Origin of the sequence: Ruegeria sp. PrR005 (assembly GCF_010500245.1) — a bacterium.
GTDB classification, from domain to species: Bacteria; Pseudomonadota; Alphaproteobacteria; order Rhodobacterales; family Rhodobacteraceae; genus Ruegeria_B; species Ruegeria_B marisflavi.
The window spans coordinates 111,536-166,171 of record NZ_JAAGOX010000032.1 but is presented as its reverse complement, the minus strand read 5'-3'; the positions used below and the strand labels follow the sequence as shown (position 1 = coordinate 166,171).

Sequence of the window (54,636 nt, the reverse complement as noted above, 5' to 3'; positions counted from 1 at the left end):
GCGAAACGCGATCCACCTGATGCGCCTGAAGGACAAGCTGGGCAACAAGGCAAATGCCTCCTCCGAGGTCGAGTTCCACGATGCGCTGGCCTTTCAGTTGGGCGGCGAGGGCGACGGGGTGCGCACCATCATCGAGATGGTCCATCATACGCGACTGGATACCGCGATGGCCCCCGCCGGGCTGATGCGCGCGGCGCTGGCCGAGGCGCATCACTGGGTCCAGCATCGCAGCACCTTTCAGCGCCGCCTGATCGACCAGCCGCTCATGCGGGCGGTGCTGGCCGATCTGGTGCTCGACTGGGAAGGGTCCCTGACACTGGGCCTGCGGGTGGCGCAGGCCTTTGACAGCAGCGACCCGGCCGACCGCGCCTTTGCCCGCATCGGCGTGGCACTGGCAAAGTTCCTCGCCAACAAACGCTGCCCGGTGGTTGTGGTCGAAGCGATGGAGGTTGTGGGCGGCATGGGCTATGTCGAAGAGACCGGCCTGCCGCTCCTCTATCGTGAGGCGCCGCTGAATGGAATCTGGGAAGGGTCGGGGAATGTGATCTGCCTCGATATCCTGCGTAGCCTCGCGCGTGACCCGCTGGCAGCCGAAACACTGAAGGCAGAATTGGTGGCCGCCAGTGGCGTGGATGCGCGCTATGACGCCGCCCTGACCGAGCATGCCGCACGATGGCCCGCCCTCCCGCCCGAGGCAGAAGCACGGTGGTTTGCCGAGCGGACAGCACACATGCTGACCGCGTCGCTGCTGATCCGTAAAGGCCCGGCCGCCGTTGCCGACATGTACACCGCGACCCGGTTGGCTGGTGACAGCGGACGCATCCCCGGCGCTATCGCCGCCGGTGACGTGGGCGGCGTTCTGGCCAGACTGGGCGGGACCTAGCCAAAGCGCAGGACACGAAACGGCGAAAGGTCCGTGTTCGCCTTGCGTCCTGTTGCGATATCGGCCACCAGCTCGCCGGTCTTGGGCGCCATCATCAGCCCATAATGGCTGTGCCCGAATGCGGCGATCAGGCCGGGAAAGCCCTCAATCTCTCCAATACAAGGCAGACTGTCGGGCAGGCTGGGCCGTTGACCTGACCAGGTAGTGTAATCCGTGCTGTTCAGATCGGGCGACAAGCGCTTGGCAAGTTCGACCAGCCCTTTGAGCCTCTTTTCATTCACCGGCGCATCCAGACCGGCAAACTCTGCGGTCCCCGCCACCCGCAGCCCATCCTCCATCGTGGAGGCCACGAATTTCATGTCGGCATCCATCACCGAGTGATTCAGCGTGATGCCCGGGCGGGTAAAGCAGACATGATACCCACGCTCGGCTTCCAGCGGGATGCGAATGCCCAAAGGACGGAGCAATTCGGTCGACCAGACCCCCATCGCCAGCACCAATCTGGGAACGATCAATTCACCCTGATCCGTGCCGACCGACCAACCCCCACCTTCCAAAGGCAGAATGGCGTGCACCGTAGCCCGCCGAATCTCGCCCCCCATATGCTGAAGTTTTTCGGCAAGGACCTTGCCCACGCGCCCCGGCGACAGCGCCCGCGCCTGCCCCTTGATGAGGATCGCCGCGCGAAACTCCGGTGACAGGGCCGGTTCGAGCGCACGCAAGTCCTCGGCTCCGATCCGTTCCAGATCCGCACCGATTGCCTGGCGCAACTCGGCATCCAGCGTATCAAGCCGGGCGGCATCCGGGTCACGATAGGCATGCACGTAGTAGCTGTCGCGGATCAGATCCTCGTGCCCTGTCCCAGCCAGATGGCGGCGAAACAAGGTGATGCAATCCCGGTTCAATAGCTCCATCGCGGGCGAGATCTGCCTTACTTTCTGCTCGCGCCCTTGCCAAAGAAAGCGCAAACCCCAGGGTGCAAGGCGCGGCAGGTAAGAGGGCCGCACGGTTACGGGACCAAGCGGGTCCAGCAGCCAGCCCGGAACCTTTTTCCAGATACCCGGCATGGATTGCGGCACCACCGACCAGGGCGAGATGATGCCCGCATTGCCAAAGGATGTCGCTTGCCCCGGCTCGTCCCGGTCGATCAGGGTGACCTTGATCCCCCGTTCGGTCAGCGCCAGCGCAGTGCAGATCCCGACGATCCCGGCGCCGAGGACGGTGACTTCCTCGACATCAGGCGACATGGGTCACCCCCTTGCGCTGCACGATCTGGCTCAGCACCGCAGGGGCGGCGATCAGAGCGGCGATCAGATCCGCTTGGAGAGAGGGGGCGATGAAAACAATTCCGGCGATGGCCATCAACACCCGGAACAAAGCTCCCATCGGTACCAACAAGTAGCCAACAACAGCGGAGGACAGGCAGATCACCCCCAGAATGCAGCTGGTAGCGGCATAGCTGAAGGTCCAGAGGTCAAACCCGGTCTGTGATACAAACAGCAGGACCGGCGCATAGACAAAGGCCATCGGGGCCACGACCTTGCCCAGGCCAAGGGTGAAGGCGGAAATCCCAGTCCGGAAAGGATTGGAATTCGCAATCGCCGCCGCCGCATAGGCCGAGGTACAGACCGGGGGCGTGATTTCAGCCACAACCCCATAGTACAGCACGAACATGTGGCTGGCGATGGGCGGCACCCCCAATTGCGCCAGCGCGGGCTGTGCCACCGAAACCAGCATGATGTAGAGCGCCGTCGTCGGAATACCCGCGCCCATCAGGATACAAGCGAGCGCGATGAAGATCAGGCTGAGGAACAGCGTGATCTGATCGACCGAGAACAGCTCATACCCTCCAAAGCTGAACAATCCCGCCAGATCGGCGCCCAGCGCCCCGGCGCCCTGCGTAACCATGAAACCGATCCGGAAGCCCACCCCGGTGGTGTTGATCACGCCGACAACCAGACCCACGGCCGCCGACGCCGCGCCAACCGCCAGCGCATATTTCACCCCGGTTTCAAAGGTTTCGGCCATCTGCGGCAGGCGAATTCGCTCTTGCGGATTGAACGCGCCCAGAACCGCACAAGCGATCAGAACCGCCGACATCGTAAGGTCGAAGCCCTGGTCGGAGTATTTCCAGATCACAAAGGCGATGAACGCCGCCGGATAGATCAGGGTGATCGGTGCCTTGACCCGCGACATGCCGGTAACCAGTGCCAGCGAAATGCCGCAGAAAGCCGACATGTAAGGCGTGTAGCCAGAGAACAGCACAACAAGAAGCCCCACCAACGGCACCAGATTGGCCCAGCCGTCGCGCCAGACGGCCGCAAATTTCGGAAGCGCGTCTTTTGTCATGCCCTGCAAGTTCAGGCGCCGCGCCATCAGGTGAACGACACTGAACACGCCGACATAGTGCAGCAGCGCCGGAAAGATGGCGGCAATGACAATGGTCGTGTACGGAACCTCCAGAAACTCGGCCATGATAAAGGCCGCCGCCCCCATGATCGGCGGGGTGATCTGCCCCCCGGCCGAGGCCGCGGCCTCGACCCCGCCCGCGAAATGACCCGGGTAGCCAAGACGTTTCATGTTTGGAATGGTCAGCGACCCGGTCGAAACGGTATTGGCCACCGACGACCCCGAGATGGTGCCGAAAAAGGCCGAGGACACAACCGACACCTTGGCCGGCCCGCCAGTGTATCGACCGGCGAGGATTGTCGCATTGTCGATAAAGAGCTGCCCCAGTCCCGTACGCTGCGCGATGACCCCGAACAGGACAAAATGAAAGACAATGGTCGAGACCACCCAAAGCGTGACGCCAAAAATGCCCTCTTGCGGGAAGTACATCGACGAAACAAAGGTCCGGAACTTGACGCCGGGATGTTGCAGAATGCCGGGGAAGATCGGTCCGAACAGCGCATAGGCCATAAAGACACAGATGATGGCAGGCAGAACCCAGCCAAGCGTGCGTCGCGCAATGTCCAGAACCAGCACGATCAGGATGCAGCCGAACACCATGTCATACCCGTTCGGGTTGCCCATCCGGAACGTCTGCTCCTCGATCCCAAGCCAGGGCACACCATGCCAAGCAAACCCGAGGTAGAGCGCCGATGCGACCCCCAGCAACATCAGAAGCAGGTCCAGATACGGTACCCCGCCATAATGCATCAGGCCGGTCTTCATATCATATGAGTTGCGGGTGCGAATTATCGGAAACAGCGCATAGGTCAGAATGAACAACCCCGACAGGTGCCAGCCCATGTGCCAGTAGTCGGTCGGCAATCCGAATCCCGCCGTCAAATAGTGATAGACGGCAAAGGTCAGGGCGACCCCCTTGAGAAACAGGGCGAAACCCGGCGACACGGGCCGTGTCGGCGCGCTTTCGTCGTATTTCTCCTCGATGGCCGCCAGCTCCTCGGCGGTCAACGTCCGGTTTTGGGCATCGTCTGTCTTTTGCACGCTCATTGTCTGTCACCTCGAACCGGTTGCGCGGTCAACGAATGAAGCCGGCATAGGAACCGCGCAGAACCGCGGAGTGGACCATGCTGGCCAGTGTGATGATATCGAAAACGGGGCGTTGCAGTTCACGTTGCAGCGCATGGGCATAGGGGGGCAAATCGGTGCATTCCAGCAGGACCGCCCCGATTTCGGGGTCTCTGGCCACCAATTGGCGACCTGCCGCCAGAAGTTCGCTCTCGACCTTGTCGAGATCCATGTCATCGCGCACGCCCCTCAGGATAACGTCGGCGAATTCTGCGCTGTCTTCCATGCCCTGCACCAAGACCGGAACCCCTGCCGCCCCGGCTCCGGCAAGATGCTTCTCGGTCAAGGCCGGGGCAGAGGCGGTCAGCACACCCACCGGGCGCTGCGTCATGGTATGGATCAGCGGCAACTGCACCAAGGACGAGACGAATACCGGAACTGATACGGCTTGTGCAATCTCGGCCTGGAACAGGGCCAGAAACCCGCAGGACCCGGTGATCGCCTTGACCCCGCTGCGCTCAAGACGCCGCGCCGCGTCAAGCAAGGGGTCCAGCATGTCGGGTGTCGGGGAATTCAACAGTTTCGAAACCGTCAGCCCCTGGATGATTTCATAGGTCAGCGTGAACGGCAGACTCGAGGGGTTCTTGATATGACCTGGCGGTTTCGGAAAGTAGGATTCAAGCGACAACACGCCGATCGAAACGCCACAAATGTTTATCCCGCCTTTGACAAGGTTCATATCGGGTCTCCCGGCTGTTCAGTGCGAATTGTTTGAAGGTAGTGTCGGGGACAACCGGCTCGGGTTGCCCCCAGGGTCGGAAAACCAGCAACCGAAGGTTACTTCAGGGCGCCGATTTCCCGATAGAATTTCTCGGCACCTGCGTGCAGCGGAACCCCAAGCGAATCCATGCCATCCAGGGCACTGTCCAGTGTGATCAGCTTGCCCTTGGCGTGCCCGTTGTCCAGCAGCGTCCGGGTGTTGTCGTTCCACAACGCCTTGGTGATGCCATAGACCAGTTCCTCGTCGAGGTCCGACGATACGACAAGCAACGCGCTTACAGCCGGAGTGTGCACATCATAGTCGATCCCCTCGTACACGCCCGCCGGGATTTTGGACGGGATGTAGGCCGGGATGATCTCGTTGATCTTGGCCATGTCCTCGTCGGTGAAGGAGTGCAATTCCATCCCCTTGGTCGAAGCAAGCTGCACCATTGCCGCCACAGGCCAGCCAGCCGCATAGAAGTAAGCGTCAAGCTGCCCGTCGGCCAGACGTTCCGCCGATTGGCTGTTGTTCAACTCCGCTTCGTCCATGTTGTCGCGGTTCACGCCCCAGACGTCCAGCATTTGCAAAACCGCGACCTGGGTGCCTGAACCCGCCTGTGCGATACCGACACGCTTGTTCGCGAGGTCGCCCAGGTTTCCGATCTTTTGCCCCTTGGGAAGAACAAGGTGCAGATCTTCGGGGAAGAGGTTGGCGATGACGCGCAGTTTCTCGTGCTTCTTGCCCTCGAACTTACCCTCGCCCAGGTACATGTCCCGGGTCACATCGGCGGCAGCCAGCCCGGCTTCGAGTTCGCCATTCTGCACTGCGGTGTTGTTATAGACCGATGCCGTGGTGGATTGGGCGATTGCGATCAGCCCCGGCACGCCGCATTGACCGCCCTCCTCACAAGGGCGAGAGCCCGGAGGCGCCGAAATACCGTTGGCGATCGTGCCGCCAATCGGAAAATAGGTGCCCCCGGCGTGCCCGTACCAATGCGGAAAAAGGTCGGGTTCTGTGCCGCCACCGCACCCGCGGTGACCAGCGTCGCCAGTGCTGCGCCTGTGAGATGTTTAAAAAGTCCCATGTTCATACTCCCTGTTTGAGCTGTTCCAGACGGGAAATGCCGGGTCGGGGCACTTCTGCGCTCACCTAAATTCTGTGTGGCAGTTGCATGATAAAAGCAAATTTGTAATTCTATGGTTTAGATAAGAAACTTTGATATGCAGTTATGAACCTTCAGCAACTGATCGTCTTTCGGGAAGTCATGGAAACAGGCTCGGTCAGCGCCGCGGCCCGAAACCTGAACCGAACGCAGCCGGCGATCAGTGCATCCCTGAAAACGCTGGAAGAGAACGTTGGAATGGAGTTGTTCCGCCGCGAAGGGCGGCGCTTGCTTCCCGTCCCCGAAGCACATTACCTTTTGTCAGAAGCCATTGAAATAATTGACAGGCTGCATACGGCCGAAGCCAATATGGCAGGTATGCGGAATCGTGCCAGAGGCTCGCTGCGTATCGTCGCCATGCCCGGCCCGTCGGTTTTCCTGCTTCCGGATTTCGTCAGCCGTTTCAAAGCAGATGCCGGGGATCTCAACATAACGCTGTCCACCCGCAGTTCGCCGCAGATCATCAATCTGGTCGCCGCCCAAAGCTTCGATGTCGGTTTCTGCGACATCGGGTTCCTCGATACAACCGAAGACAACCCCCAAGTCGGCCTTTTCCAATCCGAAATCATAATGTGCAACTGTCTGTGCGCGCTGCCGCTGGATCATCCGCTGGCCGGACGTCCCGTGGTTCATGCCCGCGATCTTGACGGCGAGAAGATGGGCGCATTGGCCGCCAGCCATTCCACGCATCGCTCTACAAAAAAAGCATTCGAACAGGAAGGCGTGCAGTTCGATCTGAGTGTCGAAGCGCAATATTTTGTCCCGCTTCTGCATTTCGTCGAAGCAGGACAGATTTGCACGATCCTCGATCCCCTGAGCGCGGAAACCTATCGTCGCATGAACCAGGGTAAAATGCGGGTCAGCTTTGCCCGCTTCGAACCCTCCGTGCCATTCGGCTATTCCATCGTGACGCCCAAGTATCACCCTCAATCCCTGATCACGCAGGAGTTCGTCTCGAAATGGAGCGACTACGTGAATGGTGTGATCGCGGCCGAGAAGGTTCTGAAGCAGTCCGCAACCTGACATGGTATCGAAACAGTGACTCCTCTTGAGTGGTTTTGCCAAAGCCTGTAAGGCCCGCACATGCTGGACGAGAATGACGACATTCACCCCCTGTTCGCAGGCGCGCCTTCGACAACGGAGTTCAAGAAGCTCCGCAAACGCATCGTGCGTCAGGCGCGCGAAGCGATCGAGCAATACGGTATGGTCGATCGGGGCGCCCGGTGGCTGGTCTGCCTGTCTGGGGGAAAGGACAGCTATACCCTGCTGGCTGTGCTTTACGAGCTGAAATGGCGTGGTCTGCTGCCTGTCGACTTGTTGGCGTGCAATCTCGATCAGGGTCAACCGGGGTTTCCCGCCACGGTCCTGCCAGAGTTTCTGGAGCGCATGGGTGTCCCGCATCGGATCGAGTACCAAGACACATATTCCGTCGTGATCGACAAGGTGCCCCAAGGCCGGACCTACTGCGCGCTCTGCTCGCGCCTGAGGCGTGGCAACCTGTATCGCATTGCCCGCGAAGAGGGATGCTCAGCCGTCGTTCTCGGACATCACCGCGACGACATTCTGGAAACCTTTTTCATGAACCTGTTCCATGGCGGTCGTCTGGCGACCATGCCGCCGAAGCTGGTAAACGAAGAAGGCGATCTGTTCGTCTATCGCCCCCTGGCGCATGTGGCCGAAGCCGATTGCGAGAAATTCGCAACCTCGATGAACTATCCGATCATTCCCTGTGACCTGTGCGGAAGCCAGGACGGATTGCAGCGCCAGCAGGTCAAACAGATCCTCGACGGATGGGAAAGAAACCGGCCTGGCCGCAGACAGGTGATGTTCCGGGCCCTGATGAACGCGCGGCCTTCGCATCTGCTGGACCCGAAACTTTTCGACTTTCAGGGCCTGCAATTGAACCCCGGGCAGAATCAAGAAAATTTTGGCGAAGTTCCGCGGTTGCGTTAACGTCTGACTCAGACTGGTTGCCTAGGGTTTCACAAGGCGCGCGTTGCGTCTTGCGAAAGGCCAAGTCATCCCATGCAGACAAAGTCGCTCCTGACACGTATCCGAGGCGAGATCATTCCGATCCTGACAGGGCCGCCGATCTTGGCCTTTCTACCGGCCATAACCCTCGGCGCCTTTTGGTTGGGTGGTGAAATCGCGCTTTTGCTGACCTCTTTGGGCTTACCGCTTCTCTTCGCTTTTGCTGGCGCATTGGGGAAATGGCCCGGTACAGGTCGACCTGACCGCAATATCGCTTCAGGCATCGTACCGCCCAGTGAATTTGAGGCGGCGATGCATCAGATCTTTGTATCGGCGAGCGGTTCGGGGCGAAAATCAGCCTGTTTCGTTTTGGAACTGGACGATTTTCAAGATTTTCTCCTGCAACACGGCCACGCCGACAGCGACCTGGTCATACGGCAGGTTGGCGAGCGAATCCTCTCTTCGGTCCGCGACAACGACGTCGTGTCGCAACTTGACAGGAACCGCTTCGCTGTCTGTCTTGCGGCAGTTCCTCAACTGGATCTGGAGCTGTGCATACAGCTTGCCGGGCGCATGCAGACCGCGGTCGAAGACCCGATATCGCTGGGTGCGTCGACGGTCTATGTTTCCTGTTCGATCGGGTTTTGCCAGAACAACCGCGTGCCCACTCAAAACGCAAACGCCTGGCTGGGCGCCGCACAAGCCGCACTCTTCACCGCTCAACAGGCCAGTCCGTCGGGAATTCGTGCCTACTCCCCCGATATGGTCCAACCTGCCAGCGATCAGGCGGATCTGAGAGACGAAGTCGAAATGGCGCTGGAAAGAGGTCAGATCCAGCCCTGGTACCAACCGCAGATTTCAACGGATACGGGAAAGATCACCGGTTTCGAGGCGCTGGCGCGCTGGATTCATCCGGTGAGGGGGGTGCTGACCCCGAATGTTTTTCTGCCTGTCATCGAACAGGCCGGATACATGGAGCGTCTTGGTCAGGTGATGCTTTTCAATGCGCTGACGGCACTCAAGGCTTGGGACAGCGCCGGGGTCGACGTGCCGCGTGTGGGCGTAAACTTTGCCTCTGATGAGTTGCGAAATCCCGGTCTGGTCGAACGTATTCGTTGGGAGCTCGACCGGTTCGACCTGACACCGGACAGGTTGGCGGTTGAAATCCTTGAAACGGTCTTTTCCAATACCCCGGACGACGTGATTACCCGAAACATCGCCGGTCTGGGCAAGCTGGGATGCCGGATTGACCTGGACGATTTTGGAACCGGTCACGCCTCGATCGCATCCATCCGACGTTTTGATATCACACGTATCAAGATCGACCGGTCCTTTGTCAGAAGGGCGGATCGGGACCCCGAACAGCAGAGGATGGTCGCGGCAATTCTGACAATGGCCGAGCGTCTTGAGCTGGAAACCCTGGCAGAAGGTGTGGAAACCGTGGGCGAGCACGCGGTCCTGGCGCAACTGGGCTGTGACCATGTGCAGGGGTTTGGAATTGGCAAGCCGATGCCGTTCGACCAGACGCTCGATTGGATTGCCCAGCACGAGGCAAAATTGCAGGACGCACCGCAGATTGGGCGGCAAACCGGCTGAACGGGCTGGAATGTTGCCGCACCCATCGATTTGACTCTGTCGAAACGGGCGATTCCGCTTGACCTTTGTGCCATCACTCTGTTGAACCCTGCGTGGTCTTTCACTGCACAAGGTGGCTGTCCCCGATGGACGATCAGAACAAGAATCTCATCCTCGCAACAGCGCTCAGCTTTCTGGTGATCCTGGTATGGTTCATCCTGTTTCCGCCCCCGGAACAGACAGAAGCGCCCGCGACCGAGATCACGGCCACCGATGGCACCGCCGTGCAAACCCCCACCGCCGCCACGCCAGAGGCCGGCTCGGGCGAGGTGCCTGTGCTCGACACCAACGCCCCGACAGCCGCAGAGGCACCGCGGGTCGCAATCGAAACCCCGCGCCTGAAGGGTAGCGTGTCCCTGCTGGGCGGTCGCATCGACGAGCTGTCGCTCAAGGACTACCGCGTCTCTCTCGACGCGGATGCCGAGATCGTCGAGATGCTGACCCCTGCCGGATCGACCTCGGCCTATTATGCGCTTTATGGCTGGGCTCCCGGCACCGGTTTGAACGCGGCCGACGTACCAGGGCCGCTGACCGAATGGTCGTTGGAATCCGGGGAGACGTTGAGCGTGGGCAGCCCGGTCACACTGCGCTGGTCCAATGGCAGCGGCGTCACCTTCCGCCGCACCCTGGCGGTGGACGAAGACTACATGTTCACCGTCACCCAGTCGATCGAGAACAGCTCCAGCGCCCCGATCGGTGCCGCGCCCTATGGCATTCTGGCCCGTCATGGCATCGGCGAAGACGCCGATCTGCCGGGGTTGAAGAACTTCTTCATCCTGCACGAAGGCGTTGTCGCCATGAATGACGGCACGCTGTCAGAAATCGACTACAAGGATGTGCGCAAGTTCGACATCGACCCGAACGAGGGCGCGCAGGCCGAAGTATTCCAGAACAAATCCGACGGCTGGATCGGGTTCACCGATCACTATTGGATGGCCACCCTGATCCCCGGCTCGGGCAGCGCCTTTAAGGCAGCGGCGAAATATGACGACCGGCGCAAGATCTATCAGGCCGAAACCGTCCTGCCCACGATGACAGTCGCTCCGGGTGAAACCGCGCAGGTCACCACACGCCTGTTTGCCGGGGCAAAGGAATGGGAAACCATCCGCGCCTATCAAAAGGATGGCGTCCAGAAGTTCCTCGACAGCATCGACTGGGGTTGGTTCTTCTTCCTGACCAAGCCGATCTTCTGGCTGTTGCACCAGCTCAACGGGCTGATCGGCAACATGGGCTGGTCGATCATCGGCCTGACCCTGATCATCAAGGCGATCGTCTTCCCGCTGGCGCTGAAATCCTATGTCTCGATGGCAAAGATGAAGGAGCTGCAACCGCAGATGGAGGCCCTGAAAGAGGCGGCCGGTGATGACCGGCAAAAGCTCCAGCAGGGCATGATGGAGCTTTACAAGAAGGAAAAGGTGAACCCCGCGGCGGGCTGTCTGCCGATCCTCTTGCAGATCCCGATCTTCTTCTCGCTCTACAAGGTGATCTTTGTCACGATCGAATTGCGCCAGGCGCCCTGGTTCGGACCGTTCCAGGACCTCAGCATGCCCGATCCCACCTCGATCATGAACTTCTTTGGCTTGCTTCCCTGGTCCGGCCCCGAGGTAGGTTCACTGGCTGCGACCATCTTGATCGGCATCCTGCCGCTGCTTCTCGGTATCTCGATGTGGCTGCAACAGAAACTGAACCCGGCGCCCACCGACCCGACACAGGCCATGATCTTTGCCTGGATGCCCTGGGTGTTCATGTTCATGCTGGGCAGTTTCGCAAGCGGCCTTGTGGTGTACTGGATCGCGAACAACACGATCACCTTTACCCAGCAGTACATCATCATGCGCAGCCACGGCTACAAACCGGACGTGTTCGGCAACATCCGGTCGGGTTTCTCCCGCGGCAAGAAGGCGAGCAAGAAATGACCGGAAAGGTCACCGGGCTCTGGCGGCATCCGATCAAGAGCCATGGACGCGAAGCGCTGGAAAGCGTCACCCTCAGCCCCGGGCAGACAATGCCCGGGGATCGCGTTTGGGCGGTCGCCCATGAAAAGTCGCGCGCCGATAACTCGGCCTGGGCCCCCTGTCAAAACTTTACGCTTGTCTCCAAGGTTCCTGCGCTGATGGCGATGAGCGCGCGCCTGCGGGGTGAGGACGTGACATTGAGCCACCCGGACCGGCCCGATCTGACCTTTGCCCCGGATCGGGAAGAGGCATTGTTCCTGGACTGGGTAAAGCCGCTGATGCCGGAAAACCGTGCGCAGTCGGCCCGCATCGTCCGTGTCCCCGGTCGCGGAATGACCGACAGCGATTTCCCGTCGGTCACACTCTGCAACATGGCCTCGCACCGGGCCGTGGAACAAAAGATGGGCCGCGACCTGTCACCTCTGCGCTGGCGCAGCAATATCTGGTTCGACGGCCTGCCGCTCTGGGAGGAGTTCGACTGGATCGGACGCGAGGTGCAAGTGGGCGAGGTCGTTTTTGCCGTGCGCGAACGAACGGAACGCTGCATGTCTGTCAACACCAACCCGGAAACCGGGATTCGCGATGCCGAAACACTGGGCACGCTCGACACCTGGGGTCATCGCGACTTCAGCGTCCGGGCCGAGGTGATCCAGGGTGGAGATATCCGCATCGGGGACGAGGTACGCGCCCTATGACGACACTCCCCTTCCCCGTTGTGCCTGAACCAGACGAATTTTCGGCCGAGACCGGGCGCAAACTGTTTGCCGGGCAATCGGAATTTGTCAAAGGCGTGGTCGCCATGTCCGGCCTGCCGCCGGCCGACCGGATCGAGGTTTGCTTTGCCGGCCGTTCCAACGTGGGTAAATCCAGCCTGATCAACGCGCTGACTGGCACCAAAGGGCTTGCTCGGGCCTCGAACACGCCCGGCCGGACACAGGAAATCAACTATTTCACCCAAGGCCCGGATCTCTATCTCGTCGACCTGCCTGGTTATGGCTATGCCAATGCGCCGCTCAAGATCGTCGAGAAATGGCAAAAACTGTTGAAGCAATACCTCAGCGGCCGCCAGACCCTGCGCCGTGCCTTTGTGCTGATCGACGCGCGGCATGGGGTCAAGGCCGTTGATGACGAGATCATGAAGCTGCTCGACACCAGCGCCGTGACCTTTCAATGCGTGCTGACCAAGGCCGACAAGGTCAAGGCAGCCGAACGCAACAAGGTTCTGTCGCAAGTGCGAGCGGCCCTGTCCAAACACCCTGCTGCCTATCCCGAAATCGTTCTGACCTCGTCAGAGAAGGGCGACGGCATAGCGGCATTGCGCTCGATCATCGCCCATCTCGAATAGTCGGCTTGCACCCAACTATACGTGCTGGGCGCCGTTCACCTCTATCTCGGTACCCGAGATATAGGAACTTTCCGGGGAACATAGAAAATAGATCGCGGCGGCCACCTCGCTGGGCTGGCCCAGCCGTTGCATCGGCAGTTTTTCGACGATCTTGTCCGTGCCGGGGCTGAGGATCGAGGTTTCGACCTCACCCGGAGCGATCGCGTTCACCCGCACGCCAAGCGGCCCGAAATCATGCGCCATCTCTCGCGTCAGCGCCGCAAGCGCCGCTTTGGACGTGGCATAGGCGGCCCCGGCAAAAGGGTGTACCCGCGATCCGGCAATCGAGGTCACATTCACCACCGAGCCTTTGGCCGCAGCCAGTTCATCCTTCAACGAACGGGCCAGCACCACGGGGGCAAAGAAGTTGACGTGGAACACGTGGCCCCAATCCGCCAGATCGGTGCTGAGCGTGCTCAGCCGCTCTCCATTTGGCCCTTTGGGTGAAATGCCAGCGTTGTTCACCAGCGCGTCCAACCGTCCGTTCAGCTTCTGCCGAATGGTTTCTGCGGCGGCGATGGTGGCTTGCGGGTCGCTCAGGTCGATCTCGACATGGTTTTGCTCGCCATTGCTCCAGGGGCAGCCCGGCGGAACCGGCTCGCGCGAGCAGGTGATCACCCGCCACCCTTCGGCCACGAAACGTCTTACGGTCGCGTGACCGATTCCCCGGCTGGCCCCGGTCAGGACAAGTGTTTTTTGCGCCATTTTCGGCCCTCGGATGCTGGTTCGGGCGGAGAGTAGCATAGCGCAGATCGGTGGCAATGCCCTTGGCAGATGCCATCAAAAGCCCTAACACGGAGCGCCAGAGGGACCCTTGCCATGAAGAAACGAGACATGAATCGCGATTGGATTGCCACAGCCGCCACGCTGAACGCCGCCCTGCCCTATCTGCAACGCTACGATAACGCGATCGTCGTTATCAAACTGGGTGGTCACGCCATGGGCAGCGACGAGGGTATGGAAAGCTTTGCCCGCGACGTGGTGCTCTTGCGCCAGGTGGGCGTCAACCCGGTCGTGGTGCATGGCGGCGGCCCGATGATCAACGCAATGCTGGACAAGCTTGATATCAAGTCGGAATTCGTCAACGGCAAACGGGTGACCGACGCCGCCACGGTCGAGGTTGTCGAGATGGTTTTGTCGGGCGTAGTCAACAAGCGTATCGTTCAGGCGATCAACCGCCAGGGCGGCAAGGCTGTCGGGCTGTCCGGAAAGGATGCCGACCTGATGGTTTGCGACCAAACCGACGCCAGCCTTGGCTATGTCGGAACGCCGGCAGAGATGAATCCCGAGTTGCTGCGCAACCTCTTTGCCCATGACATCATTCCGGTCATCGCGCCGCTTGGCGCCGGGCGCAATGGCGAAACCTTCAACATCAACGGCGATACAGCCGCAGGCGCCATTGCCGGTGCTCTGAAGGCCGACCGGCTATTGCTGCTGACCGACGTTTCGGGCGTGAAGAATGCAGCAGGCGAGGTGCTGACCGAACTCAAGGCCGCCCAGATCCGCCAGATGGTCGCCGATGGAACGATCGCGGGCGGCATGATCCCTAAGACGGAAACAGCGCTTGATGCGCTGGACAAGGGCGTTCGTGCGGTTGTCATTCTGGACGGTCGCGTCGCCAATGCGGTTCTTTTGGAGCTCTATACCGAACACGGCGCTGGCTCGTTGATCCGGGCGGAATAACCGGGTTGTGACACGGGCAGGCTTGTCTTCCCCCTTCACATGCACAAATGTGAATTAATGGAAAACGAAAGCCTGATCCGATTGGCCGTATTTATCGGCCTCTTTGTCCTGTTCGCGATCTTCGAACGGCTCGCTCCGCGTCGCAGATCGCATCCGCGCCGTTCCCGGCGATGGGTGACGAACCTCTCCATATCGGTGCTGAACACCATAACACTGCGGGCCCTCGCCTTTGGGATGCCGTTGCTGGCGGTCGGGGCCGCGCTTGATGCGTCGGCAAAGGACTGGGGTCTGTTCAACCGCCTGGATTGGCCAGCCTGGGTCGAAGTGGTGCTTGCGGTGCTGGTTTTCGACTTCGCCATCTGGGCGCAGCATCTGATCACGCACAAGGTGCCGGTGCTGTGGCGCCTGCACCGGGTCCATCACGCCGACACCGACATCGACGTCAGCACCGCGATACGCTTCCACCCGGTCGAGATCGCTTTGTCCATGCTTCTCAAGATCGGGCTTGTCTATGGGCTTGGGCCCTCGGCCTTTGCCATCGTCCTTTTCGAGATCCTGTTGAGTGGAACCGCCCTGTTCAATCATTCGAACCTAAAGCTGCCTCTTGCGCTGGACGCTCTGCTGCGCAAGGTTTTGGTCACGCCCGACATGCACCGGGTGCATCATTCGGTGCTACGCGAGGAGCATGACAGCAACTATGGTTTTGCCTTGTCGATCTGGGACCGTTTGATGAGAACATATGTGGCACAGCCCGTGGCCGGGCACGATGACATGACAATCGGGCTGGGTTGGCAGGACGACCGGCCTTCTCGCCTGGGGTGGAGCTTGCTTCTGCCGTTCCGCCGCAGATGATCGAACGCATCGCCACCGAGGCCGCCGATTCCGCGCTCCTCGTGATGGGCGCGTTGCATCCGGCTGATGCAAACGCCACCATCATCTTGCTGGGCACTGGACCGGGGTTCTGGTCGATTTTCACAACTTCGCCAGAGTACCGCGATGGCGCAGCCGATCCGCTGGACAGATGGTCAAAACGGGTCATCGGGGCAATGGCCGCGTCTGTCGGCGCAACGGCGCAGTATCCGTCGGATGGGCCGCCTTACCCGCCGTTCATCGCCTGGGCGCTGGCATCTGGCCGTTTCCACACCAGCCCGGTCGGCATGATGGTGCATGACACCGTCGGCTTGCTGATCTCATTGCGAGGCGCGCTTGTCCTGCCCGAACGCCTGACTCTGCCACCGGTCGACTTTCCCAACCCCTGCCCGGAGTGCGACGCGCCTTGTACCCGCGCCTGTCCTGTCGGGGCATTGGCAGTCGAACGCCCATATGACGTATCTGCCTGCTATGGATATCTGGACACAGCCGCTGGGTCTGATTGTATGGACCAGGGCTGTGCCGCCCGACTCGTCTGCCCGCTCAGCGCCGGTGCACATCGGGATCCTGCACAGTCCGCATTGCATATGAAGGCGTTTTTTCGCAGATGACCCTTACTCTGATCCTCACCCGGCATGCCAAGTCTTCGTGGGACAGCGATACGCTGTCCGATCATGACCGCCCGCTCAACAAACGTGGCCGAAGATCCGCCGTTGCCCTTGGTGAATGGTTGCGCACCAAAGCGCTGAGTCCGGATCAGGTGCTATCCTCGTCGGCCCTGCGCACGCGGGAAACCTGGGCCTGTATGGGGTTCGAGGAGCCCGAACCGACATACACCGATGCGCTCTACCATGCTGGCCCGGCCAAGATACTGGATACCTTGAAAAGCGCCACCGGGCGCACCGTTCTGCTGTTGGGGCATAACCCCGGGATCGCCGAGTTCGCAGGTAACATTGTGGAAGAAGCGCCCGCGCATGCGCGATTCTTCGACTATCCGACTGGTGCCACGACCGTGATCGAGTTCCCGGTTGACGCGTGGCGGGATATCCGATGGCACAGCGGCGAAGTTCTGGCCTTCGTGGTTCCACGCGAACTGACCGAATAGAAAAGGGCGGGGAAATCCCCGCCCTTGCCCGTTTCCATGGATGTCTCAGTGACCCAGGATCTGGCTGAGGAACAGCTTGGTCCGCTCGCTTTGCGGGTTGTTGAAGAACTCTTCCGGCTCGTTCTGTTCCACGATCTGCCCCGCGTCCATAAAGATGACGCGGTTGGCAACCTGGCGGGCAAAGCCCATCTCGTGCGTGACGCAGAGCATGGTCATGCCTTCCTCGGCCAGCTCGATCATGGTGTCGAGCACTTCCTTGATCATCTCGGGGTCAAGCGCCGAAGTGGGTTCATCAAACAGCATGATCCGCGGCCGCATGCACAGCGAGCGGGCAATCGCCACACGCTGCTGCTGACCACCCGACAGCTGACCCGGATACTTCAGGGCCTGTTCCGGGATCTTGACCTTCTCCAGGAAATGCATCGCGGTTTCCTCGGCCTCTTTCCGGGGCGTCTTGCGCACCCAGATCGGCGCCAGCGTGCAGTTCTCCAGAATGGTCAGATGCGGGAACAGGTTGAAGTGCTGGAACACCATCCCGACCTCGGACCGGATCTTGTCGATGTTCTTGAGGTCGTTCGACAGTTCGGTCCCATCCACCACGATCTTGCCCTGCTGGTGTTCCTCCAGCGCGTTCAGGCAGCGGATCAGGGTGGACTTGCCCGACCCCGAAGGTCCGGCGATGACGATCCGTTCACCCTGATAAACCGTCAGGTTGATGTCGCGCAGCACGTGGAAAGCCCCGTACCACTTGTTCATGTTGGCGATTTCGATGGCGACCTGGTCGCTCACCTGCATCTTCGAGCGGTCGATTTCACGATCGATTGCGAGTTCAGACATTGGGCCCTCCTTAACGATGGCCAGTGTGGAGCTTGCGCTCCAGATACATGGAATAGCGGGACATGCCGAAGCAGAAGACAAAGAACATCAAGGCGATGAAGCCGTAGAGTTCCCAGACGACGCCGTTCCAGTTGGCGTCCGCCCGAATGGCGTTCGACAGGCCCAGCGGATCGAGAAGCCCGATGATCGAGACCAGCGTGGTGTCCTTGAACACCCCGATGAAGGTCGACACAATGCCGGGGATCGAGATCTTGAGCGCTTGCGGCATGATGATCAGGCGTTGCGCCTGCCAGTAGTTGAGGCCAAGCGAATCCGCCCCCTCGTACTGGCCCTTGGGCAGTGCGGCCAGACCGCCACGGATCACCTCGGCCATATAGGCCGACGCAAACAGCGTCACCATGATCAGCACCCGCAGGATGATGTCGAAATTCGTGCCGGGCGGCATGAAGATGTTCAGCAGGGTTGAGGCCACGAACAGCAGTGTGATCAGCGGCACGCCCCGGATGAACTCGATAAAGCCCACGCAGATGTATTTGACGATCATCAGGTCCGACTGACGCCCCAGCGCCAGCACGATGCCCAGCGGCAGCGAACAGGCGATGGCGACGACCCCGATGGTGATCGACAGCATGAAGCCACCGAACTTGCGGCTTTCGACCGCTTCGATGCCGATCGGCAGGATCGAATCCAGCGCGCCGACAAAATAGCCGGACAGAACGAACCACCAGGCCAGCGCCGCCACTGCGCCCAGAACGATGCCGATCAGGCTGCTCATCGTCTTGCTGACGGCCGAGTAAACCACCCAGCCCAGCACAAAGCCCGCCAGCGCCGCGATCGGGCCCCAGATGGTGCCGCCCCACAGAAGCCAGGGGAAGATGAACGGATAGAGACCCGAAAAGATCAGCATCTTCGATGGTACGCTGTCGGAAAACAGAACCGGGGCCAGGGCCACGGCCAGCAGGACAAAGGCCAGAATGGGCCGCCAGTACAGCTCGGACGGGTAGAACCCGAACAAGAGCTGGATCCAGCGCTCGCGAATAACGCCCCAACAGGCACCCGATGTGCCGTGTTCACCCACCGAGCCGGCGGCGGTCAGAATCTCGCGGCAGTTGTTCAGCGAGGCCCCGTTCCATGTGGGCGAGAACACCCAAGGTAAAACGGCCGCAAGGATCGCGTAGATCGCATAAAGAGAGGCCAGCGTCAGAATGCTGTTGAACCAGTTCGAGAACAGGTTGGCGCGTGCCCAGCCCAGCGCGCCGACGGTCGAGGCCGGCGGTTCGCGTTCGGGGAGCATTTCGGTACGGACAAATCCGATGTCAGACATCTCAACGCTCCTTCAGTTTGACGGATTCATTGTACCAGTTCATCACCGCCGAAATGGACAGCGAGATGGTCAGGTACACCAGCATCAAGAGCAGGATCGTTTCCAGCTCGCGCCCGGTCTGGTTCATGGTGATACCGCCCAGCGTGCCGGTGATATCCATGTAACCCACGGCGATCGCCAGAGACGAGTTCTTGGTGAGGTTGAGATAGTTCGAGATCAGCGGCGGAATGATCACCCGCAGCGCTTGCGGCAGGATCACCAGCGACATGATCTTGTTCGAGCGCAGGCCCAGCGCGGATGCCGCCTCGGTCTGGCCCTTGGAGATGGCCATGATACCCGCGCGAACGATTTCAGCGATGAAGGCGGCGGTATAAAGCGATAGCGCCAGCCAGAGCGCGATCAGCGAGTTCCGCAGATGGGTACCACCCTGGAAGTTGAAACCCTTGAGCTCGGGATAGCCAAGATGGAAGCCCAGCAGAACCAGCACCAGCCCGGTCGGAAGCACGACCACCGCCAGACGCTGCCACCAGGTTACAGGCCGGTCGCCGGTCTGTTCCTGAATACGATCGGCGCGCTTGCGCAGGTAGCTCGACACCCACAGACCGGCCCCAAGAACCACGAGGATGGCCAATAGATCGAGGCTGATGTCAAAGCGCAGGCCGCTTTCGCCGAACACGTGAATGTTTCCAAGACTGTTCGAGAACAGCGGTTCGGGAATGTAGACACCACGGTTGGTCACGGCCACGCTGTCGCCCAGCATCATGCTGGCGGTTGCGTTGTCGCCCCGGAACGCCTTGGGCGCCGGCAGCGTTTCGATGAGGATCGCCATGATGAACACGATCCACAGCAGCACCGGAACGTTGCGGAACCCTTCGACGTAGATGGTCATCAGGCGGGCGACGATCCAGTTGTTGGACAGGCGCAGGACCCCAATGATGACGCCCAGAACGGTCGCCGTGATACACCCAAGAACCGCAACGACAAGCGTATTGAGCAGGCCGATCAATGCGGCCCTCAAATGTGTATCCCGAGAGCTGTAATCCAGCAGCCGCTGGTTGATATCGTAGCTCGCCGGTTCCGAGAAGAACCCGAAATCGATTGGTTTGCCCAGCGCCGCAAGGTTTTGGGCCGTGTTGCTGATCAGCCAGGCGGCCAGCAACATGAAACCTATCATCGCGATGACTTGGATGGTGGCCGACCGATACCGCGTATCGTAGAGGAGCATGGACAGCCGGAACTGCTCCTTTGGCGGGTCAGTGAGAGTCGTCATGACCTATTTTTATCCCCGTGACATCCTGGCCAATCTCTCTCCGGCAGGGTTTGCCCCACTCTTACCGGCCAGGTACTTAGTTATGGATGCAAAAAGGGCGCGGGTTTCCCCACGCCCTCCTGCGGGTTTTCTTACCGGAACGGAGGCGAGTACAGCAGACCACCTTCGGTCCACTGGGCGTTCAGGCCACGTGCCAGACCGATCGGGGTGCTTTCACCGATGTTCTGGGCAAAGACCTCACCATAGTTGCCGCCAACCTTGATGGCGCGCATGGCCCACTGGTTGTCCAGGCCCAGCATCTCGCCCAGAGTACCTTCGGTACCCAGGATACGGTTGATTTCCGGGTTATTGGTACCAGCGGTCATTTCGTCGATGTTTGCCGACGTGATGCCATACTCTTCGGCCGAGATCAGCGCGTTCAGGGTCCAGCGGACAACGTCCGCCCACTCGTTGTCGCCGTGGCGGACCAACGGGCCCAGCGGCTCTTTCGAGATGATTTCGGGCAGCAGGACGTGGTCGCCGGGGGCTTCGAACGTGGCGCGGGTTGCGGCCAGACCCGATGCGTCGGTGGTGTACACGTCACATGCACCGGCCAGATACTGCTGCTGTGCTTCGGCGTTGGTTTCGATCGGAACCGGCTCGTAGCTGATGTTGTTGGCGCGGAAGAAATCCGCAAGGTTCAGCTCGGTGGTGGTACCGGTCTGGATGCAGACGGTTGCACCGTCCAGTTCCTTTGCCGAGCTGACGCCCAGCGCTTTCGGAACCATGAAGCCCTGGCCGTCGTAGTAGTTCACACCCACGAATTCAAACTTCAGGTCCACGTCGCGGCTGAAGGTCCAGGTGGTGTTACGTGCCAGCATGTCGACTTCGCCGGATGCCAGAGCGGTGAACCGGGTCTTGCCCGTGGTCGGAACGAATTCGACCGCGTTACCGTCGCCCAGAACCGCCGCTGCAACGGCACGGCACAGGGCCACGTCAAAACCTTTCCACTCCCCATTCGAATCCGGCGCTGCAAAGCCGACCAGACCGGTGGTCACACCACAGTTCAGCTTGCCGCGAGCCTTGACGTCATCAATCGTGCCCGCTGCCGCAGCACCTGCGGCCAATCCGGCGACAGTGAGAGCGCCCAAAAGTACGGATTTCTTCATTTTTACCTCTTCCTGATTTTCCACCCCTTTTGCGGGACGGTTCGACCGCCACTCTTTGGCGGCGGCGCGGATATGAAAGGGGATCACCCCTTCAATGGCCGCAAGTTTGGGCGCAATCGTGAACAAAGGTCAAGGCTTTGGTTCAGGTTTTGACTGCCCGATCAATGCCGTTGCCGTCAGTTTGACGAAATTGGTCTCATGATGAGAGATCAAAGAACCGCTTTGCGTGCAAAAAGGCTTGTCGCTTTAGTTCGGCAAGTGCCTGCGCTTCTTCGTCGGGACCCCATTGTTCCTCTTGCCAAAGCTCGTCGAGACGAGAAATGCGCCAGATTTCATCCGGATCGCGCCAATCCAGTGCCGCCGCGAAACCCAACACAAGCGAGCCGCTCAAACTGACGAGATCGTGAAACGCGGCCAGCTGAAAATCGGACAGATCATGCACCCGCGCGGAGAGTTGAGCTTGTACGGATTCCGGCTGCGGCTGATGCATCAAACCATTCACCGTAATCAGCCGGACGCCGAATGTATCACGGGCCCAGTCCAGCGCCGGATCCCAGATTTGTGATTGCCGGGTGGCCAATTCGGCAGGATGGACCGCGCGATAGCACAGCAAATCCGAATCGCCATAGGCCGCCAACAGGTCTGCTACCTCGGCATGCTGAACGCGAACCTTGTCGATCGCGGCATTGGCCGACCGGGTAAATGGCATCGTGCGCGGGTCGACCTCTTTCTCCTGCGCATCCCACTCGGCGGCAACCGCCTCGGCCATCGGGCGCGTTGGCAGGGTCAGCAGGGTCTTGGCCGGGGTTCTTACCGGCCGCCCATCGAGTTCGACAGCAAAGCTTCCGTCGCGCTCTGCCACGGTCGCCAGTTCCCAGAAGCGTTTCGGTTTCCAGTCGCTCATCGGTTCATGTCCAGATTTCGTTCAGCAATTTCGGCAGATCGTCAAAGGCCGCGATGACATGGTGCGCGCGCGTCAGCGATTGCGGCGGGTGATACCCCCAGCTTACCCCGATGCCCGGAACACCGGCCGCCGCTGCCATATCCATGTCGAAACTCGTATCGCCGATCATCACCGTGTCGCGGGCGCGCACGCCTGTTTCCGCCCGCGCGGCGTCGATCATCGACGGGTGCGGCTTTGACGGGTGGTGGTCCGCCACCTGCCGGGTGACAAAGTACTTCTCCAACCCATGCGCCTCGATCAGCCCGTCAAGGCCGCGCTTGGATTTACCGGTCGCCACACCCAGCAGGAAATGCGGCACCGCGTGCAGGGCATCCAGTGCCTCGCGCGCACCGGGAAACAGCGGCGAGTGCGCGGCCCCCAGCGCCAGCCGAGTCTGGTGGTAGGATTGCTTGTAGGCTTCGACCAGCTTTCCTTGCGTGCCAAGGTCCTGTTTCGGCGCCAGACAGGCCATCGCCTGAGGCAGCGAAAGCCCGACGATCGACAGGATCGCCCTGCGCGCAGGCACCGGCAGGCCCAGCGCATCAAAGGCAGACGTCATCGAACTGACGATGGCAGCCTGGCTGTCGACCAGGGTACCATCCACGTCGAACAGGATCAGACGCAGTCGGTCGCTCACATCAACTCCGCAAAGGGATCGTCCGCGGCCAGGTCCTCGGTCCAGCCAAAGGTTTCCCAGCTTTGTTGCATATGCTCCGGCAGCGGCGCGGTATAGGTGACAACCTTGCGCGTGCCCGGATGCTCGAACGACAGGCTGCGGGCATGCAGATGCAGTTTCTTGCTGATGATGCCGCCCAGTTGCGCGCCCCAGCCATCGCCCATGTTTTCCTGCCCCGATCCGCCGTACTTGCCGTCGCCGGTGATCGGATGACCGATCCCGGCCATATGCGCCCGCAACTGGTGGGTGCGGCCAGTAACGGGCTCCATCGCCACCCAGGACGCACGCCCGGCGACGCGGTACAGAGTGGCATAATAAGTATGCGCCCGTTTCGCCCCGGGGGTGCTGTCAACGTCGTTCAGATGAACGACATTCATCTTCTCGCCCTCGCCCCGCGCGCCGTGGCCCGGCGCCTTGACAAGGCCGGTCTTGATCTCGCCCAGATAGGGTGTCGGCACACCGGCGACCAGCGCCCAATAGATCTTGCGCGTGTTGCGGTGGCGAAACGCAGCGGTCAGCCGGGTCGCGGCCTCGCGCGTGCGGGCCAGCACCAGCACACCCGAGGTGTCCTTGTCCAACCTGTGCACCAGACGCGGGTTCTCGTCATTGCCAAAGCGCAACGCCTCGCTCAACCCGTCGACATGGCGGCTCTGGCCGCTGCCGCCCTGCACCGCCAGACCGGCGGGCTTGTTCAGCACGATCACATGGTCGTCGCGATGAATGACGCAGGCCTGGATCATCCGCGCATCCGCGTCCGAGACCCGTGGCTTGTGCGCCGGCGGCTTTTCCCCTTCAGCCGGCAGCGGCGGCACCCGCACCTGCTGACCCTCTTCCAGGCGGGTCGCCGGTTTTGCCCGCGCGCCATCGACCCGCAGTTCGCCCTTGCGGCACATCTTCTCGATGCGGCCCTGCCCGACATGCGGAAAGCGGCGGCGCAGCCAGCGGTCCAACCGCTGGTCGCCCTCACCGGGTTCGACGGTGATAGTCTGTACGCCGCTCATGCAGGCATCCTCCGCGCATCCCGGCCAGTATCCCGGACAACGCTCACTTTTTGATCGAAAGAAAACATCGCTGTCTGTCGCCCGCACACCATCGAGAGTCAAGGGACCAAGGGCAGCCTGCGGGCGCGGGAGGGCGGGTGGGGCGCCCGCAGGCTGCCCGGCTATCCGTTCCGCTGCTCCCGCAGGCGGGCAAAATAGTCGAGCCGCTTCTTCAGTTCCCGTTCGAACCCCCGCTCGACCGGCTGATAGAGCTGCGGCCGCTCCATCCCGTCGGGAAAGTAGTTCTGTCCGGAAAACCCATCCTCGGCGTCATGGTCATAGGCATAGCCCGCGCCATACCCCTGATCCTTCATCAGCCCGGTGGGCGCGTTCAGGATATGTTTGGGTGGCGGCGCTGATCCCGATTGCTTGGCCAGCCGCATCGCCGCCTTGTAGCCCACATAGGCCCCGTTCGACTTCGGGGCGAGCGCGAGATAGACAATTGCCTGTGCCAATGCCAACTCGCCCTCGGGGCTGCCCAGACGTTCGTAGATTTCCCAGGCATGGAGGCAGACCGACTGCGCCTGCGGATCGGCCAGCCCGATATCCTCGACCGCCATCCGGGTGATGCGGCGTGCCAGATAGCGCGGGTCTTCGCCTCCTGTCAGCATCCGCGCCAGCCAGTACAGCGCCGCATCCGGGTCGGACCCCCGCACCGATTTGTGCAGTGCCGAAATCAGATTGTAGTGCTCGTCGCCGCTCTTGTCGTATTTGGTGGCCCGGCGCATCAGCCGCGCCCCCAACGCCTCGCGGTCGAGTGGCGCGGCGACCTTCCAAGCCGCCACCTGTTCGATCAGATTGAGTAACGCGCGTCCGTCCCCATCGGCCATCTCCTGAAGCGCCAGCCGCGCCTCCGGCGTCAACGGCAATTCACGGTCGAGCTCGCGCTCCGCTCGCGCGGTCAGATGTTCCAGGTCCTCGGCGCTCAGCCGCTCCAGCACCAGCACCTGCGCCCGGCTCAGCAGAGCGGCATTCAGCTCGAACGACGGGTTCTCGGTCGTGGCCCCCACCAGCAGGATGGTGCCATCTTCCATATGCGGCAGGAACCCGTCCTGCTGCGCCTTGTTGAACCGGTGAATCTCGTCGACGAAAAGCAAGGTTCCCTGCCCGTTGCCGCGCCGGATGCGCGCGGCCTCAAAGACTTTCTTCAAGTCCGGCACCCCGGTGAAGATGGCGCTGATCTGCACGAAATACAGGTCGGTCTCCTGCGCCAGCAGCCGGGCGATGGTGGTCTTGCCCACCCCGGGCGGTCCCCAGAACACCAGGCTGGACAGCGACCCCGAGGCCAGCATCACGCCCAATGGCGCCTCAGGGCCCAGCACCTGCTGTTGCCCAATCACCTCGGCCAGGCTCGTCGGCCTCAACCTGTCCGCAAGTGGGCGCGGCGGCTCTCGTTCCGGCCTTGCGGCCCCGGTGTCGAACAGGTCCGCCATGGGTCAGAGCCGAAACCGCAGCGACACCCACTGACCCCGGCGCTGCAAGTCCATCCGCACCCAGCGCCCGGTCTCGGTCAACGCTCGCTCGACATCAGCGGAGCTCTCGATCTCTTCGCCGTTGATCGCCCCCAAAACATCACCCGGCTGTACGCCCGCCCGCGCGCCATAGGGGCCTGGGTCCAGAACCACGACACCGCTTGCCGACAGGGGCAGACCAAGCCGCGCAATCACCGCCGGGTTCAACCGGGCCACGGTCAGGCCCGGCAGGACGGTGCGCTCACCCATTGTGGTTTCCTGTGCCGGTGGATCGTCGGGCGCCTCTGTCAGGGCGACCTGTAGCTCGCTCCGCTCGCCCTGGCGCAGTCGCGTCATCCTGGCCGTACCGCCGATACCCGCGACGGACATGCGGAATTTCATCTCCGAGGGCGAATTGACAAGCTGTCCGTCCACCTCGGTGATCACGTCCCCAACGGCGAACCCGGCCTTGGCCAGCGGGCTTTGCGGGTGCAGGTCGGAAATGACCACGCCCTCGGGTATCGTTAAGCCCAGCGACTCGGCGATATCGGCGGTCATCGGCTGGCCCGCCATACCGGCCCAGGGGCGGGTGAAACTGGTGTTGCCTTGCCGGGCCTGACGCAGGAATTCGGCCACCAGATTGGCGGGGATGGCAAAGCCGATTCCGTTCGACCCACCGGAACGGCTGAGGATCGAGGTATTGATACCGATCAGGTCGCCGTTGACGTCGATCAGTGCACCACCAGAGTTTCCGGGGTTGATCGGCGCATCGGTCTGGATGAAGTACCCCCGCGCATTTCCCGTGGCGGTCCCGGACCGGGCAAGGCCCGAAACGATGCCGCTGCTCACCGTCTGACCCACGCCGAACGGGTTGCCAATGGCCAGAACCAACTCTCCAACCTCGATACGGTCGCTGTCGCGCAAGGCCAGGTTTGGCAGGTCGCGCGCATTGTCCAGCCGCAGGATGGCGATATCGCTTTCCTCGTCGCCCAGAACGACCTGCGCGGTAAACTCACGCCGATCCGTGGTGACGACCCGAATTTCCGAGGCCATGCCGACCACGTGGTAGTTCGACACGACATAGCCGTCGTCCGACAGGATCACGCCCGAGCCAAGCGAGTTCTGTACCCGGGGCTGCGGCGATCCGAATCCCCGGAAAAAATCCTGAAAAAACGGATCGTTGAACATCGGGCTGCTGTGCCCGGCCGTAATGATCTTGGCATAAATATTGACCACGGCGGGTGCTGCCTTTTTCACCACCGGGGCAAAGCCGAGACCGATTTCCGCCTGCGAATTGGGCACGCGGGTTTCCGCGTTCGCGGGCAAGGGAAGCAGGATGGACAGGGCGATCAGGGTTGCGCGGATCATGGGAACTCCGATTTCGGCTGCCAAACGGATATGCGGGGTCGATCCGGCAAATGCAAGTCGCGCGGTCAGTTCCTCCGGCGCAGAAACTTGAGCCCGGACCAGTCGCTGTCCACCGCGCAAACCTTTACGTCGACCCAGCCCAGCGGTAGAACTTCGGCCCGCAGCAGGTCTTCGGTCACGCCCGCATGGAGCGGAGAGGTTTTCTTGGCCCAGGACAGCCAGAGCATGCCACCGGGGGCCAGCCGGGATATTTGTTGCGCCGCTTTGGTTGCCACCGCTTCGCGGCTGTGGAGGAACAGGTGCACCGCATTTGCGACAGTGGCCGCGGTGTCGAACTGTACGCCATCGGCCCCGGTCATCAGGTCCTTGTAATGGGCTGGCGGATTGACGGGGCACACGATCCAGCCGGGTTTGAACCCCAGTTTTTGCCAGAGCGGTTTGCCCGAATACCCAGTTCCGATCTGATGGGACATGATCGCAGCCTAACCAGCAGCCTGATCCCAGGCAATGTTCAAAGTCTTGTAAAACAAAGAAAAACCCCGCCCGAGATATCGGGCGGGGTCACATCGGGGCAGGTCCCGGAATGCTTATTCTTCGGCGGCAGCTTCTTCGGCAGCAACGCGGGCCTTGTCAGAGGCGCCTTTGGCGTCGACGTCGCGGTCGACCAGTTCGATGATCGCCATCGGCGCCATGTCACCATAGCGGAAGCCGGCCTTCAGGATACGGACATAGCCGCCCTGACGGTCCTTGTAACGTGCTGCAAGTACGTCGAAAAGTTTCGCGACGTCCTTGTCTTCCTTCAGCTGGGCCGCAGCCTGACGGCGGGCGTGCAGGTCACCGCGCTTGCCCAGCGTGATCAGCTTTTCAACGATCGGACGCAGTTCCTTGGCCTTGGGCAGGGTGGTCTTGATCTGTTCGTGCTCGATCAGCGAGCCGGCCATGTTGGAAAACAGGGCCTTGCGGTGTTCGTGGGTGCGGTTCAGGCGGCGGTAGCCACGTGCGTGACGCATGATTTCAATCCTTGTGTCGTGTTTTGCTTTGTCCGGCGACCCTACGTGTGGGCCACTCTCCTTGGGGCGGAATTGCCCATCGTATTGACCGTTTCGTACTGGCCCCGGAACCCCGATTGACCGTTTTGTACAAAACCCGTGGCGGCGAATTCAGCCCGCCGCCACGCCCGAAGACCGCTTAGAACGCGTCTTCGAATTTCTTGGCGAGATCCTCGATGTTGTCGGGCGGCCAGTCTTCGACATCCATGCCGAGGTGCAGGCCCATGCCCGAGAGCACTTCCTTGATCTCGTTGAGCGACTTGCGGCCGAAGTTCGGAGTGCGGAGCATCTCGGCTTCGGTCTTCTGGATCAGGTCGCCGATATAGACGATGTTGTCGTTCTTGAGGCAGTTGGCCGAACGCACCGACAGTTCCAGCTCGTCCACTTTCTTCAGCAGCAGCGGGTTGAACTCGAGCCCGTCGTCGTCGTCCTGGCGGCTGGCCGATTCCGGCTCGTCGAAGTTGACGAAGATCGACAGCTGGTCCTGGAGGATCCGCGCGGCATAGGCCACGGCATCGTCCGGGGTGATCGAGCCATCGGTTTCGATCTTCATGGTCAGCTTGTCGTAATCCAGCACCTGGCCCTCGCGGGTGGGCTGAACGTCATAAGCGACCTTTTTCACCGGCGAATAGATCGCGTCGATCGGAATCAGGCCGATGGGCGCGTCCTCGGGGCGGTTCTTGTCGGCCGAGACATAACCCTTGCCGTTGTTCACGGTCAGTTCCATGAACAGGTCGGCGCCATCGTCCAGGTGACAGATCACGTGGTCGCGGTTCAGAACCTCGATACCGGCGCTTTCGCTGATGTCACCGGCGGTGACGACAGCCGGTCCCTTGGCATTGATCGACAGGCGCTTGGGCCCTTCGACATCCATGCGCAGCGAAACCTGCTTGAGGTTCAGAATGATGTCGGTGACATCTTCACGCACACCGGCCACGCTCGAAAACTCGTGCAGGACGTTGTCGATCTGCACGCTGGTGATGGCCGCGCCTTGCAGCGAGCTCATCAGGATGCGGCGCAGCGCGTTGCCCAGCGTCAGACCAAAACCACGCTCAAGCGGTTCGGCGATCACGGTGGCCTGGCGTGCCGGGTCATTGCCCGGCTTGACCTCAAGCTGGGTCGGCTTGATCAGTTCTGCCCAGTTCTTGTGGATCATGTAATCCCTCCATTCCTGTTCGCACCCCATGTCCAGGAAGGTGCAAACGCCCGAGGTTTCAAACGGCGGACTGGGGCCGTGTCACAGACACAGCCCCAGCGTAATTTCTGGGTCGCTTAGACGCGGCGGCGCTTCGGCGGGCGGCAGCCGTTGTGGGCGATCGGGGTCACGTCACGGATTGACGTGATGTTGAAGCCCACGGCAGCCAGAGCGCGCAGAGCCGATTCACGGCCCGAGCCGGGGCCCTGAACTTCGACTTCCAGCGTCTTGACGCCATGATCCTGCGCCTTGCGGCCGGCGTCTTCGGCGGCCAGCTGAGCGGCGTAGGGGGTCGATTTCCGCGATCCCTTGAAGCCCATGGTGCCAGCCGACGACCATGCGATGGCGTTGCCTTGCACGTCCGAGATAAGGACTTTGGTGTTGTTGAACGTCGAGTTCACATGGGCCACGCCCGATGCGATATTCTTACGCTCTTTTTTCTTGGTGGTGCGGGTCTTGTCGCGTGCCATTGATCAGCCCCCCTTACTTCTTCTTGCCGGCGATCGGCTTGGCCGGGCCCTTGCGGGTACGGGCGTTGGTGTGGGTGCGCTGACCGCGAACCGGCAGGTTGCGGCGGTGACGCAGACCGCGATAGCAGCCGAGGTCCATCAGACGCTTGATGTTCATCTGAACTTCGCGACGCAGGTCGCCTTCGACGGTGAAGTTTGCGTCGATGTATTCGCGGATCGCCAGCACTTCAGCATCGCTGAGCTGGTTCACACGACGGGCTGCGTCGATGCCAACGGCTTCACAGATGGCTTTCGCCGAGGTGTTGCCGATTCCGGTGATATAGGTGAGGGCGATAGGTACCCGTTTGGCAGTCGGGATGTTTACGCCGGCAATACGTGCCACGTGTCACTTTCCTTTTCGTTGCGGTTCCGTAGCTCCAGAACCTTTTTTCACAACGCTTGACCGTGGCAGTGTCGCCAGTGGGCCCAGCATTTTGAGGTGGTCTTGCACAAACGAAACGAATCCCGTCCGCGCGGTTGATTCCCATAGGGGATGGGGGTCGATATGGGCTTTTGGAGGGGCCGTCAAGCCCCTAACCGATATCAGCCCAGGATCGCCTCGATCGAGGCGGTGACTTCCTTGATATCCGCCAGTCCGTTGACCGGGCGCAGGTCGCCCTTGGCATAATAATAACCGATCAGCGGCGAGGTCTTTTTATAGTATTCCATCAGCCGGGTGCGCAGGCTGTCCTCGTTGTCGTCGGCGCGGCGCTTGAACTCGGTGCTGCCGCAATTGCTGCACTTGCCGTCGGCCGGGATCGGCTTGGTGATGTCGTTATAGACCTCGCCACAGCCGCCGCAGGTGGAGCGGGCGGTGATCCGGCTGACCAGCGCCTCGTCATCGACGCGCATCTCGATCACGGTATGCAGGGACTGGCCATGTTTGGCCAGCAGCGCGGCCAGCGCGTCGGCCTGGGCCAGGGTGCGGGGGAACCCGTCGAAGATGAAGCCGGCGCCCTTCTTGGAGGTCAGTTGTTCCTCGATCAGGCCGATGACGATCTCGTCGGTGACCAGCTTGCCCGCATCCATGATGGCGGCGACCTTCTGGCCCATTTCGGTGCCCGAGGTGCGTGCGTCACGCAGCATGTCACCGGTCGAGAGCTGGATCATGCCACGGGTTTCGACCAGATGCCGTGCCTGAGTGCCTTTGCCCGCACCCGGGGGCCCCAACAGAATGATGTTCATCGACGCGCCGGTCCCTTCTTGTTCGTACGCTTGCGATTCTTGCCGCGAAGCTGCGATTTTTCGATCAGACCTTCGTACTGGTGGGCCAGCAGGTGGCTCTGGACCTGTTGGATCGTGTCCATGGTCACCGAGACGATGATCAGCACCGAGGTGCCGCCGAAGTAGAACGGCACGTTGAACTGGCCGCGCAGAATTTCAGGCAGCAGCATCACCGCAACCAGATAGGCGGATCCCAGAACCAGCACGCGATTGACCACGTATTCCAGATATTCCGCGGTCTTCTTGCCGGGGCGGATGCCGGGCACAAAGCCGTTCTGGTTCTTCAAGTTCTGCGCCACGTCATCGGGTTTGAACGAGACGTTGAACGTGTAGAAATAGGCGAAGAACACGATCATCAACACGAAGAACAGCAGGTAGAGCGGCTGACCCGGGCCGAAGTTGGCCAGGAGCCACGACATGACCGGGCCGCTCGCCGAACCCTGGCTGAAGGTCGAGATGGTGACCGGCAACAGCAGGAGCGAACTGGCGAAGATCGCCGGGATCACGCCCGCCGGGTTGACCTTGACCGGCAGGTGGCTGGAGCCGCCGTCATAGACCTTCATCCCGACCTGACGGCGGGGATACTGGATGTGGATCTTGCGCAGGGCGCGTTCCATGAACACGACGAATGTGATGACCACGATCACCATCAGGATGATGGCGATGATGACGGCGGGGCTGATGGCGCCCGAGCGGCCGGAGGCAAAGAACTGGGCCAGGGCGGCGGGGACCTCGGCGATGATGCCGACGAAGATGATCAGAGAAACGCCGTTGCCGATGCCACGGGCGGTGATCTGTTCGCCCAGCCACATCAGGAACATGGTGCCGCCGACCAGGGTGATCATGGTAGCAAAGCGGAAATACATGCCCGGATCGGTCGCCAGGTCACCCGATTCCAGCGAGACGGCCAGGCCATAGGCCTGCACGGTGGCCAGCGCCACGGTGCCAAAACGGGTGTACTGGTTGATCTTCTTGCGGCCCTGCTCGCCCTCTTTCTTGAGTTGCTCAAGCGAGGGAACCATGGCCGTCAGCAGCTGAACGATGATCGAGGCCGAGATGTAAGGCATGATGCCGAGCGCAAAGATGCCCATCCTCCCCAGCGCACCGCCGGTGAACATCGACACCATGCCGCCGATGCCCTGCCCCGCCTGCTGCATGAACTCGCGCAGGGCCACGCCGTCGATTCCCGGCACCGGAATGAAGGTGCCAAGGCGATAGACGATCAGAAGCCCCAGGGTAAACAGGATGCGGTTGCGCAGATCGGTGGCCTTGCCCAGGGCAGCCCAGCTTGTGTTGGCCGCCATTTGTTCTGCTGCTGATACCATTCTCGGTCTCTCTGGATAAAAACGCCGCCCGGAACCGTTTTCCGGCTCGGGCGGCGTTTCGGGAAAACTTGGGTGTCTATGTAAGCGGGTCTTTGCCCGCTCACAACCCGTTACTCTGCCGCAGCAGCGATTGTGACCTTCAGCGAGCCGCCCGCTTTCTCGACGGCCTCGACAGCCGCTTTCGATGCGCCGGTGACTTCGATGTTCAGCTTGGCGCTGAAATCACCTTTGGCCAGAACCCGGATGCCGTCCAGCTTGCGGCGGACGAGGCCCGAGGCGACCAGGGCGTCCTCGGTCACGGCAGCCGATGCGTCGATCTTGCCGGCTTCGACGAACTTCTGGATCAGGCCCAGGTTGACGACGGCGAATTTCTTTTGGTTGGGCTTGTTGAAGCCGCGCTTGGGCAGGCGCTGGTACAGCGGCATCTGGCCGCCTTCGTAGCCGTTGATGGCCACACCCGAACGGGATTTCTGACCCTTGATACCCCGGCCACCGGTTTTACCCTTGCCCGAGCCCGGGCCGCGGCCGATGCGCATCCGTTTCTTGGCGGCGCCTGGATTGTCGCTCAGTTCATGCAGTTTCATGTCGCTTCTCCTTGCCGGATGTGACCCACGAAGCGTGACAGGCCAACCACGGCGTTTCTTGATTGTTGATTCTGCGGCCACGGAGGGCCACCGGGGGCGTATAGACGCTGTGCGCCACTCATGCAAGCACCCCGAAAAGCAGAACGCCCCCGGGTTTCCGAGGGCGGTGCAGCGTCCGGTCTGTAGGGCCGTATCAGCGGCCGTAAACGTGGAACCGGGCAATATCGTTGATGTCGCAGCGACGGATGCCGATATCGGCCAGTTCGCGGTTCGACAGACGATCGAGCTCGTTGAACGTGCGCTTGTAGGACGCGTTCTTGGCCCATGCCTCGCGGGTGGATTTCACGGCGGACAGGATGCGGGCGGCGATCGACGGTGCGTGATCGGTGGTGACGGTTGCGTATGCCATTTTCTTACCTCTTACGGATGCAGCAGGGCCTTTCCCAACTGCCTGATTTTTGATCGTTTCATTGATGAGAGGCAGATAGTGCTGCGTCGCAGCATCAGCAAGATGCGCTTTGGTCTAGCCGGCATGCAGCGGCGGCATGGCTGTGGTTCAGCCTGGCCCCAAACGGCTGCCGATGGAAATACGACTCGGTTTCCCGGGGCTCATATTCCATAATTCAAGAATATTTTCACCGACGCGCCCCCCGAGGTGGTGCGATCATTATTAAAAAGCGAGGTTCCAATGACCGACTATACACCTGTAACCGACAATACATTGCTGCCCTTTGGTGATGCGCAGATCCCGCGCGGGGATGAAAACACGTCCGATGAAATCTCCATAACCGAGATCTTCGAGGACGGGTTCCTGTTTGGTGGCGAGACCTTCGACAGTTTTTGGGTGTCGACAAACGGTGGCGTCAACTTCGTCGGCCCTTGGGGATCTTGGGCCTCCGACCCCTATAACATAGCGCCCTTGAGTGCCGATCTGGACAGCCGTAATCCGCCCGATCCGGCCAGCGGCGTGTTCGTGGACCTGAACACCGAGCGCGACTCGGTCGTGGTGACCTGGAACCTGATCGGGCGCTATTTCCAAGACTATTTGAATCCTTATACGTTCCAGATGGAACTGCTCGACCTTGGAGACGGTGATGCCGAGGTGATCTTTCGCTATGCCGACATGGGTGAGACGGGGGATTCATGGTATAGTGCCGGCCTGACGGCGGAATGGGGATCCTCGATTGTCTTCGAGCACTGGGATTCCGGCATCCCCGCCTTTGAGCTGGACGACACGCCGGGCAATACAGGGATTGCCGGGGTCTGGCAGTATCGCATCGTGGATGGCGTGCTGGAACCCGGCCTGATCGAGGACGGGACACCCGAGGCCGACCTGATGGTCGGCACCGCGCGGGGCGATGTGCTGAACGGATTGGGCGGCGATGACACGATCCAAGGCAATGACGGCGCCGACGTGCTGGATGGCGGCAACGGCAATGACGAGATCGACGGCGGCCTGTCACAAGACAGCATCACCGGCGGCGCAGGTGCCGACACGATCACCGGCGGGGGCGGCAACGACCAGATCAGTGGCCAGGACGGCAATGACACGATCGACGGTGGCGACGGCAGCGACACGATCTATGGCGGTGTCGGCGACGACCTGCTGGCCGAGTCCTGGGTTACGGCGGAACGTTGGAATGCCAACGACCGGATCGAAGGCGGCGAAGGCAACGACACCGTGCAGGGCGCCTATGGAAACGACACGATCGACGGCGGTGACGGCAATGACGAGTTGCGGGGCGGGCACAACCAGGACGAGATGCACGGCGGAGCCGGAAACGACACGATGGCGGGCGGCGGCGGCAACGACAGCCTGTACGGCGGCGACGGAGACGATTTCCTGTATGGCGATATCGGATTCAATACCACCGAGGGCGGTGCGGGCGCCGATACCTTCCTGCTGGATCCCATGGGCGTATTGACCATCGTCGACTACAACCCCGGCGAGGGCGACCGGTTGATCGTCGATGGCGATCTCTATGCGCGGAATTCCTTCTTTGCCCGGTCAGGCGGCGCTGGTGAGATCTATGACGCCGACGGCAATCGCACCTCGTCGGCGCTAGATATCCTGTATCGCGCAGAAGGCGAGCCGGATCTGCGTTTGATCGCAACCGTTACCCTTCTGTCTGGCGTCGATGCCGTGGAACTGGCCTTGCCCAGCGAGCTGAACCCGGACCTGTCCCCGATCATCTGGGACTTCTTCTGAGGTCTCTTCCGGCGTCTGGGGGCGATACGGCGATTGCTCATAGGGCGTGGGGTCAGCCGACCGCAGGATTGCGCCAGGTACCGGGCCGAAACGGTTGGGTCAGCGCGCGGGCGACCAGGTCCAGTCGGTCCTGACCGTAGAATGGGTCGCCATCGACCACATAGCTGGGCGATCCGAACAATGCCCGGTCTATCGCCTCTTGCGTGTTGGCGGCCTGTTCGGCCAGGACGGGTTCCGATCGCGCGGCGGCCAACAGCGCGTTGGGGTCCATACCCAGGGTCGCGATCAGGCGGTGCAGCAGGCCAGGATCGGCGATATCGGCATCGTCGCGCCAATGGGCCTGAAGAATTGCAAAAGACAGCGTGTTCACATCCAGCCCGGCCCGTTGCGCCGCGATGATCACCCCGTTGGGCAGGTCGAGCGGATTGTCATGATAGGTCGGGCGGTGATCGATCACCGGCGCGCCGCGCCACTCCGCCCAGCGTTCGATCTCGCGGCCGAAGAAGTAGTCCACATGCGCCTGGCTGCGCGCGGCGAACGAGAGACCGCCCGCCGCCTCGACCACCGGGCTCAGCAGCATCGGGCGATGCACCATTTCCGTGCCGGGATGCGCGGCGCAGATGCGGTAAAGCTCTTGCGCGCCGAGATAGGCATAGGCGGAATGGGCGGAATAGAAATAGTCGATGCGGGCCATGGCGGCAGGTTAGGCGGGATGCGGCCGCTCTGCATCCCACGTCATGCCAGCACACGCGAAGTTGATCACACGGTCGAGGCTCCAACGGATAAGCCCCCGGTTGCAATCGGGAACCTTGTTCCGGGCTGTCTCGTAGGGTGGGCATTTTGCCCACCGCCCGCGTCAGCCGTGCACTTCTTCAATTTCGACCAAATGCGGGATCTTGCGGTTCATGCCGTGGCTTAGCGGTAACGGTCATTTACCAACCACATAGGCGAACCGCCCGGCGCGAGCGGCCTTGTCCAGCGCCGCATGGTCGGCTTCGGTCTGTTCGGCATAGGCGAGGGCAAAGCGCGCCAACGCATCTGGCAAGGCGTCGCCGCGCCCGCAATAGCCCGAGATCATTGCCGCATCGCCCGATTTGGCATGCGCCAAGGCCAGCGCCCGGCCGCAAAGCCTGGCGTAACTGACAAGTCCCCTGATTCCGGCCTTGTTACCCTCGGCGAATTTGACGCCCCCCTTCATGTCGGCGAGTTGCCGGACATAATACTGTTTGCCCGGCAGCCCGTCATTCGGCCCCCAGCCCAGAAAGATGTCGGGCGACCCCTGGATCAGCCGTTGGCCCGCGACGACCCGGTGACCCTGGTTCTCCATCGGCAGTTGGGATTCGGCATAGGGTGCCAGCACCGAGGGCCTGGCCTCCTTGACCTGGAGGAACAGCGGATCGTCCTTGCCCTCGCCGCGCAGGAACAGCACCCAGCATTCCAAACCGACGCTGCCGACGCCGACGACCTTGCGCACCGCGTCGATCAGCGTGTAGCGCATCAACAGCCTGCGGCGGTCGTAGGACAGCGATGCGACATAGGACTGGAGCATGCGGTCCAGCGCCTGTTCGACGCTGCGCCCGTCAGGCATGTGAGTTTCACGGACGATGATCGGGCGATCCTCGATCAGGCGCTGGTCGCCATCGACGGTATGGGTCAGCCGGTCGAGCGCGGTAAAGTGGCCGCGGGCGCGGGCCTTGTCCAACAGCTTTCGGGTCGTCTTGCGCAGATCCTTTGGACAGACATCAAGAATATCCTGCTCGTCGATCTGGCAATACCAGACTTCGAGCAGGCCGAGCTTGCTGTAGCGGTCGATCCACCGGACATAACCCGAAACAGCGGCATGCGCCGCCTCTTCCGCGGCATGACGGTCGCCGCCAAGAAAGCGGGCGGCGACCGCCGCGCTGGCGGCCAGGCGCTTGACGTCCCATTCCCAGGGGCCGGGATGCGTCTCGTCGAAGTCATTGATCGCAAACACGAGGTTTCGTTCGGCGGACGCAAACAACCCGAAATTGGATACATGCATGTCGCCGCAAGCCATCACCGGGATGCCGGTACGCGGAGACGGGGCCAGATCGGCCGCCATGACCGCAGCCGAGCCGCGCAGAAAGGCAAAGGGCGAGGCCAGCATCCGGCCCATCCGGACCGGAACCAGGCTTTCGACCCGGCCTTGGTTCTGGGCGAGGATCGTGGCAATGGGGTCAGGCCGGTCAGGCCGGGGCACGTAGATGCCGTGATCCGCGCGCGGGGTGCGTTCCCGCAATGCCTTGCCGGCGGCGCGCCGCTCGGACCGCGCCAGCGGTGTTTGCAGAAAATCGCGATAGAGGGCGGAACCGCTGTCATCCGGTGAGGTAGAAGGAATATGGTTCATGCTCGGCCTCGGAAGGGCCATCCGGCGGCCCGCCGGACATGGGCCCGGTACAGGCCGCGCGCGGATACGGGCGGCGCGGGTGTCCGGGCCTAATCAGGCTAACAGAAGTCCGGTTTTTGGCAATGCCCCGCGAAAGCGCCGCCGCAAAAGCAAACGCCCCCGGCATCTGCCGGGGGCGCTGTCTGTGTCGGATATACACCGCAGGGGCAAGACGCCCGGTGCAGGTATCAGCCGCGCTCTTCGACGATCTCGACCAGATGCGGGATCTTGCGGATCATGCCGCGGACCGAGGGAGTATCCTCGAGCTCGCGGGTTTTGTGCATCTTGTTCAGGCCCAGGCCGATCAGGGTAGCGCGCTGTTCGGCGGGACGGCGGATCGGCGAGCCGATCTGCTTGACGACGATGGTTTTTGCCATGGTGACGACTCCTTACGCTTCGACGGCTTCAGCAGCCGGTGCTTCGTCCCGCTTGGGCAGGATATCGGCGACCTTTTTGCCGCGGCGCTGTGCAACAGAGCGCGGGCTCTGCTCTTTCTTCAGGCCGTCGATGGTGGCGCGGATCATGTTGTACGGGTTCGCGCTGCCCAGCGACTTGGACACCACGTCCTTGACGCCCAGCATTTCGAACACGGCGCGCATCGGGCCACCGGCGATGATACCGGTACCTTCGGGCGCGGCGCGCATGACGACCTTACCGGCGCCGTGACGGCCTTCGATGTCGTGGTGCAGGGTGCGGCCTTCGCGCAGTTGCACGCGGATCATCTGGCGCTTGGCCTGCTCGGTGGCCTTGCGGATGGCCTCGGGCACTTCTTTTGCCTTGCCCTTGCCAAAGCCGACGCGGCCTTTCTGATCGCCCACGACCACCAGAGCGGCGAAGCCGAAGCGCTTACCGCCCTTGACGGTTTTCGACACGCGGTTGATCGCGACCAGACGGTCGGCGAATTCGGGGGCTGCTTCCTCGCGGTCGCGGCGGTTGCCCCGGCGGTTTTCACGTTCTGCCATGCGGCATTCCTCTTTCTCTGTTGGCGCCTGGGCGCCGTTGTCTCCGATCCATGGTGGCTGCGCGGGCGCGGCCCCGGATCATCGGGGGGGCGGCGTGCGCCCCCCGCAAGTCTTAGATCTTCAGCCCGCCTTCACGCGCAGCGTCGGCCAGGGCCTTCACCTTGCCGTGGAACAGGAAGCCGCCACGATCGAAGTAAGCTTCGGTCACACCGGCCTTGGCTGCGCGCTCGGCAATTGCCGCGCCCACTTTCTTGGCCGCTTCGACGTTGTTCTTGCCAACCACGCCCAGGTCTTTCTCCATGGTCGATGCGGCGGCAAGGGTCACGCCGCGAACGTCGTCGATCAGCTGGCAGCTGATGTTCTTGTTCGAGCGGTGCACGCTGAGGCGAAGACGCCCGGCGTTGACCTTGCGGAGCTTGTTCCGAACGCGCATGCGGCGCTTCAGAAACAGGGTACGTTTGCTGTTTGCCATGATTTGCGTCCTTACTTCTTCTTGCCGTCTTTGCGGAAGATGAACTCGCCCTTGTAGCGGATACCCTTGCCTTTGTACGGCTCGGGCGAACGCCACTCGCGGATCTTCGCGGCCACTTCACCAACTTCCTGCTGGTCGATGCCCTCGACGGTGATTTCGGTCTGTTTCGGCGTGGTCACGGTGACACCGGCCGGAACAGCGAAATCGACATCGTGGCTGTAACCGAGGTTCAGCTTGAGCACGTTACCCTGCGCGTTGGCACGGTAACCCACACCGGTGATCTCCAGCTCTTTCTTGAAGCCGGTGGTCACGCCGGTCACCAGGTTGGCGACCATGGTGCGGGACATGCCCCACTGCTGGCGCGCCCGCTTGGACGAACCACGGGGGGTGACGGTCACGACATTGCCGTCGACGCCAAGGGTGACGTCGTCGGTGGCGGTGAAGCTGCGGGTGCCCTTGGGGCCCTTCACTTCGATGGTCTGGCCGGACACAGAGGCGGAAACGCCGCTGGGCAGCTCGACCGGTTTCTTACCAATACGAGACATTTGCAGACCTCCTTAGAAGACGGTGCAGAGCACTTCGCCGCCAACATTGTTGGTGCGTGCGTTCGCGTCCGACATCACACCTTTCGGAGTGCTGACAATCGACACGCCCAGGCCCTGACGGACCGAGGGGATGTCCTTGACGCTCATGTACACGCGGCGGCCGGGCTTGGAGACCCGCTTGAGCTCGCGAATAACAGGTTCGCCTTCGTAGTACTTCAGGCTGATTTCAATGAGCGAGTGGCCATTGTCGTCAGTCTTGGTCTCGTAACCGCGGATGTAGCCTTCGTCGGCCAGCACATCCAGAACCCAGGCGCGCAGTTTCGAACCGGGGGTCAGGACCGTGCTTTTGTGGCGCAGCTGTGCGTTACGGATGCGGGTGAGCATATCGCCGATAGGATCGTTCATATCGCTCTCTCCTTACCAGCTCGATTTCACCAGACCGGGGATCTGACCAGCAGAACCCAAGTCGCGCAGCATGATCCGGCTGACCTTGAGCTTACGATAGTAAGCGTGCGGACGGCCGGTGAGCTGGCAGCGGTTGTGAAGACGGGTCGCCGAGCTGTTGCGCGGCAGTTTCGCCAGTTTCAGGCGCGCTTTGAAGCGCTCTTCCATCGGGCGGCTTTCGTCGTTTGCGATTTCTTTCAGCTCGGCGCGCTTTGCGGCATATTGTGCCACCAGGCGCTCGCGCTTCTTCTCGCGTTCGATCATGCTTTTCTTAGCCATGTCTAATCCTCGCGCGCTTATGCGTTGAACGGCACGTTGAAGTGCTTCAACAGGCTCTTGGCTTCGGCGTCGGTTTTCGCGGTGGTGGCGATGATGATATCCATGCCCCAGACCTCGTCGACCTTGTCGAAATCGATTTCCGGGAACACGATGTGTTCCTTGATGCCCATGGCAAAGTTGCCACGGCCGTCGAAGGACGGCTTCACACCACGGAAGTCGCGGATGCGGGGCATCGCGATGGTGGTCAGACGGTCAAGGAATTCATACATGCGGTCACCGCGCAGGGTCACCTTGGCGCCCAGCGGCATCTCTTCGCGCACGCGGAAGCCGGCGATCGACTTCTTGGCCTTGGTGGTGACGGCTTTCTGGCCGGCGATCTTGCTCAGGTCTTCCTGAGCCGACTTGGCCTTCTTGCTGTCGCGGACGGCTTCGGCACCGCAGCCGATGTTCAGAACGATCTTGTCCAGCTTGGGGATCATCATGTCGTTCTTGTAGCCGAACTCTTCTTTCAGAGCGGCGCGGATGCGGTCCTTGTAGTCGGCCTTGAGGCGCGGGGTGTAGGTTGCAGCGTCAAGCATCGATCACGTCCCCCGTGGTCTTGGCGAAGCGGACTTTCTTGTCGCCTTCCATGCGGAAGCCGACGCGGGTTGCCTTGCCGTTCTTGTCCAGCAGCGCCAGGTTCGACAAGTCGATCGGCAGCGCCTTGGGCAGGCGGCCACCTTGCGAGGTCTGGGTCTGGCGGGTGTGGCGGATGGCGATGTTCACGCCGTCGACAACAGCTTTGCCGGCTTTCGGGTCAACAGAGGTGATGGTCCCCTCTTTGCCCTTGTCCTTGCCGGCCAGCACGACGACCTTGTCGCCTTTGCGGAGTTTTGCGGCCATGGTTACAGCACCTCCGGAGCCAGCGAGATGATCTTCATGAAGTTCTTCGCGCGCAGTTCGCGAACAACCGGCCCGAAGATACGGGTGCCGACAGGCTCGTTGTTGTTGTTCAGGATCACGGCGGCGTTGCGATCGAAACGGATCGCGGTGCCGTCTTCGCGACGGACTTCCTTGGCGGTGCGCACGACGACGGCCTTGCGGACGTCACCTTTCTTCACGCGGCCGCGCGGGATGGCTTCCTTCACCGAGACGACAATGATGTCGCCGACGGAGGCGTATTTACGCTTGGAACCACCCAGGACCTTGATGCACTGCACCCGGCGAGCGCCGGAGTTGTCAGCGACATCCAGATTGGTCTGCATCTGGATCATGTGGTTTCTCCCGACCTGTGGGGGCTGGTCTTTTTAGATCCCCCAGGGTTTCGACAATTGGCAGGTGCCAGAGGCTTACGCCTCCAGAACCTCCCAGCGTTTGGTTTTCGACTTGGGCGCGCATTCGATGATGCGGACCGTGTCACCCACCTTGAAGGTGTTGTTTTCGTCGTGAGCCCGGTACTTCTTGGACTTACGGACGGTCTTTTGCAGCAGCGGATGCTTGAAGCGGCGCTCGACCAGAACGGTTACGGTCTGGGCGTTGGCGTCGCTGGTCACGGTGCCTTGCAGAATACGTTTGGGCATCTCTCAGGCTCCTCAGTTCGCAGCTTCGGCGGCTTTTTCGTTCAGCACGGTGATGACGCGCGCGACATCGCGGCGCACAGTGCGGATACGGGCGTTGTTTTCGAGTTGGCCGGTTGCCTGCTGGAAGCGCAGATTGAACGCTTCTTTCTTGAGGTTGACCAGTTGTTCCCGGAGCTGATCCGGGGTCTTGTTACGCAGTTCCTGGGCGTTCATCGCCTTTTTCCTTTGCTCAAAACACCAGAAGGCCCCGTGGCCGGGTCACCCTTGACCTGGTGGATGAATGACAACAAGCGAATCCCCCGCAAAGGCGGGGGAGACGCAAGATGCCGCTCTATAGGAGAGTTGCATCGGAAGGGCAAGCGGAAGTTGACCTGATTGCCGGGAGGGTTCATATTGCAGCGCAGAATGAAAAGATGTATCGCGTTTGCTGGAGTTTCCCGGCGATTTTAGACTGAACGGTTTATCAAATATGACTTTTGCTGCCTTGCTGCCCACTGTGATTTCAGATCTTCCCCTGTCCGGGCCCGCATTATTGCCCGTCGTCGCCGCTGGCTATGTCCTGAGCATCATCGGAGCGTCCATTCTGGTGCGCAAGCTGCGCAACTGGCTGACCTGACCACAGGTCACGGGCCGTCGCCCGGACCGGTTGCGTTCAGGAACACCAGTTTCGCCCGCATGTCCCGGGCGATTCCCAACTCGAGCACGCTCATCGTGGCCGGGGAAGTGTCACGCAGGCGTGCAAGCTTGACCCGTTCGATGCGCCAGACCCGGGCGCGGCTCTGGACCGTGGCCGAGGCCACCGCCCGGCCGTCCCCCATCAACGACATCTCGCCGATGAAATGGCCGCCCGTGACCACGCGGAGCAGGCGACCATGCGCCTCGATCCGAATGTCGCCATCGTCGAGATAGGTCAGGAAATCGGGGGGCTGACCTTCGCGCGTCAGCACGGTGCCGGGGGCCAGCGTCTCCCACCGGCCGTGATCGAGGAACCGTCGGGTGCGGCCCGGCGACAAGCCCGGCAGCAGGGTGTCGCGAAACCGCTGCTCCTCGGCCGAGAAACTGGCGATGCGATCGTTACGCCAGAGGATGAAGAGCTCGGCCAGGTTGACCAGGATCAGAAGCGTTTGCCAGAACACGCCGACCGGGTTGTTGAGCCAGAAGTAGTCAAAGGCGATGCCCGCAAGCGCCGAGGCGATCACAAAGAGCCGCAGCCAGAACATGCGGCGCATCAGCATAGACAGGACGAGCAGGAGATAGGACAGATGTCCCGCCCAGCCGTCGGTTATGAAGCTCAGATCCATTCCCGTGTTTCTCGCCGGCCTGACCGGCACAGGGCCGATCCGGATCAGCGATATCCTGCGTTCCCGGTTCAGGCAAGCTGGCTGTCGCCCATATCAGCCGGAGGAGACGCTAGTCGATCCGGCCAATACTGGTCGCGATACGTTCAAGCACGCCCAACATCTGTTCCGCCTCAGAGGGTGTCAGCCGCCCGTGGACGGTCAGGAACTGGGCAATGTCCCGCCCGGTGTACCGCCCGGTCAGGGTGCCGTCGCGCAGAATCAGCGCGCGGCGCACCAGCCCCGACGCTGTGTCATGGCACATCCTGCATTTTGTCCGGAACAGCTGCCCCGAGGTGCGGATGGCCTGGAAATGCGCCAGCAGAATGGTGGCCTCGGCCGGCGTCAGGCGGCCGTGACCGCGTTCGAGCATGGCGGCGACGGACCGGCCCGAGTTACGCCCCACGAGCGGCTCTTGGCCTGTGTCCAGTTCCAGCCAGACAAAATCGCCCGCGTGGGGGGAATGGCAGCCGGCACATTTGCTTTCGTAGAGCTGATGTGGGTCGGCCTCGGATGCCAATGCCACCGGGGCGATCAGGATCGCGAGTGCGGAAAGTGCGGCTGTCAGGCCATGCATGGAAATCACCGCAAGTTGCGTTTTCCGGTCCAGAGAGTCTGGATCGCTGTCCGCGTGAAACGGACTGCTGCCTTATCGCAGTTTTTGCAGTTCCGCGCCTTGACCGGGATCAAGGGATTGCGGGGCTCCGCCCGTTCGCCCCTCAATCGCTCCACCGGAGCGATTGCCGCTACGCGGACCGGGGCTCACTCCCAGCGATAGTTGAAGCTTACCGAGATGCGTTCTTCTTCGGCCATGTTCATCGGCACTTCGTGGCGCAGCCAGCTTTCCCAGAGCAGCACGTCGCCCACGTCTGGCTTCATATAGATGAAGGGCTGCAATTCGCGCCGGGCGGTCTTGGTCCGCGTCGGCGCGGCCATCATCCGGCCGGATCGGGGGTCTTCGAGCTTCAGCGCGCTGGCACCGTCGGGCATGGCGACATAGGTGGTGCCCGAGATCACCGAATGCGGATGCAGATGGCTGGAATGCATGCCGCCCTGCGGCAGGATGTTGATCCAGAGATCCTCCAGCACCAGGGCACGGCCGTCGAGGTCGAACTCCAGATCGGCGGCAAAGGCCGCCACATGCGCATCAAGGGATTTCACCAGATCGGCAAAGATCGGGAAGCGCCAAGGCAGATCGGTGAGGGAGGCATAAGACGTATAGCCGGGATAGCCGTTTTCCTCGCACCATTCCTGTCCGGCCTCGTCATCCTCGGCGATGGAATAGCAGGACGCCTCCATCTCGTCCGGGTCGATGGCAGGGCCATGTTCGGACAGGCGGGCACGGTAGAGACGGGTGACAAAGAGAGATTCGATCTGGGACATGGCGGCGGCATAACGCAGAGTACGTCTTTCCGCCAGTGGCCTGATCAGCTCTGGACCGGACCCTTGCCGCAGCGGGGGATCGGGCGTCCGCCGTCGGCATAGGCCAGGCACATGACAATCTCGTCCGGACCCGGCGCATCCGCCATGACCAGGGTCATCGTGTCAAAATGATCGAAGGACCAGGGGTTGTCCTTGTGACCCAGCGGCAGGTCAATCGTTGTGCCAGGACCGCCCAGTTTTACATTGGAAGGGATCACCGCCGCCCCGCCGCCCGCTGCCGCGCGCATCGGCGCGCCCAGTTTGGGATGCACGACCGCCCCGCCCTGTTCCATGTCGCCATTTGCCCCGACAATCGCAGCCTTGCCATAGGAAATCGGGGGATTTCCCAATTCGGCGATTGCCTGCCGTGCCAAAACCTCGCCCAATTCGCGACCGATCTCGAACAGGGGCGAGAGGTCACGAAAGAACCGTCCCGCCAGGGGGTTGCGAAAAGCGGCCATGACAGCCACCCGGGTCACGGGATGGCAAGGTTCACCGAAGGCATCCGCAGTAATGATTTCACGTTGAAAAACGGTCTTGCGGGGCTGCACCATGGGTCACCTCCGGACACGGAATGCGCATAGGCTACGATGGATACTGAAAAAGAAAAACCCCCGCCGGTGTCCCGGCGGGGGTTTCAATGTCTTGTCGCAGGACCGGGATTACCAGTCTTCGCGAACGACCACGCGGGTCTTGATCGGCAGTTTCATCGCGGCCAGGCGCAGGGCCTCGCGGGCGATGTCCTCGCCCACACCGTCGATTTCAAACATCACTCGGCCCGGCTTCACCTTGCAGGCCCAGTAATCGACCGAACCCTTACCTTTACCCATCCGAACCTCGGTGGGTTTCGAGGTCACCGGCGTATCCGGGAAGATCCGGATCCAGACGCGGCCCTGACGCTTCATGTGACGCGTCATGGCACGGCGGGCGGCCTCGATCTGGCGCGCGGTGACGCGCTCGGGTTCAAGTGCCTTCAGGCCGAAGGTGCCGAAGTTCAGGTCGGAACCGCCCTTGGCTTCGCCATGGATACGGCCCTTGAACATCTTGCGGAATTTAGTGCGCTTTGGTTGCAGCATCTCTAATCCTCCTTAGCGGCGGCCACCGGCGCCACGCGGGGCCGGACCGTCCTGGAGTTCCTGTGCTTTGCGATCACGCGCCTGCGGGTCGTGCTCCATGATCTCGCCCTTGAAGATCCAGACCTTGATCCCGATGATCCCGTAGGGGGTCGAGGCTTCGGCCAGGGCGTAGTCAATGTCGGCACGCAGGGTGTGCAGCGGAACGCGGCCTTCGCGGTACCATTCGGTACGGGCGATCTCGGCACCGCCCAGACGGCCGGCGACGTTCACCCGGATACCCAGGGCACCCATCCGCATGGCGTTCTGCACGGCGCGCTTCATGGCGCGACGGAAGGACACCCGGCGCTCGAGCTGCTGCGCGATCGACTCGGCGACCAGCTGCGCATCCATCTCGGGCTTGCGGACTTCGACGATGTTCAGGTGCAGTTCGCTGTCGGTGATGTTCGCCAGCTTCTTGCGCAGGGTTTCGATGTCTGCGCCTTTCTTGCCGATGATCACGCCGGGACGCGCGGTGTGGATCGTGACGCGGCACTTCTTGTGCGGACGTTCGATGATCACACGGGCCACGCCGGCCTGTTTGCACTCTTCCTTGATGAACTCGCGGATCTTGAGATCCTCGAGCAGCAGATTGCCGTAGTCCTTGGTATCTGCGTACCAACGGCTGTCCCAGGTGCGGTTGACCTGAAGGCGCATGCCGATCGGATTGACCTTATGTCCCATTAGGCTTGCTCCTCTACCTGACGCACCTTGATCGTGAGTTCCGAGAACGGCTTCATGATCTTGCCGAACCGGCCACGGGCCCGGGGACGACCGCGCTTCATGATCAGGTTCTTGCCCACATAGGCCTCGGCGACGATCAGTTCATCGACGTCCAGGTTGTGGTTGTTCTCGGCGTTCGCGATTGCGGACTGAAGGCATTTCTTCACGTCCTGCGCGATCCGCTTGTTCGAGAAGGTGAGATCGGTCAGCGCCTTCTCGACCTTCTTGCCACGGATCATCTGAGCCACCAGGTTCAGTTTCTGCGGGCTGGTGCGAAGCATGCGGACCTTGGCCATCGCTTCGTTGTCAGCCACGCGGCGGGGGTTCTTTTCCTTGCCCATGACTTACTTCCGCTTCGCTTTCTTGTCCGCCGCATGGCCGTAATAGGTCCGGGTCGGCGAGTATTCACCGAACTTCTGACCGATCATGTCCTCGGAGACGTTGACGGGGATATGCTTCTGGCCATTGTACACACCAAAGGTCAGACCCACGAACTGGGGCAGAATGGTGGAACGACGCGACCAGATCTTGATGACTTCGTTGCGGCCCGACTCGCGCGCTGCTGCTGCCTTTTTAAGGACATAAGCATCGACGAAAGGACCCTTCCAAACAGAGCGAGACATTGCTTAACGCCCTTTCTTCTTGGCGTGACGCGAGCGGATGATCAGCTTTTGCGACGCTTTGTTCTTGTTCCGGGTACGGGTACCCTTGGTGTCCTTGCCCCACGGGGTCACCGGCGTACGGCCACCCGAGGTGCGACCCTCACCACCACCATGGGGGTGGTCGATCGGGTTCATTGCGACACCGCGGACCGACGGACGAATGCCCTTGTGGCGCATGCGGCCGGCTTTGCCGTAGTTCTGGTTCGAGTTGTCGGGGTTCGACACGGCACCGACGGTGGCCATGCATTCCTGACGGACCAGGCGCAGTTCGCCCGAGCTCAGACGGATCTGAGCGTAACCGCCATCGCGGCCAACGAACTGGGCGTAAGTGCCGGCGGCACGTGCGATCTGACCGCCCTTGCCGGGCTTCATCTCGATGTTGTGCACGATGGTACCGATCGGCATGCCCGAGAAGGGCATTGCGTTACCCGGCTTGATGTCGGCCTTGGCCGACGCGATGACCTGGTCACCAACTGCCAGACGCTGCGGTGCGAGGATATAGGCCTGTTCGCCATCCTCGTACTTGACCAGCGCGATAAAGGCGGTCCGGTTCGGATCGTACTCGATCCGCTCGACGGTGGCCGCCACATCGAATTTGTTCCGTTTGAAGTCAACGATCCGGTAGAGGCGTTTTGCCCCACCACCGCGGCGACGCGAGGTGATCCGTCCGGTGTTGTTCCGGCCGCCCGATTTCGTCAGACCCTCGGTGAGGGACTTGACAGGACGTCCTTTGTACAGCTCCGAACGGTCGATCAGCACCAGCCCGCGCTGGCCCGGCGTCGTCGGCTTATACGACTTGAGTGCCATGCTTTCTGTCTTCCGTTTAGCGTGCAGCGGGTGATCCCGCCGCTATGTTTGAGGCCCCCGTAGGTGCCAGTGGTATAGGGCCCCGAAGGTCCCCGGCTGAAAAAACCAAGCACCCCGGAACGAATCCCGGGGCGCAAGATTGGGTGCGTTTAGCAGGGTTGTATGGGGGTGTCTATAGGCCGGACCCGGATTTGTTGGGCGCCCTGGCACGGTCTGTAAGGAGTGGGCAGGCTGCTCATCCTATGGCCGTTCCGCATCCGACGAATGAACAACGATGGTGAACCCTTCGTCCGCTGTGGGCGCAACGAAATGCCGGGTGATCTGTTCGAACTGTGCCTCGGTGACGTTGAAATTGTGATCCCCGTCCGCGTTGCGGCGGTGCAGCCGGGCCTTGCAGACCTCGTCCGGCACATCGAGATAATGCAGCATGTGCGGCGCGGCCGAGGTGTCGGCAAGCGCGCGCATCCAGCGCCGTTGGTCCACCGTGTTGGCAGGAAAGTCCAGAATCACCGTCACACCCGCCGCCAACAGATTAAGCACATGAGGAGCGACTGCCTGTTTCAGGCGGGTCGAAAGACGAAGGTAATCGGCGATTGTCCGCAATTCTTCGGGATAGAGAACGTGCAGCCAGTCGTCCTCGGAGAGAACCACGGCACGATGGCGGGCGGCAAGGGATCTGGATAGCGTCGATTTTCCGGCCGCGATCTTGCCGCAGAGGAAATGCAGTTCCGCCTGTGTCTTGCTCATGATCGCGGCCCTTTCTTGCGCGGGACTCCATGGCTCTGCTGGCGACATAAGGGATATCGGAGAAGGAGGAAAACCCCCGCCATGCTGGAGGACAGCCCCAACCAGATACCGTTCCCCCTTGCAGAACCGCCCTGTCCCGCGTATATGGCTTGACAACAGCGGCACGTCGGGCACTGGCCCCGGGGTTCCACCGGAAAGTTCGACGGGCCGCGCGCCCGTTTTTTTGTGCCCGAAAGTGGCTGATGACCCTGATGACCAACAACCTGATAGCAAAGGCCGCCATCGACCGGCGCCTGGCCGAGATTGTCGGCCCCGTGATCGAGGACCTCGGTTACGAGCTGGTGCGAATCCGTCTGATGAGCGGCAAGTCGACAACCCTTCAGATCATGGCCGACAAGCCCGATGGCGGGATCGAGGTCGATGGCTGCGCCGAAATTTCCAACGCGGTAAGCGCGACGCTGGATGTCGAGGACCCGATCCTGGACGCCTATACGCTGGAAGTGTCGAGCCCCGGCATCGACCGGCCGCTGACCCGGCTCAAGGACTTCGAGATGTTCGAAGGATATGAAGCCAAGATCGAGACCAGCGAGATGATCGACGGCCGCCGCCGGTTCCGGGGTGAGCTGGCCGGTGTCGAGGGCGACGAGGTTCTGATCAATATCGAGCAGGGCGGCGAGACGGTGACCATCGGCCTGCAATTCGACTGGCTGAGCGACGCCAAACTGGTGCTGACCGACGACCTGATCAAGGAAATGCTGCGCCAGCGCAAGGCCGCCGGCGTGCTGAACGAAGAAGAATTCGACGAGATCGTAGAGGAAGCGCCCGAGTTGGGCGACGAGACCATGGCCCTGGACGGGTCCGAAGAGGAGACGAAGTGATGGCAATCACCTCTGCAAACCAGCTGGAGCTGTTGCAAACCGCCGAGGCCGTGGCCCGCGAAAAGATGATCGACCCCGGTCTGGTGGTCGCGGCGATGGAAGAAAGCCTCGCCCGCGCCGCCAAGAGCCGCTACGGCAGCGAGATGGACATTCGGGTGAAGATCGACCGCAAGACCGGTCGCGCCACCTTTACCCGCGTGCGCACCGTGGTTGCCGACGAGGATCTAGAGAACTATCAGGCCGAGATGACCGTCGATCAGGCGCGCCAGTACATGGCGAACCCGGAAATCGGTGACGTCTATGTCGAAGAGGTGCCGCCGGTCGAGATGGGCCGCATCGCCGCGCAAAGCGCCAAGCAGGTGATCCTGCAAAAAGTGCGCGAGGCGGAACGCGATCGCCAGTACGAGGAATTCAAGGACCGTGCAGGCACCATCATCAACGGTCAGGTCAAGCGTGAAGAATACGGCAACGTCATCGTCGATGTAGGCGCTGGCGAAGCCATCCTGCGCCGTAACGAGAAGATCGGCCGCGAAAGCTATCGCCCGAACGACCGCATCCGCTGCTATGTCAAGGACGTGCGCCGCGAGCCGCGCGGGCCGCAGATCTTCCTGTCGCGCACCGCACCGGAATTCATGGCCGAGCTGTTCAAGATGGAAGTGCCGGAAATCTATGATGGCATCATCGAGATCAAGGCTGTTGCCCGCGACCCTGGTTCGCGCGCCAAGATCGCCGTGATCTCTTATGACAACTCGATCGACCCTGTGGGTGCCTGCGTCGGTATGCGCGGCAGCCGCGTGCAGGCGGTGGTGAACGAGCTTCAGGGTGAAAAGATCGACATCATCCCGTGGAACGAGGATCAGCCGACCTTCCTGGTGAACGCGCTGCAACCGGCCGAAGTGTCGAAGGTGGTGCTGGATGAAGAAGCCGGCAAGATCGAGGTTGTGGTCCCCGAAGAGCAGCTGAGCCTGGCCATCGGCCGCCGCGGCCAGAACGTGCGCCTGGCGTCGCAGCTGACCGGCCTGGACATCGACATCATGACCGAAGCCGAGGAATCGGCCCGCCGTCAGAAGGAATTCGAAAGCCGCACCAAGCTGTTCATGGAAACGCTGGACCTGGACGAATTCTTTGCCCAGCTGCTGGTGTCCGAAGGGTTCACCAACCTTGAAGAAGTCGCTTATGTCGAACAGGACGAGCTGTTGGTGATCGACGGTGTCGACGAAGGCACCGCCGAAGAGCTTCAGGCCCGCGCCCGCGACTATCTGGAGGCACAGGCCAAGGCGGCGCTGGAAAACGCGCGCGCCCTGGGTGTCGAGGACAGCTTGGTCAACTTCGAAGGGCTGACACCGCAGATGGTCGAGGCGCTTGCCAAGGACGGCGTCAAGACGCTGGAAGATTTCGCAACCTGCGCCGACTGGGAACTGGCCGGTGGCTGGACCACGGTCGATGGTCAGCGGGTCAAGGATGACGGCATCCTGGAGCCCTTTGACGTGTCGCTGGAAGAGGCGCAGGACATGGTCATGACCGCCCGCGTGATGCTGGGCTGGGTCGATCCCGAAGACCTGACAGCCGATGAGGGCGACGTCGAAGACGCCGCAGACGAAGAGGAGGCCGGGGCCTGATCCCAGGCCTCGTGGAGACGGACATGACCCGTGGCGGCGCAACAAAAGACCGGCTGGACGGCCCCGAACGCAAGTGCATCGCCACGGGCGAGACACAGCCGCGTCACGGGCTGATCCGGTTCGTGGCCGGACCCGACGGACAGGTGGTGCCCGACATCGCGGGCAAGCTGCCGGGCCGGGGCACCTATGTTGCCGCCGACCGGGCCGCGTTGAAAAAGGCCGTGGACAAGAAACTGTTTGCCCGCGGACTGAAAATGCCGGTCACGGTACCGGCGGACCTGGTGGACGAGGTCGAGCGGCAGCTGATCCGCCGGGTGGTCGAGACGATCAGCCTGGCCCGCAAGTCGGGCGCGGCGGTTTCGGGGTATGAAAAGGTCAAGACCTGGCTGGACAAGGAAGAGGCCCATGTGCTGATCCAGGCCGCCGACGGGTCGGGCCGGGGCAAGTCGAAACTGAGTACGCCGCATTTCGGCAAGTACATCGGCTGGCTGACCGCAGATGAATTGGGCATGGCCTTTGGCCGCCAAACAGTGATACATGCGGCGCTGGCCTCTGGTGGACTCGCCAAACGTGTTGTAGAGGAAGCGCAACGCCTGAAAGGGATGCGCAAAACGGATGACGGCGGCAAGGGCCGCGCGGAAGGGTAAGAAGCTTAATGAGCGATACTGACGGCAAGAAGACATTGGGTCTGCGTGGAGGTTCCCGTCCCGGGAACGTGAAACAGAGTTTCAGCCACGGACGGACCAAGAATGTCGTGGTGGAAACCAAACGCAAGCGCGTGGTGGTCCCCAAGCCGGGCGCAGGAAAGCCCACGTCCGGCGGCACCGCACAGGCGGGCGATCCGTCGCGCCGGCCGGCAGGCATCTCGGACACCGAGATGGAGCGCCGGCTGAACGCGCTGAAGGCCGCCAAAGCCCGCGAATCCGAGGAAGCCGCACAGCGCGAAGCCGAGGAAAAGGCGCGCGCCGAAGAGCGTGAACGCCGCCGGGCCGAGCAAGAGGCCAAGGAACGCGAACAGCGCGAGGCCGAACAGCGCGCCCGTGAAAAGGCGGAAGAAGAAGAACGCCAGCGTCTGGAGGCCGAAGAAGAGGCCAAGCGCGCCGCCGCGCGCACAGCAGCCGCGCAGGAAGCGCCGAAGGCCGAGCGCACCGAACGTGCGCCCGCCGCGCCGCGCAGCGAACCGGGCGACGCCCCGCGCAAGGCCGAACGCGAGCGTGAACGCGACCAGCGCGCGCCGCGTGGGGGCAAGACCCGCGAGGATGGTCGCCGGTCGGGCAAGCTGACGCTGAGCCAGGTGACCGACGGCGAAGGTGGTCGCCAGAAATCGCTCGCCGCGATGAAACGCAAGCAGGAACGCGCCCGCCAGAAGGCAATGGGCGGCGGCGGTGACCGGGAAAAGGTGATTCGCGACGTGCAGCTGCCCGAGGCCATCGTGGTTTCGGAATTGGCCAACCGTATGGCCGAGCGTGTGGCCGACGTGGTCAAGGCGCTGATGAAAATGGGCATGATGGTCACGCAGAACCAGACCATCGACGCCGACACCGCCGAGCTGATCATCGAGGAATTCGGCCACAAGGTGGTGCGGGTTTCCGATTCCGATGTCGAAGATGTCATCACCGATGTCGAGGACAAGCCGGAAGACATGAAACCGCGGCCGCCGGTCATCACGATCATGGGTCACGTCGACCACGGCAAGACCTCGCTGCTGGACGCGATCCGCAACACCAAGGTGGTGTCGGGCGAGGCCGGTGGCATCACCCAGCACATCGGCGCCTATCAGGTGACGACCGACGGAGGCGTGACGCTCAGCTTCCTGGATACGCCGGGCCACGCCGCCTTTACCTCGATGCGGTCGCGCGGTGCGCAGGTGACGGATATCGTCGTTCTGGTCGTGGCCGCGGATGACGCGGTGATGCCGCAGACGGTCGAGGCGATCAACCACGCCAAAGCCGCCGGGGTTCCGATGATCGTGGCGATCAACAAGATCGACAAGCCCGAGGCCAACCCGACCAAGGTGCGCACCGATCTGCTGCAACACGAGGTCGTGGTCGAAGCGATGTCGGGCGAAGTGCAGGATGTCGAGGTTTCGGCCAAGACCGGCGAAGGTCTGGACGAATTGCTCGAGGCCATCGCGCTGCAAGCCGAGATCCTGGAACTGAAGGCCAACCCCGATCGTCCCGCCCAGGGCGCGGTGATCGAGGCGCAGCTTGACGTGGGCCGCGGCCCGGTCGCGACGGTTCTGATCCAGAAGGGCACGCTGCGCCAGGGCGACATCTTTGTCGTGGGCGAGCAGTACGGCAAGGTCCGCGCGCTGATCAACGACAAGGGCGAGCGCGTCACCGAAGCAGGGCCATCGGTGCCTGTCGAGGTGCTGGGCCTGAACGGCACGCCCGAGGCCGGTGACGTTCTGAACGTGACCTCGACCGAAGCGCAGGCGCGCGAAATCGCCGCCTATCGCGAGCAGGTCGCCAAGGACAAGCGCGCCGCCGCCGGGGCCGCCACCACGCTGGAACAGCTGATGGCCAAGGCCAAGGCCGACGAGAATGTCGCCGAACTGCCGATCCTGGTGAAGGCCGACGTGCAGGGTTCTGCCGAGGCCATCGTTCAGGCGATGGAAAAGATCGGCAACGACGAGGTGCGCGTGCGCGTGCTGCATTCGGGCGTCGGTGCGATCACCGAAACCGATGTGGGCCTCGCCGAGGCATCCGGCGCGCCGATCATGGGCTTTAACGTCCGGGCCAACGCGTCCGCACGTAATACCGCCAACCAAAAGGGCGTCGAGATCCGGTATTATTCGGTGATCTATGACCTGGTGGACGACGTCAAAGCGGCCGCAAGCGGCCTGCTGAGTGCCGAGATTCGCGAGAACTTCATCGGGTACGCGACGATCAAGGAAGTCTTCAAGGTGTCCGGCGTCGGCAAGGTTGCCGGCTGTCTGGTTACCGAAGGCATTGCGCGCCGTTCGGCGGGCGTGCGCCTGCTGCGTGACAACGTGGTGGTCCACGAGGGAACGCTGAAGACCCTCAAGCGGTTCAAGGACGAGGTGTCCGAGGTCCAGTCGGGTCAGGAATGCGGTATGGCATTCGAGAATTACGACGATATCCGTCCCGGCGATGTCATCGAAATCTTCGAGCGCGAGGAAGTCACCCGCACATTGGCGTGATCCCGAAAAGAACAATTGGAAAAGGCGGCTATTTTGGCCGCCTTTTTCTTTGTCCGACCGGTGCGGGACAAAGTACAGGCGAGAGTAGCTATCTGCTGCCTCTCGCCTGCAAGACCTAAGTGAGTGGTGGTCTTGAAAGTCTGTCCGTCTTCAGGCGGCTTCTGTCTGAACCGGGCGTCCGGTATAGATTTGGTCACCGACCTTTACCGATATCGTCCCGTTCGCATAGGCACGAACGAAAATGCCCTGGATCAGCACACAACTGCCAACTGCAATTGTTCGCAACATGTCACATCCTCCCCACAGAACTTGACACCCCAGAGTGTACATGGGCGAGACGGACAAATCATTTCAAAATTGTGTAGTAAATCGCCACAATTGGTTACAGGCGCACAAAATATAGATATTTTTTGTGCGGCTACCGCAACATGTGCCGATTAAATGCATACATATTCATGGAT

62 protein-coding genes and 1 pseudogene (1 of these 63 running past the window's edge) are annotated in these 54,636 nt (G+C 61.6%); 17 read left to right on the top strand and 46 right to left on the bottom strand.

Annotated elements, in window-relative coordinates:
- A protein-coding gene (locus G0P99_RS16400) for an acyl-CoA dehydrogenase family protein (RefSeq protein ID WP_164131556.1) crosses the window boundary here: on the top strand, nt 1-883 show its 3' portion. 740 nt of this gene lie to the left of the window's left edge; 883 of the gene's 1,623 nt are visible here — the last part of the coding sequence; its start codon lies off the left edge, out of view; its stop codon occupies nt 881-883.
- Here G0P99_RS16400 and G0P99_RS16395 read toward each other — a convergent pair.
- The 4 genes and pseudogenes from G0P99_RS16395 to G0P99_RS16380 form a co-directional block, all read right to left on the bottom strand.
- Nucleotides 880-2,130, bottom strand: a complete 1,251-nt coding sequence (locus G0P99_RS16395; protein WP_164131555.1) for an FAD-binding oxidoreductase — start codon at nt 2,128-2,130, stop codon at nt 880-882. The genes G0P99_RS16400 and G0P99_RS16395 overlap by 4 nt on opposite strands.
- On the bottom strand, nt 2,120-4,339 hold the full coding sequence (locus G0P99_RS16390; protein WP_164131554.1) for a TRAP transporter fused permease subunit: 2,220 nt from the start codon (nt 4,337-4,339) through the stop codon (nt 2,120-2,122). Before G0P99_RS16390 ends, G0P99_RS16395 begins: the two co-directional genes overlap by 11 nt.
- Nucleotides 4,340-4,367: 28 nt before the next feature.
- Nucleotides 4,368-5,096, bottom strand: a complete 729-nt coding sequence (locus G0P99_RS16385) for an aspartate/glutamate racemase family protein (RefSeq protein WP_164131553.1) — start codon at nt 5,094-5,096, stop codon at nt 4,368-4,370.
- A 98-nt stretch (nt 5,097-5,194) separates the two neighbouring features.
- Nucleotides 5,195-6,204: pseudogene (locus G0P99_RS16380) on the bottom strand (TAXI family TRAP transporter solute-binding subunit).
- Nucleotides 6,205-6,348: 144 nt separating this feature from the next.
- On the opposite strand from G0P99_RS16380, the gene G0P99_RS16375 reads away from it, so the two are divergent.
- The 6 genes from G0P99_RS16375 to yihA all read left to right on the top strand — a co-directional run bounded on the left by G0P99_RS16375 (nt 6,349) and on the right by yihA (nt 13,188).
- Nucleotides 6,349-7,305, top strand: coding sequence for a LysR family transcriptional regulator (locus G0P99_RS16375; RefSeq protein WP_164131552.1), 957 nt, complete (start codon nt 6,349-6,351; stop codon nt 7,303-7,305).
- Nucleotides 7,306-7,365: 60 nt separating this feature from the next.
- Entirely contained in the window at nt 7,366-8,235 is an 870-nt protein-coding gene (ttcA, locus tag G0P99_RS16370; RefSeq protein ID WP_164131551.1) for a tRNA 2-thiocytidine(32) synthetase TtcA, read from the top strand.
- A 72-nt stretch (nt 8,236-8,307) separates the two neighbouring features.
- Nucleotides 8,308-9,849, top strand: coding sequence for a bifunctional diguanylate cyclase/phosphodiesterase (locus G0P99_RS16365; protein WP_164131550.1), 1,542 nt, complete (start codon nt 8,308-8,310; stop codon nt 9,847-9,849).
- Nucleotides 9,850-9,974: 125 nt separating this feature from the next.
- Complete coding sequence (gene yidC, locus G0P99_RS16360) at nt 9,975-11,804, top strand: membrane protein insertase YidC (RefSeq protein ID WP_164131549.1); 1,830 nt, start codon at nt 9,975-9,977, stop codon at nt 11,802-11,804.
- Entirely contained in the window at nt 11,801-12,538 is a 738-nt protein-coding gene (locus G0P99_RS16355) for an MOSC domain-containing protein (RefSeq protein ID WP_164131548.1), read from the top strand. Before yidC ends, G0P99_RS16355 begins: the two co-directional genes overlap by 4 nt.
- On the top strand, nt 12,535-13,188 hold the full coding sequence (yihA, locus tag G0P99_RS16350; RefSeq protein ID WP_164131547.1) for a ribosome biogenesis GTP-binding protein YihA/YsxC: 654 nt from the start codon (nt 12,535-12,537) through the stop codon (nt 13,186-13,188). Before G0P99_RS16355 ends, yihA begins: the two co-directional genes overlap by 4 nt.
- Nucleotides 13,189-13,203: 15 nt before the next feature.
- On the opposite strand, the gene G0P99_RS16345 is transcribed toward yihA, so the two are convergent.
- Nucleotides 13,204-13,932 (bottom strand): SDR family NAD(P)-dependent oxidoreductase, encoded by a 729-nt coding sequence (locus G0P99_RS16345; protein WP_164131546.1) that lies wholly within the window; start codon nt 13,930-13,932, stop codon nt 13,204-13,206.
- Between the two features lie 114 nt (nt 13,933-14,046).
- On the opposite strand from G0P99_RS16345, the gene argB reads away from it, so the two are divergent.
- From argB to G0P99_RS16325, 4 genes are read left to right on the top strand one after another with little or no spacing between them, the layout of a single operon-like run.
- Nucleotides 14,047-14,910, top strand: coding sequence for an acetylglutamate kinase (argB, locus tag G0P99_RS16340; protein ID WP_164131545.1), 864 nt, complete (start codon nt 14,047-14,049; stop codon nt 14,908-14,910).
- 57 nt (nt 14,911-14,967) lie between these two features.
- Nucleotides 14,968-15,762 (top strand): sterol desaturase family protein, encoded by a 795-nt coding sequence (locus G0P99_RS16335; protein ID WP_164131544.1) that lies wholly within the window; start codon nt 14,968-14,970, stop codon nt 15,760-15,762.
- Complete coding sequence (locus G0P99_RS16330) at nt 15,759-16,391, top strand: ferredoxin (protein ID WP_164131543.1); 633 nt, start codon at nt 15,759-15,761, stop codon at nt 16,389-16,391. The genes G0P99_RS16335 and G0P99_RS16330 overlap by 4 nt, the downstream gene beginning before the upstream one ends.
- On the top strand, nt 16,388-16,885 hold the full coding sequence (locus G0P99_RS16325) for a histidine phosphatase family protein (RefSeq protein ID WP_164131542.1): 498 nt from the start codon (nt 16,388-16,390) through the stop codon (nt 16,883-16,885). The genes G0P99_RS16330 and G0P99_RS16325 overlap by 4 nt, the downstream gene beginning before the upstream one ends.
- A gap of 45 nt (nt 16,886-16,930) precedes the next feature.
- Here the strand turns inward: G0P99_RS16325 and G0P99_RS16320 are convergent, their stop codons facing one another.
- The 18 genes from G0P99_RS16320 to G0P99_RS16235 all read right to left on the bottom strand — a co-directional run bounded on the left by G0P99_RS16320 (nt 16,931) and on the right by G0P99_RS16235 (nt 33,237).
- On the bottom strand, nt 16,931-17,722 hold the full coding sequence (locus tag G0P99_RS16320; RefSeq protein ID WP_164131541.1) for an amino acid ABC transporter ATP-binding protein: 792 nt from the start codon (nt 17,720-17,722) through the stop codon (nt 16,931-16,933).
- A 10-nt stretch (nt 17,723-17,732) separates the two neighbouring features.
- A complete protein-coding gene (locus G0P99_RS16315; protein ID WP_164131540.1) occupies nt 17,733-19,046 on the bottom strand; it encodes an amino acid ABC transporter permease in 1,314 nt (437 codons plus the stop codon).
- 1 nt (nt 19,047) lies between these two features.
- Nucleotides 19,048-20,316 carry an amino acid ABC transporter permease gene (locus G0P99_RS16310; protein WP_164131539.1) on the bottom strand — a complete coding sequence of 423 codons (1,269 nt, stop codon included), beginning with the start codon at nt 20,314-20,316 and terminating at the stop codon, nt 19,048-19,050.
- Nucleotides 20,317-20,447: 131 nt separating this feature from the next.
- A complete protein-coding gene (locus G0P99_RS16305; RefSeq protein ID WP_164131538.1) occupies nt 20,448-21,464 on the bottom strand; it encodes an amino acid ABC transporter substrate-binding protein in 1,017 nt (338 codons plus the stop codon).
- 196 nt (nt 21,465-21,660) lie between these two features.
- Nucleotides 21,661-22,368, bottom strand: coding sequence for an ATP12 family chaperone protein (locus tag G0P99_RS16300; RefSeq protein WP_164131537.1), 708 nt, complete (start codon nt 22,366-22,368; stop codon nt 21,661-21,663).
- Between the two features lie 4 nt (nt 22,369-22,372).
- Nucleotides 22,373-23,044 (bottom strand): HAD-IA family hydrolase, encoded by a 672-nt coding sequence (locus G0P99_RS16295; RefSeq protein WP_164131536.1) that lies wholly within the window; start codon nt 23,042-23,044, stop codon nt 22,373-22,375.
- Nucleotides 23,041-24,084: an RluA family pseudouridine synthase gene (locus tag G0P99_RS16290; RefSeq protein ID WP_164131535.1), complete on the bottom strand. Its 1,044-nt coding sequence runs from the start codon at nt 24,082-24,084 to the stop codon at nt 23,041-23,043. Before G0P99_RS16290 ends, G0P99_RS16295 begins: the two co-directional genes overlap by 4 nt.
- A gap of 161 nt (nt 24,085-24,245) precedes the next feature.
- A complete protein-coding gene (locus tag G0P99_RS16285; protein ID WP_164131534.1) occupies nt 24,246-25,556 on the bottom strand; it encodes a replication-associated recombination protein A in 1,311 nt (436 codons plus the stop codon).
- Between the two features lie 3 nt (nt 25,557-25,559).
- Nucleotides 25,560-26,942 carry a Do family serine endopeptidase gene (locus G0P99_RS16280; protein ID WP_164131533.1) on the bottom strand — a complete coding sequence of 461 codons (1,383 nt, stop codon included), beginning with the start codon at nt 26,940-26,942 and terminating at the stop codon, nt 25,560-25,562.
- A 65-nt stretch (nt 26,943-27,007) separates the two neighbouring features.
- On the bottom strand, nt 27,008-27,415 hold the full coding sequence (locus G0P99_RS16275) for a DUF3052 domain-containing protein (RefSeq protein ID WP_164131532.1): 408 nt from the start codon (nt 27,413-27,415) through the stop codon (nt 27,008-27,010).
- 114 nt (nt 27,416-27,529) lie between these two features.
- Complete coding sequence (gene rplQ, locus G0P99_RS16270; RefSeq protein WP_164131531.1) at nt 27,530-27,952, bottom strand: 50S ribosomal protein L17; 423 nt, start codon at nt 27,950-27,952, stop codon at nt 27,530-27,532.
- A gap of 178 nt (nt 27,953-28,130) precedes the next feature.
- A complete protein-coding gene (locus tag G0P99_RS16265) occupies nt 28,131-29,147 on the bottom strand; it encodes a DNA-directed RNA polymerase subunit alpha (RefSeq protein ID WP_164131530.1) in 1,017 nt (338 codons plus the stop codon).
- A gap of 116 nt (nt 29,148-29,263) precedes the next feature.
- Nucleotides 29,264-29,656: a 30S ribosomal protein S11 gene (gene rpsK, locus G0P99_RS16260; protein WP_164131529.1), complete on the bottom strand. Its 393-nt coding sequence runs from the start codon at nt 29,654-29,656 to the stop codon at nt 29,264-29,266.
- Between the two features lie 13 nt (nt 29,657-29,669).
- Nucleotides 29,670-30,038 (bottom strand): 30S ribosomal protein S13, encoded by a 369-nt coding sequence (gene rpsM / locus G0P99_RS16255; RefSeq protein ID WP_164131528.1) that lies wholly within the window; start codon nt 30,036-30,038, stop codon nt 29,670-29,672.
- 200 nt (nt 30,039-30,238) lie between these two features.
- A complete protein-coding gene (locus G0P99_RS16250) occupies nt 30,239-30,880 on the bottom strand; it encodes an adenylate kinase (protein WP_164131527.1) in 642 nt (213 codons plus the stop codon).
- A complete protein-coding gene (secY, locus tag G0P99_RS16245; protein WP_164131526.1) occupies nt 30,877-32,244 on the bottom strand; it encodes a preprotein translocase subunit SecY in 1,368 nt (455 codons plus the stop codon). Before secY ends, G0P99_RS16250 begins: the two co-directional genes overlap by 4 nt.
- A 110-nt stretch (nt 32,245-32,354) precedes the next feature.
- Entirely contained in the window at nt 32,355-32,828 is a 474-nt protein-coding gene (gene rplO / locus G0P99_RS16240) for a 50S ribosomal protein L15 (protein ID WP_164131525.1), read from the bottom strand.
- A 193-nt stretch (nt 32,829-33,021) separates the two neighbouring features.
- Nucleotides 33,022-33,237 carry a DUF1127 domain-containing protein gene (locus tag G0P99_RS16235; RefSeq protein WP_164131524.1) on the bottom strand — a complete coding sequence of 72 codons (216 nt, stop codon included), beginning with the start codon at nt 33,235-33,237 and terminating at the stop codon, nt 33,022-33,024.
- A gap of 279 nt (nt 33,238-33,516) precedes the next feature.
- On the opposite strand from G0P99_RS16235, the gene G0P99_RS16230 reads away from it, so the two are divergent.
- Nucleotides 33,517-35,037 (top strand): calcium-binding protein, encoded by a 1,521-nt coding sequence (locus G0P99_RS16230; RefSeq protein ID WP_164131523.1) that lies wholly within the window; start codon nt 33,517-33,519, stop codon nt 35,035-35,037.
- 52 nt (nt 35,038-35,089) lie between these two features.
- On the opposite strand, the gene G0P99_RS16225 is transcribed toward G0P99_RS16230, so the two are convergent.
- The 13 genes from G0P99_RS16225 to rpmC all read right to left on the bottom strand — a co-directional run bounded on the left by G0P99_RS16225 (nt 35,090) and on the right by rpmC (nt 41,918).
- Nucleotides 35,090-35,731 carry a 2-hydroxychromene-2-carboxylate isomerase gene (locus tag G0P99_RS16225; protein ID WP_164131522.1) on the bottom strand — a complete coding sequence of 214 codons (642 nt, stop codon included), beginning with the start codon at nt 35,729-35,731 and terminating at the stop codon, nt 35,090-35,092.
- A gap of 234 nt (nt 35,732-35,965) precedes the next feature.
- Nucleotides 35,966-37,405: a DUF2252 domain-containing protein gene (locus G0P99_RS16220; RefSeq protein ID WP_203583134.1), complete on the bottom strand. Its 1,440-nt coding sequence runs from the start codon at nt 37,403-37,405 to the stop codon at nt 35,966-35,968.
- Between the two features lie 227 nt (nt 37,406-37,632).
- The gene (gene rpmD, locus G0P99_RS16215; RefSeq protein WP_050605831.1) at nt 37,633-37,821 is read right to left on the bottom strand and encodes a 50S ribosomal protein L30; all 189 of its coding nucleotides are present in this window, start codon (nt 37,819-37,821) and stop codon (nt 37,633-37,635) included.
- A 12-nt stretch (nt 37,822-37,833) separates the two neighbouring features.
- Nucleotides 37,834-38,406: a 30S ribosomal protein S5 gene (gene rpsE, locus G0P99_RS16210; RefSeq protein WP_164131521.1), complete on the bottom strand. Its 573-nt coding sequence runs from the start codon at nt 38,404-38,406 to the stop codon at nt 37,834-37,836.
- Nucleotides 38,407-38,518: 112 nt separating this feature from the next.
- Nucleotides 38,519-38,878: a 50S ribosomal protein L18 gene (gene rplR, locus G0P99_RS16205; RefSeq protein ID WP_164131520.1), complete on the bottom strand. Its 360-nt coding sequence runs from the start codon at nt 38,876-38,878 to the stop codon at nt 38,519-38,521.
- 11 nt (nt 38,879-38,889) lie between these two features.
- Nucleotides 38,890-39,423 carry a 50S ribosomal protein L6 gene (gene rplF, locus G0P99_RS16200; protein ID WP_164131519.1) on the bottom strand — a complete coding sequence of 178 codons (534 nt, stop codon included), beginning with the start codon at nt 39,421-39,423 and terminating at the stop codon, nt 38,890-38,892.
- A 12-nt stretch (nt 39,424-39,435) separates the two neighbouring features.
- Complete coding sequence (gene rpsH, locus G0P99_RS16195; RefSeq protein WP_164131518.1) at nt 39,436-39,828, bottom strand: 30S ribosomal protein S8; 393 nt, start codon at nt 39,826-39,828, stop codon at nt 39,436-39,438.
- Nucleotides 39,829-39,840: 12 nt separating this feature from the next.
- Nucleotides 39,841-40,146: a 30S ribosomal protein S14 gene (gene rpsN / locus G0P99_RS16190; protein WP_093028984.1), complete on the bottom strand. Its 306-nt coding sequence runs from the start codon at nt 40,144-40,146 to the stop codon at nt 39,841-39,843.
- 17 nt (nt 40,147-40,163) lie between these two features.
- Nucleotides 40,164-40,724, bottom strand: a complete 561-nt coding sequence (gene rplE, locus G0P99_RS16185; RefSeq protein WP_164131517.1) for a 50S ribosomal protein L5 — start codon at nt 40,722-40,724, stop codon at nt 40,164-40,166.
- Nucleotides 40,717-41,028: a 50S ribosomal protein L24 gene (rplX, locus tag G0P99_RS16180; protein ID WP_011046255.1), complete on the bottom strand. Its 312-nt coding sequence runs from the start codon at nt 41,026-41,028 to the stop codon at nt 40,717-40,719. Before rplX ends, rplE begins: the two co-directional genes overlap by 8 nt.
- A gap of 2 nt (nt 41,029-41,030) precedes the next feature.
- The gene (gene rplN / locus G0P99_RS16175) at nt 41,031-41,399 is read right to left on the bottom strand and encodes a 50S ribosomal protein L14 (protein ID WP_005621870.1); all 369 of its coding nucleotides are present in this window, start codon (nt 41,397-41,399) and stop codon (nt 41,031-41,033) included.
- A 75-nt stretch (nt 41,400-41,474) separates the two neighbouring features.
- The gene (rpsQ, locus tag G0P99_RS16170; protein ID WP_164131516.1) at nt 41,475-41,705 is read right to left on the bottom strand and encodes a 30S ribosomal protein S17; all 231 of its coding nucleotides are present in this window, start codon (nt 41,703-41,705) and stop codon (nt 41,475-41,477) included.
- A 12-nt stretch (nt 41,706-41,717) separates the two neighbouring features.
- Nucleotides 41,718-41,918 (bottom strand): 50S ribosomal protein L29, encoded by a 201-nt coding sequence (gene rpmC / locus G0P99_RS16165; RefSeq protein ID WP_164131515.1) that lies wholly within the window; start codon nt 41,916-41,918, stop codon nt 41,718-41,720.
- 211 nt (nt 41,919-42,129) lie between these two features.
- Between rpmC and G0P99_RS16160 the strand changes: the two genes are divergently transcribed.
- A complete protein-coding gene (locus G0P99_RS16160; protein ID WP_164131514.1) occupies nt 42,130-42,321 on the top strand; it encodes a hypothetical protein in 192 nt (63 codons plus the stop codon).
- 7 nt (nt 42,322-42,328) lie between these two features.
- Here the strand turns inward: G0P99_RS16160 and G0P99_RS16155 are convergent, their stop codons facing one another.
- The 10 genes from G0P99_RS16155 to G0P99_RS16110 form a co-directional block, all read right to left on the bottom strand.
- Nucleotides 42,329-43,006: a Crp/Fnr family transcriptional regulator gene (locus G0P99_RS16155; RefSeq protein WP_164131513.1), complete on the bottom strand. Its 678-nt coding sequence runs from the start codon at nt 43,004-43,006 to the stop codon at nt 42,329-42,331.
- 109 nt (nt 43,007-43,115) lie between these two features.
- Entirely contained in the window at nt 43,116-43,619 is a 504-nt protein-coding gene (locus G0P99_RS16150) for a hypothetical protein (protein ID WP_164131512.1), read from the bottom strand.
- Nucleotides 43,620-43,804: 185 nt separating this feature from the next.
- Nucleotides 43,805-44,425 carry a 2OG-Fe(II) oxygenase family protein gene (locus G0P99_RS16145; RefSeq protein WP_164131511.1) on the bottom strand — a complete coding sequence of 207 codons (621 nt, stop codon included), beginning with the start codon at nt 44,423-44,425 and terminating at the stop codon, nt 43,805-43,807.
- Nucleotides 44,426-44,469: 44 nt separating this feature from the next.
- Complete coding sequence (locus G0P99_RS16140) at nt 44,470-45,018, bottom strand: amino acid synthesis family protein (protein WP_164131510.1); 549 nt, start codon at nt 45,016-45,018, stop codon at nt 44,470-44,472.
- 108 nt (nt 45,019-45,126) lie between these two features.
- Nucleotides 45,127-45,540: a 50S ribosomal protein L16 gene (gene rplP / locus G0P99_RS16135; RefSeq protein ID WP_093029000.1), complete on the bottom strand. Its 414-nt coding sequence runs from the start codon at nt 45,538-45,540 to the stop codon at nt 45,127-45,129.
- Nucleotides 45,541-45,552: 12 nt separating this feature from the next.
- A complete protein-coding gene (rpsC, locus tag G0P99_RS16130) occupies nt 45,553-46,260 on the bottom strand; it encodes a 30S ribosomal protein S3 (RefSeq protein ID WP_093029002.1) in 708 nt (235 codons plus the stop codon).
- Nucleotides 46,260-46,640 (bottom strand): 50S ribosomal protein L22, encoded by a 381-nt coding sequence (gene rplV, locus G0P99_RS16125; protein WP_164131509.1) that lies wholly within the window; start codon nt 46,638-46,640, stop codon nt 46,260-46,262. The genes rpsC and rplV overlap by 1 nt, the downstream gene beginning before the upstream one ends.
- A 3-nt stretch (nt 46,641-46,643) precedes the next feature.
- Nucleotides 46,644-46,922: a 30S ribosomal protein S19 gene (gene rpsS, locus G0P99_RS16120; RefSeq protein WP_093029006.1), complete on the bottom strand. Its 279-nt coding sequence runs from the start codon at nt 46,920-46,922 to the stop codon at nt 46,644-46,646.
- 3 nt (nt 46,923-46,925) lie between these two features.
- Complete coding sequence (rplB, locus tag G0P99_RS16115) at nt 46,926-47,768, bottom strand: 50S ribosomal protein L2 (RefSeq protein ID WP_164131508.1); 843 nt, start codon at nt 47,766-47,768, stop codon at nt 46,926-46,928.
- A gap of 240 nt (nt 47,769-48,008) precedes the next feature.
- A complete protein-coding gene (locus G0P99_RS16110; protein WP_164131507.1) occupies nt 48,009-48,515 on the bottom strand; it encodes an ATP-binding protein in 507 nt (168 codons plus the stop codon).
- 251 nt (nt 48,516-48,766) lie between these two features.
- Between G0P99_RS16110 and rimP the strand changes: the two genes are divergently transcribed.
- Genes rimP through infB form a run of 4 tightly spaced genes read left to right on the top strand, consistent with a single transcriptional unit; the run spans nt 48,767 to nt 54,175 of the window.
- Nucleotides 48,767-49,393, top strand: coding sequence for a ribosome maturation factor RimP (rimP, locus tag G0P99_RS16105; protein WP_164131707.1), 627 nt, complete (start codon nt 48,767-48,769; stop codon nt 49,391-49,393).
- The gene (nusA, locus tag G0P99_RS16100; protein WP_164131506.1) at nt 49,393-51,012 is read left to right on the top strand and encodes a transcription termination factor NusA; all 1,620 of its coding nucleotides are present in this window, start codon (nt 49,393-49,395) and stop codon (nt 51,010-51,012) included. Before rimP ends, nusA begins: the two co-directional genes overlap by 1 nt.
- A gap of 23 nt (nt 51,013-51,035) precedes the next feature.
- Nucleotides 51,036-51,659, top strand: coding sequence for an RNA-binding protein (locus G0P99_RS16095; protein ID WP_164131505.1), 624 nt, complete (start codon nt 51,036-51,038; stop codon nt 51,657-51,659).
- An 8-nt stretch (nt 51,660-51,667) separates the two neighbouring features.
- Nucleotides 51,668-54,175, top strand: coding sequence for a translation initiation factor IF-2 (gene infB / locus G0P99_RS16090; RefSeq protein ID WP_164131504.1), 2,508 nt, complete (start codon nt 51,668-51,670; stop codon nt 54,173-54,175).
- Nucleotides 54,176-54,636: the final 461 nt, after the last annotated feature.

Bases quoted from the DNA above. Each gene is read 5' to 3' on its own strand.
- G0P99_RS16395 (WP_164131555.1), bottom strand. From the start codon at position 2,130: ATGTCGCCTGATGTCGAGGAAGTCACCGTCCTCGGCGCCGGGATCGTC.
- G0P99_RS16390 (WP_164131554.1), bottom strand. From the start codon at position 4,339: ATGAGCGTGCAAAAGACAGACGATGCCCAAAACCGGACGTTGACCGCC.
- G0P99_RS16385 (WP_164131553.1), bottom strand. From the start codon at position 5,096: ATGAACCTTGTCAAAGGCGGGATAAACATTTGTGGCGTTTCGATCGGC.
- G0P99_RS16375 (WP_164131552.1), top strand. From the start codon at position 6,349: ATGAACCTTCAGCAACTGATCGTCTTTCGGGAAGTCATGGAAACAGGC.
- ttcA (WP_164131551.1), top strand. From the start codon at position 7,366: ATGCTGGACGAGAATGACGACATTCACCCCCTGTTCGCAGGCGCGCCT.
- G0P99_RS16365 (WP_164131550.1), top strand. From the start codon at position 8,308: ATGCAGACAAAGTCGCTCCTGACACGTATCCGAGGCGAGATCATTCCG.
- yidC (WP_164131549.1), top strand. From the start codon at position 9,975: ATGGACGATCAGAACAAGAATCTCATCCTCGCAACAGCGCTCAGCTTT.
- G0P99_RS16355 (WP_164131548.1), top strand. From the start codon at position 11,801: ATGACCGGAAAGGTCACCGGGCTCTGGCGGCATCCGATCAAGAGCCAT.
- yihA (WP_164131547.1), top strand. From the start codon at position 12,535: ATGACGACACTCCCCTTCCCCGTTGTGCCTGAACCAGACGAATTTTCG.
- G0P99_RS16345 (WP_164131546.1), bottom strand. From the start codon at position 13,932: ATGGCGCAAAAAACACTTGTCCTGACCGGGGCCAGCCGGGGAATCGGT.
- argB (WP_164131545.1), top strand. From the start codon at position 14,047: ATGAAGAAACGAGACATGAATCGCGATTGGATTGCCACAGCCGCCACG.
- G0P99_RS16335 (WP_164131544.1), top strand. From the start codon at position 14,968: ATGGAAAACGAAAGCCTGATCCGATTGGCCGTATTTATCGGCCTCTTT.
- G0P99_RS16330 (WP_164131543.1), top strand. From the start codon at position 15,759: ATGATCGAACGCATCGCCACCGAGGCCGCCGATTCCGCGCTCCTCGTG.
- G0P99_RS16325 (WP_164131542.1), top strand. From the start codon at position 16,388: ATGACCCTTACTCTGATCCTCACCCGGCATGCCAAGTCTTCGTGGGAC.
- G0P99_RS16320 (WP_164131541.1), bottom strand. From the start codon at position 17,722: ATGTCTGAACTCGCAATCGATCGTGAAATCGACCGCTCGAAGATGCAG.
- G0P99_RS16315 (WP_164131540.1), bottom strand. From the start codon at position 19,046: ATGTCTGACATCGGATTTGTCCGTACCGAAATGCTCCCCGAACGCGAA.
- G0P99_RS16310 (WP_164131539.1), bottom strand. From the start codon at position 20,316: ATGACGACTCTCACTGACCCGCCAAAGGAGCAGTTCCGGCTGTCCATG.
- G0P99_RS16305 (WP_164131538.1), bottom strand. From the start codon at position 21,464: ATGAAGAAATCCGTACTTTTGGGCGCTCTCACTGTCGCCGGATTGGCC.
- G0P99_RS16300 (WP_164131537.1), bottom strand. From the start codon at position 22,368: ATGAGCGACTGGAAACCGAAACGCTTCTGGGAACTGGCGACCGTGGCA.
- G0P99_RS16290 (WP_164131535.1), bottom strand. From the start codon at position 24,084: ATGAGCGGCGTACAGACTATCACCGTCGAACCCGGTGAGGGCGACCAG.
- G0P99_RS16285 (WP_164131534.1), bottom strand. From the start codon at position 25,556: ATGGCGGACCTGTTCGACACCGGGGCCGCAAGGCCGGAACGAGAGCCG.
- G0P99_RS16280 (WP_164131533.1), bottom strand. From the start codon at position 26,942: ATGATCCGCGCAACCCTGATCGCCCTGTCCATCCTGCTTCCCTTGCCC.
- G0P99_RS16275 (WP_164131532.1), bottom strand. From the start codon at position 27,415: ATGTCCCATCAGATCGGAACTGGGTATTCGGGCAAACCGCTCTGGCAA.
- rplQ (WP_164131531.1), bottom strand. From the start codon at position 27,952: ATGCGTCACGCACGTGGCTACCGCCGCCTGAACCGCACCCACGAACAC.
- G0P99_RS16265 (WP_164131530.1), bottom strand. From the start codon at position 29,147: ATGATCCACAAGAACTGGGCAGAACTGATCAAGCCGACCCAGCTTGAG.
- rpsK (WP_164131529.1), bottom strand. From the start codon at position 29,656: ATGGCACGCGACAAGACCCGCACCACCAAGAAAAAAGAGCGTAAGAAT.
- G0P99_RS16250 (WP_164131527.1), bottom strand. From the start codon at position 30,880: ATGAACATCATTCTGTTGGGGCCCCCGGGTGCGGGCAAAGGCACTCAG.
- secY (WP_164131526.1), bottom strand. From the start codon at position 32,244: ATGGTATCAGCAGCAGAACAAATGGCGGCCAACACAAGCTGGGCTGCC.
- rplO (WP_164131525.1), bottom strand. From the start codon at position 32,828: ATGAAACTGCATGAACTGAGCGACAATCCAGGCGCCGCCAAGAAACGG.
- G0P99_RS16235 (WP_164131524.1), bottom strand. From the start codon at position 33,237: ATGGCATACGCAACCGTCACCACCGATCACGCACCGTCGATCGCCGCC.
- G0P99_RS16230 (WP_164131523.1), top strand. From the start codon at position 33,517: ATGACCGACTATACACCTGTAACCGACAATACATTGCTGCCCTTTGGT.
- G0P99_RS16225 (WP_164131522.1), bottom strand. From the start codon at position 35,731: ATGGCCCGCATCGACTATTTCTATTCCGCCCATTCCGCCTATGCCTAT.
- G0P99_RS16220 (WP_203583134.1), bottom strand. From the start codon at position 37,405: ATGAACCATATTCCTTCTACCTCACCGGATGACAGCGGTTCCGCCCTC.
- rpmD (WP_050605831.1), bottom strand. From the start codon at position 37,821: ATGGCAAAAACCATCGTCGTCAAGCAGATCGGCTCGCCGATCCGCCGT.
- rpsE (WP_164131521.1), bottom strand. From the start codon at position 38,406: ATGGCAGAACGTGAAAACCGCCGGGGCAACCGCCGCGACCGCGAGGAA.
- rplR (WP_164131520.1), bottom strand. From the start codon at position 38,878: ATGGCAAACAGCAAACGTACCCTGTTTCTGAAGCGCCGCATGCGCGTT.
- rplF (WP_164131519.1), bottom strand. From the start codon at position 39,423: ATGTCTCGTATTGGTAAGAAACCGGTCGAGCTGCCCAGCGGCGTTTCC.
- rpsH (WP_164131518.1), bottom strand. From the start codon at position 39,828: ATGAACGATCCTATCGGCGATATGCTCACCCGCATCCGTAACGCACAG.
- rpsN (WP_093028984.1), bottom strand. From the start codon at position 40,146: ATGGCTAAGAAAAGCATGATCGAACGCGAGAAGAAGCGCGAGCGCCTG.
- rplE (WP_164131517.1), bottom strand. From the start codon at position 40,724: ATGCTTGACGCTGCAACCTACACCCCGCGCCTCAAGGCCGACTACAAG.
- rplX (WP_011046255.1), bottom strand. From the start codon at position 41,028: ATGGCCGCAAAACTCCGCAAAGGCGACAAGGTCGTCGTGCTGGCCGGC.
- rplN (WP_005621870.1), bottom strand. From the start codon at position 41,399: ATGATCCAGATGCAGACCAATCTGGATGTCGCTGACAACTCCGGCGCT.
- rpsQ (WP_164131516.1), bottom strand. From the start codon at position 41,705: ATGCCCAAACGTATTCTGCAAGGCACCGTGACCAGCGACGCCAACGCC.
- rpmC (WP_164131515.1), bottom strand. From the start codon at position 41,918: ATGAACGCCCAGGAACTGCGTAACAAGACCCCGGATCAGCTCCGGGAA.
- G0P99_RS16155 (WP_164131513.1), bottom strand. From the start codon at position 43,006: ATGGATCTGAGCTTCATAACCGACGGCTGGGCGGGACATCTGTCCTAT.
- G0P99_RS16150 (WP_164131512.1), bottom strand. From the start codon at position 43,619: ATGCATGGCCTGACAGCCGCACTTTCCGCACTCGCGATCCTGATCGCC.
- G0P99_RS16145 (WP_164131511.1), bottom strand. From the start codon at position 44,425: ATGTCCCAGATCGAATCTCTCTTTGTCACCCGTCTCTACCGTGCCCGC.
- G0P99_RS16140 (WP_164131510.1), bottom strand. From the start codon at position 45,018: ATGGTGCAGCCCCGCAAGACCGTTTTTCAACGTGAAATCATTACTGCG.
- rplP (WP_093029000.1), bottom strand. From the start codon at position 45,540: ATGCTGCAACCAAAGCGCACTAAATTCCGCAAGATGTTCAAGGGCCGT.
- rpsC (WP_093029002.1), bottom strand. From the start codon at position 46,260: ATGGGACATAAGGTCAATCCGATCGGCATGCGCCTTCAGGTCAACCGC.
- rplV (WP_164131509.1), bottom strand. From the start codon at position 46,640: ATGGGCAAGGAAAAGAACCCCCGCCGCGTGGCTGACAACGAAGCGATG.
- rpsS (WP_093029006.1), bottom strand. From the start codon at position 46,922: ATGTCTCGCTCTGTTTGGAAGGGTCCTTTCGTCGATGCTTATGTCCTT.
- rplB (WP_164131508.1), bottom strand. From the start codon at position 47,768: ATGGCACTCAAGTCGTATAAGCCGACGACGCCGGGCCAGCGCGGGCTG.
- G0P99_RS16110 (WP_164131507.1), bottom strand. From the start codon at position 48,515: ATGAGCAAGACACAGGCGGAACTGCATTTCCTCTGCGGCAAGATCGCG.
- rimP (WP_164131707.1), top strand. From the start codon at position 48,767: ATGACCAACAACCTGATAGCAAAGGCCGCCATCGACCGGCGCCTGGCC.
- nusA (WP_164131506.1), top strand. From the start codon at position 49,393: ATGGCAATCACCTCTGCAAACCAGCTGGAGCTGTTGCAAACCGCCGAG.
- G0P99_RS16095 (WP_164131505.1), top strand. From the start codon at position 51,036: ATGACCCGTGGCGGCGCAACAAAAGACCGGCTGGACGGCCCCGAACGC.
- infB (WP_164131504.1), top strand. From the start codon at position 51,668: ATGAGCGATACTGACGGCAAGAAGACATTGGGTCTGCGTGGAGGTTCC.